At 58.2% G+C, this 57,671-nt stretch carries 49 protein-coding genes and 1 tRNA gene (2 of these 50 cut by a window edge); 15 read left to right on the plus strand and 35 right to left on the minus strand.

The genetic code is table 11. The annotated features are described in order from the left end of the window. The 13 genes from ACZ5Q2_RS16730 to ACZ5Q2_RS16790 form a co-directional block, all read right to left on the minus strand. On the minus strand, window positions 1-16 hold the 5' portion of the coding sequence (locus ACZ5Q2_RS16730) for a TRAP transporter permease (protein ID WP_061331700.1). Its footprint begins 2,585 nt before the window's first position; the window shows 16 of its 2,601 coding nt (coding positions 1-16); the start codon lies at window positions 14-16; the stop codon falls past the left edge of the window. Window positions 17-97: 81 nt separating this feature from the next. Continuing rightward, a complete protein-coding gene (locus tag ACZ5Q2_RS16735) occupies window positions 98-1,081 on the minus strand; it encodes a TAXI family TRAP transporter solute-binding subunit (protein ID WP_061331699.1) in 984 nt (327 codons plus the stop codon). 185 nt (window positions 1,082-1,266) lie between these two features. Further along, window positions 1,267-3,651 carry an efflux RND transporter permease subunit gene (locus ACZ5Q2_RS16740; RefSeq protein WP_061331698.1) on the minus strand — a complete coding sequence of 795 codons (2,385 nt, stop codon included), beginning with the start codon at window positions 3,649-3,651 and terminating at the stop codon, window positions 1,267-1,269. A gap of 46 nt (window positions 3,652-3,697) precedes the next feature. Continuing rightward, on the minus strand, window positions 3,698-4,846 hold the full coding sequence (locus ACZ5Q2_RS16745) for a WD40/YVTN/BNR-like repeat-containing protein (protein ID WP_227510119.1): 1,149 nt from the start codon (window positions 4,844-4,846) through the stop codon (window positions 3,698-3,700). A 140-nt stretch (window positions 4,847-4,986) separates the two neighbouring features. Beyond that, window positions 4,987-6,375 (minus strand): DUF1329 domain-containing protein, encoded by a 1,389-nt coding sequence (locus ACZ5Q2_RS16750; protein ID WP_061331697.1) that lies wholly within the window; start codon window positions 6,373-6,375, stop codon window positions 4,987-4,989. Window positions 6,376-6,552: 177 nt separating this feature from the next. Continuing rightward, complete coding sequence (gene pepN / locus ACZ5Q2_RS16755; RefSeq protein ID WP_061331696.1) at window positions 6,553-9,195, minus strand: aminopeptidase N; 2,643 nt, start codon at window positions 9,193-9,195, stop codon at window positions 6,553-6,555. 30 nt (window positions 9,196-9,225) lie between these two features. Continuing rightward, window positions 9,226-10,062 (minus strand): DUF2797 domain-containing protein, encoded by an 837-nt coding sequence (locus tag ACZ5Q2_RS16760; protein WP_061331695.1) that lies wholly within the window; start codon window positions 10,060-10,062, stop codon window positions 9,226-9,228. Further along, a complete protein-coding gene (locus ACZ5Q2_RS16765) occupies window positions 10,059-10,358 on the minus strand; it encodes a YeaC family protein (RefSeq protein WP_058093123.1) in 300 nt (99 codons plus the stop codon). The genes ACZ5Q2_RS16760 and ACZ5Q2_RS16765 overlap by 4 nt, the downstream gene beginning before the upstream one ends. 175 nt (window positions 10,359-10,533) lie before the next feature. Continuing rightward, window positions 10,534-11,223 carry a rhomboid family intramembrane serine protease gene (locus ACZ5Q2_RS16770; RefSeq protein WP_197463824.1) on the minus strand — a complete coding sequence of 230 codons (690 nt, stop codon included), beginning with the start codon at window positions 11,221-11,223 and terminating at the stop codon, window positions 10,534-10,536. 2 nt (window positions 11,224-11,225) lie between these two features. Continuing rightward, window positions 11,226-12,239 (minus strand): metallophosphoesterase, encoded by a 1,014-nt coding sequence (locus tag ACZ5Q2_RS16775; protein WP_061331693.1) that lies wholly within the window; start codon window positions 12,237-12,239, stop codon window positions 11,226-11,228. Window positions 12,240-12,241: 2 nt separating this feature from the next. Then, window positions 12,242-13,126, minus strand: a complete 885-nt coding sequence (locus ACZ5Q2_RS16780; protein WP_058093152.1) for an NAD(+) kinase — start codon at window positions 13,124-13,126, stop codon at window positions 12,242-12,244. Window positions 13,127-13,238: 112 nt separating this feature from the next. Beyond that, a complete protein-coding gene (locus ACZ5Q2_RS16785) occupies window positions 13,239-14,468 on the minus strand; it encodes a hypothetical protein (protein ID WP_061331692.1) in 1,230 nt (409 codons plus the stop codon). Between the two features lie 139 nt (window positions 14,469-14,607). Continuing rightward, window positions 14,608-16,671 carry an NADPH-dependent 2,4-dienoyl-CoA reductase gene (locus tag ACZ5Q2_RS16790; protein ID WP_061331691.1) on the minus strand — a complete coding sequence of 688 codons (2,064 nt, stop codon included), beginning with the start codon at window positions 16,669-16,671 and terminating at the stop codon, window positions 14,608-14,610. Between the two features lie 138 nt (window positions 16,672-16,809). Between ACZ5Q2_RS16790 and ACZ5Q2_RS16795 the strand changes: the two genes are divergently transcribed. Then, window positions 16,810-17,853, plus strand: a complete 1,044-nt coding sequence (locus tag ACZ5Q2_RS16795) for an AraC family transcriptional regulator (RefSeq protein ID WP_061331769.1) — start codon at window positions 16,810-16,812, stop codon at window positions 17,851-17,853. A 24-nt stretch (window positions 17,854-17,877) separates the two neighbouring features. On the opposite strand, the gene ACZ5Q2_RS16800 is transcribed toward ACZ5Q2_RS16795, so the two are convergent. Both ACZ5Q2_RS16800 and ACZ5Q2_RS16805 read right to left on the minus strand, forming a co-directional pair. After that, a tRNA-Asp gene (locus tag ACZ5Q2_RS16800) sits at window positions 17,878-17,954 on the minus strand. A gap of 122 nt (window positions 17,955-18,076) precedes the next feature. Beyond that, window positions 18,077-19,108: an AraC family transcriptional regulator gene (locus tag ACZ5Q2_RS16805; RefSeq protein WP_464597166.1), complete on the minus strand. Its 1,032-nt coding sequence runs from the start codon at window positions 19,106-19,108 to the stop codon at window positions 18,077-18,079. Window positions 19,109-19,355: 247 nt separating this feature from the next. Between ACZ5Q2_RS16805 and ACZ5Q2_RS16810 the strand changes: the two genes are divergently transcribed. Continuing rightward, window positions 19,356-20,228, plus strand: coding sequence for a MaoC family dehydratase (locus ACZ5Q2_RS16810; protein ID WP_061331689.1), 873 nt, complete (start codon window positions 19,356-19,358; stop codon window positions 20,226-20,228). Between the two features lie 47 nt (window positions 20,229-20,275). Here the strand turns inward: ACZ5Q2_RS16810 and ACZ5Q2_RS16815 are convergent, their stop codons facing one another. The 3 genes from ACZ5Q2_RS16815 to ACZ5Q2_RS16825 are packed head-to-tail and all read right to left on the minus strand — an operon-like array spanning window position 20,276 to window position 24,960. Beyond that, entirely contained in the window at window positions 20,276-21,841 is a 1,566-nt protein-coding gene (locus ACZ5Q2_RS16815; RefSeq protein WP_061331688.1) for an ATP-binding response regulator, read from the minus strand. Between the two features lie 51 nt (window positions 21,842-21,892). Next, a complete protein-coding gene (fixJ, locus tag ACZ5Q2_RS16820) occupies window positions 21,893-22,513 on the minus strand; it encodes a response regulator FixJ (protein ID WP_058093114.1) in 621 nt (206 codons plus the stop codon). A 38-nt stretch (window positions 22,514-22,551) separates the two neighbouring features. Beyond that, on the minus strand, window positions 22,552-24,960 hold the full coding sequence (locus ACZ5Q2_RS16825; protein WP_061331687.1) for a Lon protease family protein: 2,409 nt from the start codon (window positions 24,958-24,960) through the stop codon (window positions 22,552-22,554). Window positions 24,961-25,199: 239 nt separating this feature from the next. Here ACZ5Q2_RS16825 and ACZ5Q2_RS16830 point away from each other — a divergent pair, with 239 nt between their 5' ends. Further along, a complete protein-coding gene (locus ACZ5Q2_RS16830) occupies window positions 25,200-25,577 on the plus strand; it encodes a PilZ domain-containing protein (protein WP_058093151.1) in 378 nt (125 codons plus the stop codon). Here the strand turns inward: ACZ5Q2_RS16830 and ACZ5Q2_RS16835 are convergent, their stop codons facing one another. From ACZ5Q2_RS16835 to pncC, 3 genes are all read right to left on the minus strand, one after another. Continuing rightward, the gene (locus ACZ5Q2_RS16835) at window positions 25,578-26,048 is read right to left on the minus strand and encodes a flavodoxin family protein (RefSeq protein ID WP_374786945.1); all 471 of its coding nucleotides are present in this window, start codon (window positions 26,046-26,048) and stop codon (window positions 25,578-25,580) included. It abuts the gene before it with no gap. Between the two features lie 183 nt (window positions 26,049-26,231). Beyond that, entirely contained in the window at window positions 26,232-27,275 is a 1,044-nt protein-coding gene (gene recA, locus ACZ5Q2_RS16840) for a recombinase RecA (RefSeq protein WP_374786946.1), read from the minus strand. A gap of 124 nt (window positions 27,276-27,399) precedes the next feature. After that, window positions 27,400-27,900, minus strand: coding sequence for a nicotinamide-nucleotide amidase (gene pncC, locus ACZ5Q2_RS16845; protein ID WP_374786947.1), 501 nt, complete (start codon window positions 27,898-27,900; stop codon window positions 27,400-27,402). Between the two features lie 103 nt (window positions 27,901-28,003). On the opposite strand from pncC, the gene mutS reads away from it, so the two are divergent. Both mutS and fdxA read left to right on the plus strand, forming a co-directional pair. Then, the gene (mutS, locus tag ACZ5Q2_RS16850) at window positions 28,004-30,628 is read left to right on the plus strand and encodes a DNA mismatch repair protein MutS (protein ID WP_374786948.1); all 2,625 of its coding nucleotides are present in this window, start codon (window positions 28,004-28,006) and stop codon (window positions 30,626-30,628) included. Window positions 30,629-30,791: 163 nt separating this feature from the next. Next, a complete protein-coding gene (fdxA, locus tag ACZ5Q2_RS16855) occupies window positions 30,792-31,115 on the plus strand; it encodes a ferredoxin FdxA (RefSeq protein ID WP_022989403.1) in 324 nt (107 codons plus the stop codon). 83 nt (window positions 31,116-31,198) lie between these two features. Here the strand turns inward: fdxA and ACZ5Q2_RS16860 are convergent, their stop codons facing one another. The 7 genes from ACZ5Q2_RS16860 to ACZ5Q2_RS16890 all read right to left on the minus strand — a co-directional run bounded on the left by ACZ5Q2_RS16860 (window position 31,199) and on the right by ACZ5Q2_RS16890 (window position 39,050). Next, complete coding sequence (locus ACZ5Q2_RS16860; RefSeq protein ID WP_289101643.1) at window positions 31,199-32,230, minus strand: hypothetical protein; 1,032 nt, start codon at window positions 32,228-32,230, stop codon at window positions 31,199-31,201. Window positions 32,231-32,369: 139 nt separating this feature from the next. Beyond that, window positions 32,370-33,320: a DegV family protein gene (locus ACZ5Q2_RS16865; protein ID WP_374786949.1), complete on the minus strand. Its 951-nt coding sequence runs from the start codon at window positions 33,318-33,320 to the stop codon at window positions 32,370-32,372. 108 nt (window positions 33,321-33,428) lie between these two features. Then, window positions 33,429-34,262, minus strand: coding sequence for a metal-dependent hydrolase (locus ACZ5Q2_RS16870; protein WP_374786950.1), 834 nt, complete (start codon window positions 34,260-34,262; stop codon window positions 33,429-33,431). 214 nt (window positions 34,263-34,476) lie between these two features. Then, window positions 34,477-36,702 (minus strand): PepSY domain-containing protein, encoded by a 2,226-nt coding sequence (locus ACZ5Q2_RS16875; protein WP_374786951.1) that lies wholly within the window; start codon window positions 36,700-36,702, stop codon window positions 34,477-34,479. A 22-nt stretch (window positions 36,703-36,724) separates the two neighbouring features. Further along, window positions 36,725-37,195, minus strand: coding sequence for a DUF2271 domain-containing protein (locus ACZ5Q2_RS16880; protein WP_374786952.1), 471 nt, complete (start codon window positions 37,193-37,195; stop codon window positions 36,725-36,727). A 72-nt stretch (window positions 37,196-37,267) separates the two neighbouring features. After that, the gene (locus ACZ5Q2_RS16885; protein WP_374786953.1) at window positions 37,268-37,669 is read right to left on the minus strand and encodes a PepSY domain-containing protein; all 402 of its coding nucleotides are present in this window, start codon (window positions 37,667-37,669) and stop codon (window positions 37,268-37,270) included. Between the two features lie 76 nt (window positions 37,670-37,745). Further along, window positions 37,746-39,050 (minus strand): ferredoxin reductase family protein, encoded by a 1,305-nt coding sequence (locus ACZ5Q2_RS16890; RefSeq protein ID WP_374786954.1) that lies wholly within the window; start codon window positions 39,048-39,050, stop codon window positions 37,746-37,748. A 164-nt stretch (window positions 39,051-39,214) separates the two neighbouring features. Here ACZ5Q2_RS16890 and ACZ5Q2_RS16895 point away from each other — a divergent pair, with 164 nt between their 5' ends. From ACZ5Q2_RS16895 to ACZ5Q2_RS16910, 4 genes are all read left to right on the plus strand, one after another. Continuing rightward, a complete protein-coding gene (locus tag ACZ5Q2_RS16895; RefSeq protein ID WP_092031514.1) occupies window positions 39,215-39,880 on the plus strand; it encodes a response regulator in 666 nt (221 codons plus the stop codon). Next, complete coding sequence (locus ACZ5Q2_RS16900) at window positions 39,870-41,219, plus strand: ATP-binding protein (RefSeq protein WP_374786955.1); 1,350 nt, start codon at window positions 39,870-39,872, stop codon at window positions 41,217-41,219. Before ACZ5Q2_RS16895 ends, ACZ5Q2_RS16900 begins: the two co-directional genes overlap by 11 nt. 2 nt (window positions 41,220-41,221) lie before the next feature. After that, on the plus strand, window positions 41,222-42,364 hold the full coding sequence (locus tag ACZ5Q2_RS16905) for a helix-turn-helix domain-containing protein (RefSeq protein ID WP_432210656.1): 1,143 nt from the start codon (window positions 41,222-41,224) through the stop codon (window positions 42,362-42,364). A 199-nt stretch (window positions 42,365-42,563) separates the two neighbouring features. Further along, window positions 42,564-43,151 carry a DUF6448 family protein gene (locus tag ACZ5Q2_RS16910; RefSeq protein WP_092031505.1) on the plus strand — a complete coding sequence of 196 codons (588 nt, stop codon included), beginning with the start codon at window positions 42,564-42,566 and terminating at the stop codon, window positions 43,149-43,151. Between the two features lie 90 nt (window positions 43,152-43,241). On the opposite strand, the gene ACZ5Q2_RS16915 is transcribed toward ACZ5Q2_RS16910, so the two are convergent. Beyond that, a complete protein-coding gene (locus ACZ5Q2_RS16915) occupies window positions 43,242-44,618 on the minus strand; it encodes a solute carrier family 23 protein (RefSeq protein WP_374786956.1) in 1,377 nt (458 codons plus the stop codon). Window positions 44,619-44,712: 94 nt separating this feature from the next. Continuing rightward, window positions 44,713-46,341: an acyl-CoA synthetase gene (locus tag ACZ5Q2_RS16920; RefSeq protein WP_374786957.1), complete on the minus strand. Its 1,629-nt coding sequence runs from the start codon at window positions 46,339-46,341 to the stop codon at window positions 44,713-44,715. 149 nt (window positions 46,342-46,490) lie between these two features. Here ACZ5Q2_RS16920 and ACZ5Q2_RS16925 point away from each other — a divergent pair, with 149 nt between their 5' ends. Together ACZ5Q2_RS16925 and ACZ5Q2_RS16930 are read left to right on the plus strand one after the other, a co-directional pair. Next, on the plus strand, window positions 46,491-47,981 hold the full coding sequence (locus ACZ5Q2_RS16925) for a sensor histidine kinase (RefSeq protein WP_061331677.1): 1,491 nt from the start codon (window positions 46,491-46,493) through the stop codon (window positions 47,979-47,981). A gap of 7 nt (window positions 47,982-47,988) precedes the next feature. Beyond that, a complete protein-coding gene (locus tag ACZ5Q2_RS16930; protein ID WP_061331676.1) occupies window positions 47,989-48,645 on the plus strand; it encodes a response regulator transcription factor in 657 nt (218 codons plus the stop codon). Here the strand turns inward: ACZ5Q2_RS16930 and ACZ5Q2_RS16935 are convergent. Then, complete coding sequence (locus ACZ5Q2_RS16935) at window positions 48,626-49,882, minus strand: aminotransferase-like domain-containing protein (protein ID WP_432210655.1); 1,257 nt, start codon at window positions 49,880-49,882, stop codon at window positions 48,626-48,628. The two genes, ACZ5Q2_RS16930 and ACZ5Q2_RS16935, sit on opposite strands and share 20 nt — an antisense overlap. Before the next feature lie 202 nt (window positions 49,883-50,084). Between ACZ5Q2_RS16935 and ACZ5Q2_RS16940 the strand changes: the two genes are divergently transcribed. From ACZ5Q2_RS16940 to ACZ5Q2_RS16950, 3 genes are read left to right on the plus strand one after another with little or no spacing between them, the layout of a single operon-like run. After that, window positions 50,085-50,390 (plus strand): hypothetical protein, encoded by a 306-nt coding sequence (locus ACZ5Q2_RS16940; protein ID WP_230714383.1) that lies wholly within the window; start codon window positions 50,085-50,087, stop codon window positions 50,388-50,390. Beyond that, complete coding sequence (locus ACZ5Q2_RS16945) at window positions 50,387-51,193, plus strand: PhzF family phenazine biosynthesis protein (protein ID WP_230714381.1); 807 nt, start codon at window positions 50,387-50,389, stop codon at window positions 51,191-51,193. The genes ACZ5Q2_RS16940 and ACZ5Q2_RS16945 overlap by 4 nt, the downstream gene beginning before the upstream one ends. Window positions 51,194-51,238: 45 nt before the next feature. Beyond that, a complete protein-coding gene (locus ACZ5Q2_RS16950; RefSeq protein WP_230714380.1) occupies window positions 51,239-52,429 on the plus strand; it encodes a BaiN/RdsA family NAD(P)/FAD-dependent oxidoreductase in 1,191 nt (396 codons plus the stop codon). Between the two features lie 6 nt (window positions 52,430-52,435). On the opposite strand, the gene ACZ5Q2_RS16955 is transcribed toward ACZ5Q2_RS16950, so the two are convergent. The 4 genes from ACZ5Q2_RS16955 to alkB form a co-directional block, all read right to left on the minus strand. Further along, complete coding sequence (locus ACZ5Q2_RS16955) at window positions 52,436-53,995, minus strand: phospholipase D family protein (protein ID WP_230714379.1); 1,560 nt, start codon at window positions 53,993-53,995, stop codon at window positions 52,436-52,438. A 17-nt stretch (window positions 53,996-54,012) separates the two neighbouring features. Next, the gene (locus ACZ5Q2_RS16960; RefSeq protein WP_230714394.1) at window positions 54,013-54,864 is read right to left on the minus strand and encodes a universal stress protein; all 852 of its coding nucleotides are present in this window, start codon (window positions 54,862-54,864) and stop codon (window positions 54,013-54,015) included. 77 nt (window positions 54,865-54,941) lie between these two features. Then, window positions 54,942-56,429 carry a SulP family inorganic anion transporter gene (locus tag ACZ5Q2_RS16965; RefSeq protein WP_230714378.1) on the minus strand — a complete coding sequence of 496 codons (1,488 nt, stop codon included), beginning with the start codon at window positions 56,427-56,429 and terminating at the stop codon, window positions 54,942-54,944. A 259-nt stretch (window positions 56,430-56,688) separates the two neighbouring features. Further along, entirely contained in the window at window positions 56,689-57,339 is a 651-nt protein-coding gene (alkB, locus tag ACZ5Q2_RS16970) for a DNA oxidative demethylase AlkB (protein WP_432210654.1), read from the minus strand. A gap of 86 nt (window positions 57,340-57,425) precedes the next feature. Here alkB and ACZ5Q2_RS16975 point away from each other — a divergent pair, with 86 nt between their 5' ends. Next, window positions 57,426-57,671 carry the 5' end (the start) of an HD domain-containing phosphohydrolase gene (locus ACZ5Q2_RS16975; protein WP_058093085.1) on the plus strand. Its footprint extends 2,556 nt past the window's final position, so 246 of the gene's 2,802 nt are visible here — the first part of the coding sequence; its start codon is at window positions 57,426-57,428; the stop codon falls past the right edge of the window.

Consider the following 57,671-nt stretch of genomic DNA (forward strand, 5'->3'; position numbering starts at 1 on the left):
GGTCGTTCTTCGCCATAGAATGTACCTGTGATGGGAGATAACCTGGTTGGAATCAGCAGGGCGGGCCGGACGCCCACCCTGCCGGCGACGTGCCGGATCAGTCGATCAGGCCAGCCTCACGATAGTACTTGGCGGCACCCGGATGCAGAGGCGCACTCAGGGCGTCAGAGACCATCTCTTCCTTCTTCAGGTTACCGAACGCAGGATGCAGGCGCTTGAAGCTGTCAAAGTTCTCAAAGACCGCTTTAACCACTTCATAAACCACATCGTTTGCCACATCGGTTGATGACACAAAGGTTGCTGCCACACCGAAAGTGGTTACGTCCTGGTCAGACCCACGGTACATTCCACCCGGAATAACCGCCTTCCGGTAGTACGGGTTGTCGTCAATCAGTTTCTTGCTGGCCGCGTTATCCACGTTTACCAGGACACTGTCGCAGGAGGTGGTGGCTTCCTTGATGGCACCGGAGGGGTGGCCAACGGTGTAGAAGAAAGCATCAATGTTGCCATCACACAGAGCCTGGGACTGCTCCGCCGCCTTGATTTCCGCCGCCAGGGCGAACTTGTCCATACCCCAGCCCATTTCGTTCATCAGAACCTCGGCGGTGGCACGCTGACCGGAGCCCGGGTTGCCTACAGATACCCGTTTGCCTTCAAGGTCTTCAAAGGTCTTGATACCGGAGCCTTTGCTCGCCACTACGGTGAACGGCTCAGGGTGCAGAGAGAAGACGGCGCGAAGTTTTTCGTTTTTTCCGGCATCTTCAAACTGGCTGGTACCGTTGTAGGCGTGGAACTGCCAATCGGACTGGGCCACCGCCAGATCAAGCTCACCACCGCGAATCGCGTTCAGGTTGTACACGGAGCCACCGGTACTCTCGACCGAACAGCGAATACCGTGTTCTTTTCGGTCCATATTCACCAGACGGCAGATAGCACCGCCGGCAGGGTAGTAAACACCGGTCACGCCGCCAGTACCAATGGTCACGAAGCGCTGTTCCTGTGCGGAAACGGCTGTCGATGCGGCCCCTAGGCTCACGGCGGCAGCAACGGCAAACGCGGACGCTTTCAGTTTTAGTGTCATGTGTGCTCTTCCTTCTCTTCTTGGTCTTTATTGTCAGTTGCCCGGCTCAAAGTGCGGGCAAACATCCCGGTCGTCTAAGAACATAGACCACTTCGGGCCATAAATAAAGAATGCATTAGCTCGCTAACCGTCTGACCCAGCAACAAAAAAGCCCGCGAGTGCGGGCTTTTTTGCAGTTCTGGCGATTATTTCGCCGCTCTTGCCTTGGCAAGCATTTTGTCCGGGCGCAACAGGAAGCGCGCCAACGCAGGCAGCAACCAAATGGCGCCCACCATGTTCCAGAGGAACATGAAGAACAGCAGGAAGCCCATATCCGCCTGGAACTTGATCGGCGAGAAGATCCAGGTCACCACACCAAGACCCAGAGTCACACCGGTGAAGATAACCGCCTTACCGGTTGAGCGCAGAGTCTCGTAATAAGCATCCTGGAGCGTCTTGCCCTCCAGCAGGAACTTCTCAAGCTTGCTGTAGATATAGATACCGTAGTCGACACCGATACCTACCCCCAATGCGATCACCGGCAGGGTCGCCACTTTGATACCAATACCCGAGACCGCCATGATTGCCTCACACAGGATGGAGGTCAGGCCCAACGGAATCACGATACAGGCCACCGCGCGGATCGACCGGAACGTCAGGAAACACAGCAAGCTCACCACGCTGTAGACCAGCAGCAACATGATGTCCTTGGCATTGGCAATAACTTCGTTGGTAGCGGCCTCAATACCGGCGTTACCTGCGGCGAGCAGGAAAGTGTGCTCGTCGTTGTTGAAGTTATCGGCAAACTCCTCAACACGGTCAACCACGGTCTGCAGGGTTTCCGCCTTGTGGTCTTCCAGGAACACCAGCACCGGCGTCAGATCACAGGTGGTGTTGATCAGGCCTGCCGGGGCCTCACGAATGGAAGCGTTGATGATGGTCTGGTTACGGGAGATCTCGTACCACTTCCAGCTACCCTCGTTCAGGGCCTTGGTCACCATCTTGGAAACATCCGCCAGGGAAGCAGAGCTCTGCACACCCGGGGTGTTCTGCAGCTCCCACTGCAGGCGATCCATCGCACGCAATACGTTGTACTGGGTGCACTGCTCTTCCTGGGTTTTCACCATCACCACCAGGACGTCAGCACTGGTGGAGTAATTGTTGATGATGAAGGAGTTATCCTTATTGTAGCGGGAATCCGGGCGCAGCTCCGGCGCACCCTCGTCCAGGTCACCAACCTTCAGGTCCTGCTTGTAGTAAAGACCCAGGCCAAGACCAATCACCGCAATCAGCAGGGAAATCGGCGCAACACCCGGATGAGAGAAGTACGACATGACCCGCCATTTGCGGTCCTGTTTTTCCCCGTGATTCTGCACATGCCGGACACCACCCTTCGAGATACCGATGTAAGACATGATCAGTACATGCAGCACCAGGTTGGTGATGATCACGAACGCCACACCCAGGCCGGCCGCAATAGCCAGATCCCGGATTACGTCGATTTCGATAAACACCAGGGTCAGGAAGCCGAAGGCATCGGAAATCAGGGCCAGCATGCCCGGAATATACAGGGCCCGGAACGCGAGCCTGGCTGAGGTAATGGCATCGAACCCTTTGCCTGCTTCAACCGCCATGGCGTTGACAATCTGAACGCCGTGACTGATACCGATCGCAAAGACCAGGAAAGGAACCAGCACCGAGTATGGGTCCAGCCCGTAGCCCAGCAGCTTGAGAGTACCGAGCTGCCAGAACACGGCAATAATCGACGTGAACACCGGCACCAGGGTGCCCGCAATGCAGCGGGAGTACCAGAACAACAGCAGCGTGGTCAGCAGGATGGTGATCCCCGCAAACCAGGCAATGGAGGCAATACCCTCAATCAGATCACCCACTTTCTTGGCGAAACCGACAATGTGGATATTGACGTTAGGATTTTCCGCTCCGTACTTATCGCGAATCTTTTCTTCGAGCTGTCGTGAGAACTCACCATAATCCAGCGCTTCGCCGGTTTCCGGGTTCTTCTCGTACAGTGGCGCGTAAACGATGGTGGAACGGAAGTTATCGGAAATCAGGCGCCCTACTTCGTTGGAACGCAGGATATTCTGACGTAATTGCTCCAGGCTTTCACGGGAACCGTCGTAGCCATCAGGAATGACCGTACCACCCTGGAAGCCCTGTTCTGTTACCTCTACCCAGCGTACGTTGGAAGTCCACAGGGACTTGAGGCCGGAACGGTCTACCCCATTCAGGTAAAAGACCTCGTCAGTAATCTGCTGCAGGGTTTCCATGTACTCGGCGGTAAAGATATCGCCTTCTTCCACGGCCACCGCAATCCGGACAAAGTTACCCAGGTTCTCCAGATCGTCCCGATGCTCGAGCATATTGACGATGTAAGGATGCTCAAGCGGAATCATCCGCTCAAAGCTCGCGTCTGGCTGAATCTTGACAGCGTTGTAGCCAAGGAACAGCGTCAGAATGAAAAACGCAACCAGGATCGGTGCCCGGTTATTGAAAATCAGCCGCTCGAGAAACGGCTCCGCCTTTGGCGTTGTCAGGTAATGTTCACCCCTGTCGTGCATCGGGTTAGACATTAAAAAGCCCCTCTATCCATTAATCTGTTGATGCCACACCAGGGCGTTAATTCGGATTCCGACCACGAGCGTCGGTGAACTTGACACCGCCCTCGCCAACCAGAAGAAGATTGGTTCCTTGCAGGGGAACAACGGCCATCACACCTTCCCGATCGTTCCGGAAGTACACCCGGAAGCTCTCGCCGCCATTGGTACTCATAAGCACGGCGCCACCATTGCCCACCAGGGTAATCCTGCCGTCATCTGCAACCGCACCGTTATTAATGGTTGCACCGCCCTCGTTGGGAACCACCGTCCAGCTGCGGCCAAGGTCGGTCGAGCGGAAGGTGTTGCCCCGCAGACCAAACGTCAACACTTCGTTAACCTGGCCAGTACCCATAACCCCAAACAAAGACCCCTCATAGGGGCTTTCACGGCGTTCCCAGGTATCGCCACCGTCCACCGACACATGGATCTGCCCGGCTTCACCAACCGCTACCAGGGCACCACCGGTAACCTGAGTGATGCTATTGAGGTGAAAGTTCTGAGGATTATCCAGGTTCGGCGCCCAGTCTTCCCAGTTTTCGCCGCCGTCCTGGGTTCTCAGGATCATGCCGTAAGCACCTACCACAAACCCGTGGCTGTCATCTTCAAACCAGACATCCAGGAACGGGTTTACCGGCCCGACATCCTGGTCTGCCTGCATGTTCTCAAGAGTAAAGAACAGGTCGTCAAGCGCCCACTCCAGATCCGCTTTCTCATCGTCTTCAGCCTGTTCGATCTGTTCTTCCAGTTCGGCAATTTGAGACTGCTTGCTTTCAATAGCCAGGGTTGAAGCCTGATTACCGTCCAGCTGCAAGGTCCAGTTCTCTCCACCGTCCGACGAATGCAACACCACGCCGCTATGACCAACCGCCCAGCCGTGCTGTTCGGTGCCAAAATCCACGGCGTTGAGTGTCAGGGACACGGGAACAGCGCCCTGAACCCAGGTGTGTCCCTCATCGTCCGAGAAGATCACATGCCCACGCTCTCCAACGGCAACAATCCGCTCACCAGCACGCGTTGCGTCATTCAGCAACGATTCCGGCGCCAGCAGTGTCGGGCGGGAAGGAGTTTCAAGAATATCTGGCACCGCAAATGCCGCGGGGGCTGCCAGTACCATGGAGAACCCCAGACAGGCAGACCCCAGTGTCTCGCATATGAACCTATTAGCCATTCAAATTGCCTTTACGTTGATTGTATCTTGTTGCGTTATCCCTGAGCCTCGCAGAAGCACAAACAAACCGGCAGCCATAAGGCCGCCGGTATATCTGGCACTACTACTGCCACTCCGGGATCAGACTGTGCGCCGAGTCCTTAGCGCACACTCCGCCGACGCAGCGAGGCCGGTGAGAAATAACGTTTATTCGGTACATCGTCGGTAAACACCCGAGTACCGGATTCTTCCGTATCCAGACCCAGCACGTGGTAACGGCGAGCCTGAAGGTCGTGGTACACGTCCAGCACTGTCCACACGCCGGGCAGCTCATAATAGTTCTTGGGGATACCCATGGTCACGCGCCACAGCTCTCCACGACCGTCGTACTGGTCCAGCAGCACGGTGTTCCAGCTGTCCGCATCCACATAGAAACGACGCTTGCCGTATATGTGCCGCTCGCCCTGCTTGAGGGTGGCTTCTACCACGTGCACGCGGTGCAGCTCCCAGCGGGTCAGATCAGGATTCAGATGGGAAATACCCAGAATCTCGGAATACGGTGTGCCTTTTTCGCCAATCCGGTAGTTGTTATAAGGGATGTATATTTCCCTCATACCCTCGTAGTTCCAGTTGTAGCGATCCATGGCACCGTTAAAGATATCGGTGTCATCCGCGGTGCGCAGGTTATCGGCCGCCGCGATCGGGGAATCGTACCCGAGGTTAGGGGCACGGCGAACCCGCCGCTGGCCAGCATTGTAACCCCAACCGTTGCGAGGGTTGATAATCTGGTTGAGTGTCTCGTGAATCAGAATGGCACCGCCGGCAAGGCGGGGCGGAGACTGGGTGAACGAGAGGTAGTAGAAAATGATGTTATCGAGATCGGCTTCGCCGCCTTCCGGGTTGTAGAAGTTAAAGAAAGCTTCCTGCTGCGAGGTCACCAGTCCATAATCACCGTTGGTCTGAACCGCCACTTCACTGGAACGACGGGTAACGGAAATACCGCGCCACCGGGTCAGATGGTTCCAGACCACCTGCCAGGCTTTTTCTTCATCGGTACCGTGCAGGATCGGGAACGGGTAACCGCCAAACGCTCCGCTCAAGCCCTCGGCCTGTCCGACAATTTCCGCGTTGACTGCGTTCTTGCGGGTATTCTCGGCAACCCAGTCGGGCACGGCATGGGTGCGGCGCGACTGGTACACCGGAATACGGAATGTGGTTGGGTAGGTACGGAGCATGGCCCTGACGCCATCGGTCAGGTACTCGTCGTACTGCTCCATGTTGGAGGCGGTAATCGTGAACAACACCTGATCGTCCGGGAACGGGTTGATGTGGTGCTGCCCACTGCCTTCGTAACCAGCCGGGGGCTCTGTCAGCCCGCCAGTCCAGGCAGGAATGGTACCAGCTTCATTGCCAGCCTTGATGGACCCGAAGGGCGTCAGGTCCTGACCGAGGCGGTTTGCCTCAGCGGCAGACACACCGGCGTGAACCGGTGCAGCTGCAAACGAAAGCGCAAGCAGCCCGCCCAAAAATGCGTTCTTGTTGTATCTCATTGTGCAACCTTAAATCCGTCTGGGAGCCTCTACAGGGCTTTATTGTTATGGTCTGACGTAATCGCAGACTTTCCATCAGATTAGCCGATTGAGCAACATTGTCTATCGACCGAAAGTGCGATTTTGTATCTGGCTGTGACGACGGCTTTACAATCACAGCCAGGGTACGAGCCTGGGTCAGTCCGCCAGGCTCTTGTGAACCACCTCGTACACGTCTCGTGAAAGCTCGTTTTTGTCACGAATCCGCTCAAGGGCGGTCTTCATCTGACTGCTGTATTGCGGTGAAAACTTCTTCCACCGGGTAAGCGGAGACACCAACCGGGCAGCAATCTGCGGGTTGCTGTCGTCCAGTCGACACACCTGGTCCGCCAGGAACCGGTAACCACTGCCATCCGGTTTATGGAAAGCTGCCAGGTTCTGGCCAGCAAACACCCCGACCACAGAACGCACCTTGTTGGGGTTCTTCCAGTCGAAGGCCGGATGCTCCAACAACGCCTGGATCTGCGGCAACTGCCCTGCCCGGTCGCTGGACGCCTGCACCGAGAACCAGAGTTCAACCACCTGCGGGTCATCCTGGAAACGCTCGAAGAATTCTGCCAGGGCCCTGATCCGATCCGATTCAAAACCGGAATTCACCAGGGCACGCAAGGCGCCGAGCCGGTCCGTCATGTTATCCGCCTGCTCAAACTGCTCAACGGCCAGCGCCCGCCCCTGCTCATCATCAATGTGCAGCAGCCACGCCAACGCTGTATTACGAAGGCTGCGACGGGCGATGGCACCCGGCGTCAGCTGATAATCGCCCTGACCAGCGTTGCGCTGATAACAGGCCAGCAGGTCATCGCGGAGCGCCTGGGCCAGATGCGTCAGAACCTGCTCCCGGGCGTCATGAATGGCCGGCACGTCGGCCTGCTCGGAAAGCTCGATCAGATAGGCTTCCGAAGGCAACAGCAGCATCTTGGCCACAAGCGCCTGGTCCAACTCGGTATCGTTCAACAACAGGCGATAGGCTTCCACCAGCCGTGGTTCAATTTCCGTGCCCTGAGGCGCGTCAACCAATGACTGGATAACATCGACCGCAAGTTTCTGGCCAGCATCCCACCGGTTAAAGCCATCCGGATCATGACTCATCAGGAACAACAGCTGTTCGCGGGCCCATGGGTAATGAACCCTCACCGGGGCGGAAAAATCCCTCAGCAACGACGGCACCGGCCGCTCCTTGAGTCCATGGAACTCAAAGCTGTGTTGCGTCTCAGTCAGTTCAAGCACCCGCTCAGCGGGACCGTTGCTGTCCTCCGCCCCCATGTTCAGAGGCAGCGGCTGCCCTTCGGAATCAAGCAGGCCGATCGCAAACGGAATATGCTGCGGCTTTTTCCCGGACTGTCCGGGCGTATCCGGAATCGACTGCCGGATATCCAGTCGATACACACCTTGTGCCTCATCGTAATGATCCGCTACCGCCAACACCGGCGTGCCCGCCTGCTCGTACCACAAACGGAACTGGCTCAGGTTGCGCCCGGAGGCATCTTCCATTGCCCGAACAAAGTCATCGGTAGTGACGGCCTGGCCGTCGTGGCGGCCAAAGTAGAGGTCACTGCCCTTCCTGAACAGCTCGGCGCCGAGCAGATTGTGAATCATCCGCACCACTTCTGCGCCCTTTTCATAGATGGTCAGGGTGTAGAAGTTGGAGATTTCCATGTACGACGCCGGCCGAACCGGATGCGCCATGGGGCCGGCATCTTCGGCGAATTGAGCGGTGCGCAGCAGGGTAACGTCTTCAATGCGCTTGACGGTGGGCGAGCCCATATCCGCCGAGAACTGGGAATCCCGGAATACCGTAAAGCCTTCTTTCAGACTCAGCTGGAACCAGTCCCGGCAAGTAACCCGGTTACCGGACCAGTTATGGAAATACTCATGGGCAACAATGGCTTCGATACGCTGGAAAGCGGCATCCGTAGCCGTGTCCTGGCTGGCCAGCACGCAGGATGAATTGAAGATGTTCAGGCCCTTGTTTTCCATGGCCCCCATATTGAAATCATCCACTGCTACGATCATGAAGATATCAAGATCGTACTCACGGCCATACACCTCTTCATCCCAGCGCATCGAACGCTTGAGCGCATCCATAGCGTAATCGCACTTGCGGGCATTGCGCGCCTCAACGTAGATGCGCAAATCGATATCGCGACCAGAAACAGTGGTAAACGTATCCCGTTTCTCGACAAGGTCGCCCGCCACCAGCGCAAACAGGTAGGCCGGTTTGGGGAACGGATCTTCCCAGGTCACAAAGTGACGGCCGTTCTCTAGGTCGCCCTGCTCAATGGGGTTACCATTGGAAAGCAACACCGGGTAGGCAGACTTATCGGCTTCAACGCGGGTCTGGAAGCGCGCCATCACATCCGGCCGGTCCGGATAATAGGTGATACAGCGGAAACCTTCGGCCTCGCACTGGGTGCAGAACATGCCCGATGACTTGTACAGGCCCTCCAGGCGGGTATTGTTCTGCGGCTCTATCCAGGTGACGACCGCCAGCTCAAACGAATCCGGCACCACTGGAATCACCAGCTTGTCACCCTCGTTCTGATACTCGCCACTGGCCAGCGGCTGACCGTTCAGGGACAGAGTCTCCAGGGTCAGACCGTCACCATCCAGCTCCAGTGGCGTGCCACTCTGCCCGGCCGCGGGGTTCTGGCGCATGGACAAGGTACTGTGCACCCGCGCGCCGTCCTCGAACAATTCAAACCTCAGGCTTACATGGTCCACCAGATACGCCGGCGCCTGGTACTCGCTCAGGTAGATGGTTTGTGGCTGGTTGGTACGCATTCACACTCTCCAGACAGTAGACTTCCGCGCTCAGTCAAGAACCCGGAACCGGACTTCGTATCCGGTAAATTTTCGAATATTGATCACACCGGTATCGAGCATCAGGTACTGGCCCTTGATGCCTTCCAGCCGCCCTTCCACATCCGGTGACTTGTCCAGATTATGCGTTTTCACTTTAGACGGCCACACCTGAACCGGATAACCAAGCCCCAGTGAGGCCTCGTCCACAACTCGCAAACTGTCTTCGCCATGGGTTCGCCGCAGGTCTGCCAGATCAGGCTCTATCACTGCCAGCAGCCTCTGGCGCTCCTGCACCAGGTCCAGCTCCGGCACATCGCCTTTGAGCATTGCGCGCCAATTGGTCCGATCCGCCACATGGCTCTTGCACGCCACTTCCACCAGACCGGACAGGTAACGGCTGGCTACCCGCAGCATGGGAATGGCTGTCACCGCGCCCTGGTCGATCCAGCGAGTCGGCACTTGCGAGCCCCGGGTAATACCCACCTTCAAGCCACTGGAATTGGCCAGGTAGACCACGTGCTCCACCATGCAATTCGCCTCGCCCCACTCGGGCTCCCGGCAGGTACCCAGATGGTAATGGCACTTCTCAGGACTCATGATGCAACTGTCACAGGCAGCGAGTTTGCGGAAACAGGGATAACAGTAGCCCTGGTTGAAACTCTTCTTGGTGGTGCGGTCGCAGTGGATGCAGCGAATCACACCGTCAAAGTCCAGTCGCACCTTCTGGCCAATCAGGTCATTCAGGGGAATGCGGGTGTCACCCACGGCCAGAGTGTAGGCCACCGGATCGCCGGCTTGCGCCGGCATCTTACGCAAGCGGCCGGTTACATCAATTGACTCGCTCAAACCTTGACCTCGACGAACTGGTCTGGATCCACATCGTTGCCGTTCTGGCGATCTTTACGAAACTGCACGGATGGATCACAGGCGGTACCGGCTTTCTCGCCCCGGTCCAGATAGCCCACCCGCTGCTCTTCGGGCACATTGTGTTTGTTCTCGTAATAGATAACCGCTTCCAGGCTGATTTCCCGCTGCTCTCGGGTCATTGCCCTTCCATCAGGCCATTTACCAAGCTCGATAGATTGCTTGAGGTTCCGGTATACAGTCGGATCCAGCCGTTCAATGAGTTCGTCGTAGGTCATTACCCACCTCCTGAAAAATCATTCATAAAAAAATCGGCAAATCCGTTTGACAGATGGAAATGATAACAATTATCATTATCTCACCAAATGACGACGGTCGTATCATTTGGTCTCTCTCATCAGGAGCTATAAGCTCTTTTAATGCCCCACCCTTTGGTGGGGCTTTTTTATGCCTTCACCGAAACCGCCCCCGGGCGGGCATCACCGCTGCCAACGCCAGACCACCCACAAAGCCTCCCAGGTGAGCCTCGTTAGCCATCCGGCCCAGGCCAATCATTTCCGGGATAGGCGTAAAGCCGATCACCATCCACACCAGGGCAAAGGTGACCAACGCAGGTGGAAACTGGAATCTGGGCCGGCGTTGCTGGCTCAGCCAACAGTAACCAAGGATGCCATAAACGACACCCGACAAACCTCCGAACAGGGGGCCAGACACCAGATACTGCAACAGATTGGCGGACAGACTGGTTACCAGGAACAGCGCCACCAGGCGGGCGCGACCATCAATCCATTCAATCTGGCTGCCCAGAAACCAGAGCATGACCGAGTTGAAAATGATGTGGGTCCAGCTGAAATGCAGGAAATCCGGTGAAATCAGGCGCCACAACTGCCCGCCTGCCACTGTCGCAGAAAGCGCATCCAACCTCCCGCCCAGGGAACTGAACAGGTCCCAGGAATAGTGCCTCGGATCGACGATCATCATGGCCGCGGCCAGGGGGTTCTGCCCCATGGATGTCAGCCACACCATGGCAACGGCGATGCCGATCACGCTCACAACAAACGGTGCATGCCGGGGAGCCGGCTGCCAGCGCCCGCTGGGGGTAATCGGAGATGATGTATGTTGGTCCAAACTAACCTCGCTGATACTTAGCGCGCCACGCTGTCTTCACTGGTGGGATAATCCGGCTGCTCGGGACGATCCACCTCTACCCAGACAAACTTGTCGCGGGAAAGTGCCTTTTCATCATCCAGCCGATAGGCCACCAGCTTGCCGTACTTTACGGCGCTGTAATCGATACAGGCCACATTCGACTTCAAAGGTGCCGGCTCACCATCCATCCAGTAATGCCCGACGAAGACCGGCGGCGCATCCAGCGGATAAGTAATCAGTTGTTTACGCTCATCCTCCCGCAAGCTCATGGACGCCACTTCCGGTGGTAATGGGTCTGGCTGGAACACCACATCGGCGTATGTTTGTGGGTTGTCGGCCCAGAACTTGGTGCGGAAGAATTCCCGAACATAGCCATCCCGCCCCGTAATCTTGACCCCTGGCGGCAGGCGCAAGTCAGTGCCACGCAACAAGGTGTCCATCACCTGGCCGGCGAAAGATTCGATGGCGGCCGAGGCATGAAGAAAGTCTTCATCAATACAGGCACCGCCCTGATTCTGCCGGAACTTGTCTATCAGATCCTGATCCCAGCAAGCATGCACCACCCGGAAGTGCTCCTCTTCGATAAACAGCGGAATGGTGTAAAACCACTCCAGAAAATCGTTCCACTCGTGGGGATACGCATCGAACTGCTCAAGAGTTTCCTTGATCAGGCGGTCATGGCGAGGGTTGTGTTCGCGCAGGAATTGCTTGCCACTGCCCGGCCGCGCCCGGGTGCAGTAGCCGAGGGCATTGTATTCATGGTTGCCCATAACGATGCGGGCGGCACCGTGCTCCACCATATCCCGCACCAGATGCAGGGCCTCACGGATTCTTGGGCCCCGATCGATGATGTCGCCAATAAAAATGGCCTGGCGCCGGGGATGCTGGTAAATGCCGTTCTGTTTACGATACCCCATCTGCTGGAGCAACCGCTCCAGGGTGTGGGCGCAACCGTGAATGTCACCAATAATGTCGTAACCGCGGCTCGCGGTTGAAGTCTGTCCCGCCATAATCAACTCGCTGCTATTTCGCTTGCCCAACCCAGCTTGTCACGGCAGGTGGCATAGAAATTGTGATCGGTCGGGTGGATCAGACGGATCTTGAACGGCTTTTTGGTAATTCGGATGATATCCCCGGGCGCACAGGCAATGTTCATCTGGCCATCAAAGCTGACTTGCGGGTAGGTTTCGTTGGTTTCACCAATCACCAGTTTGATTTCACTCTTGCCATCGACCACGATCGGACGACTGCTCAGGGTATGCGGGAACATGGGCACCAGCACCACAGCATCCAGTTTCGGGTGCATGATGGGACCACCTGCTGACAGGGAATAGGCGGTTGAGCCGGTGGGCGTGGCAACAATCAAGCCATCGGAACGCTGGCTGTAAACAAAGTGGCCATCAATGTAGAGGTCAAAACCGATCATCCGGGTAGACTTACCGGGGTGCAGCACCACATCGTTCAGGGCAGAACCGTAGCCCAGGGGCTGGCCATTACGTTCCACATGGCCATCCAACAGGAACCGCGATTCCTCGATATATTCACCCTCAAGCACCCGGGCCAGGCGCTCTTCGAGGTCAGATGGAGAAATATCCGTCAGGAAGCCCAGGCGGCCGCGGTTAACTCCCAGAATCGGGATCTTGGATTTGGCCAGTTCACGGGCAGCCCCCAGCAAACTACCGTCCCCGCCCACGACAATGACCAGGTCGCAGATTTCGCCCAGCAGTTTTTTGCTGGCGACCTGCAGGCCATGGCCCGGAATCATGGTGGAGGTATCTTCCTCGATGATGACGTGGTAGTTGTTGGCCGTCAGGTACTGCTTGAGCTGCCGCAGAGACTCAACCACCTTGACGCTGCCCATGCGCCCGACAATGCCGATATTCCTGAACTGATCCATGAAGTATCCCGTGGTGTCTGAATGAGACAGGAAAGGCATGGCCCCTCCTGTTCTGTAACGAACAGAGCCACAGTTTAACGAATCTCAGGCAGATACTGAAAAAAGATCCGCGTCAGGACCGGTGCTGTTCGCAATGATCATCTACCCCTGGCTGGAATTCCGCCGGCTGGGTTACCCGCATGATCGGCTCACCGCAGGCATTTCCGTCACTATCCACGTGGCGGCAAACCGGGTGTTCGTAGTGTGCCAGCCAGTCTTTGTAGGCCGGCTCGTTCATACCGCAACGCTCGGCGGCATAGGCCACCGGATTGCCAAAATAGGTATCGATATCGTCGTAAGGCAGTGTGATATGGCCCACGCCGGGATGATAGGCAACCAGGAATACGGACTGGCTCTGCAACTGTTCCAGCAGCGAATCCTCGGGTGGTACCTGGTGTCGAAGCTCGTGGTTTTCCTGCTCAAGGGCAACAATTTTGTCATCCCGAAGCTCCAGCTCACGCTGTTTGCGCTCCAGCTGTTCATGCAGCAGAACGGTCTCGGCGTCAGCATGAACGTCCTTACGCTGGCGGGCGTCGCCCTCCGCCATTTTTTCCTGCATGGAGAGATATTGCTCGTTGCGCTGAGCCAGGCGCTGTTTGAGCTGTTCATTGCTGATCCGGGTGCGTTCGTATCGCTGTTCCAGATCTGACATTTCGCTGCGCAAAGCCTGCATTTCGAGGCGATGCTCACGCTGGAGGTCAGCCAGGGAATCCCGATGCACACTTTGGAGGGTTTTGATCCTGAGCCGCTGTTCACGGAGGATCTGGGCAACACGGGCCCGGTCACGGTTATCCTCGACGGGCTGCTCCACACTCGCCGCGGTCAGGACCGGAATATTCTCTTCTTCCGGTTCCACCTTCTGGAAACGCAAAGCGTTGGCGTCAACCGCTTTGCGGATCAACTGGAAGTGGTTACTGCCCGGTGTCATGTCCGGGTCCCAGAGTTCCTGGGCAAATGCCGGATCAGGACACTGGCTCCTACAAACCAGCCGGATAGCACCGCCGCCCATATCCGGTCCCTTGGCGCCTTTCTCTGCCAACGCCTCGATAGGCACGTTCCAGTGACTGTCGGCCCGCCCCTCATCATCAAACCAGATACGGAAGAAAACCAACGACCGAACCGTCAACTCCGGTGAAAGGTTGACCAGCACCGCCCGAACATCTGTCTCGGCAAGATCAGATAGGCCAACATAGCCGTCCAGAAACGCGCCAAATTCAGACAACCGCATCTGCCGGGCAACCTGACTGCCCTCCATAAAGAAAACCGCCGAATACCCGTCGGCTGCCTGCCCGGCATTAACCATTCACTTTCTCCATGCTTCGGAAAACTCTTGTTATGGACGCCCGATGCGGGAAGAGAGTTCCATCCCCCTCCCGCTCTTCAACTCCATAGTCTAGCCAGACCTTAACCGAAACACAGAGAAAAACTGCAACGTTTTGTGATCAGATCTCCGCTGCCAGGCGGCTACCCTGATCAATGGCCCGCTTTGCATCCAGCTCTGCCGCCACATCGGCACCACCAATCAGATGCACCGGCAAACCGGCTGCTTCCAGGCCTGCGTGCAGCTCACGCAGCGGCTCCTGACCAGCACACACGATGATGGTATCCACCGGCAACACTTTATCCTCGCCCTGCTCGGCACCTTTCGGTGTAATGGTGATGTGCAGGCCTTCGTCATCAATCTTGCGATAGCTGACGCCGGGCACCATCTGCACGTTGCGGTGCTTGAGAGAGGTACGATGAATCCAGCCGGTGGTCTTGCCCAGGTTCTTGCCAACTTTCGAGGCCTTGCGCTGCAGCAGGTAGACCTCCCGCGCAGGCTCAGGCACCTGAGGCTGAACACCCTGAATACCGCCACGGTGCTCAACCGTGAGATCCACGCCCCACTCCTTCATGAAGTGCTCGGTGTTCAACGAAGGCGATTCACCCTTGTGGACGATGAATTCAGACACATCGAAGCCGATACCACCCGCACCGATGACAGCAACCTTCTGACCAACCGGCTTACGCTCCAACAACGCATCCAGGTAGCCAATCACCTTCGGGTGATCAATACCTTCGATCTCCGGTGTGCGTGGCTCCACGCCAGTGGCCAGGACCACCTCATCAAAGCCACCGGCCTTGAGGTCCTCTGCCGTAACGCGGGTATTGAGCCGAATATCAACGCCATGTTTGTCGAGCATCACCCGGAAGTAGCGCAGGGTTTCGTAAAATTCTTCCTTGCCCGGAATGCGTTTGGCCACATTGAATTGACCGCCCACCTCGCTACCGGCGTCAAAGACGGTGACTTTATGTCCACGCTCCGCGGCAACCGAGGCAAACGCCAGGCCTGCGGGACCAGCACCAACCACCGCAACCGACTTCGGCGTAGCCGTCTTCACATACGCCAGTTCGGTTTCGTGGCAGGCGCGGGGATTGACCAGGCAGGACGTCAGCTTGCCGCTAAACGTGTGATCAAGACAGGCCTGGTTACAGCCGATGCAGGTATTGATCTCCTCGGCGCGGTCTTCCGCCGCCTTGAGCACCAGGTCAGCGTCCGCCAGGAAGGGGCGGGCCATGGACACCATATCCGCATCACCTTCTGCCAGAACCTTCTCGGCAACGTCCGGCATGTTGATCCGGTTGGTGGTTACCAGCGGAATACTGACTTCACCCTTGAGGCGGGCCGTTACCTTGGTGAAGGCGCCACGGGGCACGGATGTGGCGATGGTCGGCACACGGGCCTCATGCCAGCCGATACCGGTGTTGATAATGGTGGCGCCAGCCTTCTCGATTTCCTTGGCCAGGTGCACCACTTCTTCCCAGGTGCTGCCGTCTTCGATCAGATCGAGCATGGAAAGGCGATAAATGATGATGAAGTTTTCGCCCACGCGCTCACGAACCCGGCGAACGATTTCAATGGGCAGGCGAATGCGGTTCTCGTAACTGCCACCCCACTGATCGGTGCGGTGGTTGGTGTGTTTGACAATGAACTGGTTAATGAAATAACCCTCGGAACCCATGATCTCCACGCCGTCGTATCCAGCGCGCTGAGCCAGGGCAGCACAGTTCACGTAGTCGTCGATCTGCTTCTGGATGCCGGCTTCGTCCAGCTCTTTGGGCTTGAACGGATTGATCGGCGCCTGGATAGCCGAAGGCGCGACCAGCTCAGGGGAATACGCGTAACGGCCCGCATGCAGGATCTGCATACAGATTTTGCCGTCAGCCTCATGCACCGCCTGGGTAATCACCTTGTGCTTGTCAGATTCTTCCTCTGTGTTCATCTTGGCGGCGTGCTGGAATACCGCACCTTCGGTATTCGGGCCGATGCCACCGGTTACGATCAGGCCAACGCCACCAAGGGCACGCTCGGCGTAAAACGCAGCCAGACGCTCGAATCCGTTTTTCACTTCCTCCAGGCCGGTATGCATGGAACCCATCAGTGTGCGGTTACGCAGGGTGGTAAAGCCAAGGTCCAGTGGTTCAAGCAGGTGCGGGTACTTGCTCACGCCCGGTGATGCAGCCATTGGTAATCTCCTCATCGATTGTAGGATCGGGCAACCATCGCGCCCGTTGTTATGGCCCTACACTACCCAGCTCCCGCCAGCGCAACAATATCCAAAAAGAACATTTTATTATCCCTGGACAACACCGATAATACGATCATGACCAATGCATCCAGACCCAACCAGAATTCGCTGGGCGACATCAGCCTGCTCTATGCTTCCGTGTTGCTGCGTGCCACTGAGGCCGAGGGAGGCGATGCCGAAAGGCTAAAATCCCAGTTCCATCTTAACGACCCTGAGCTGGCCGCGCCGGAAGGACGCATCAGCATTCCCAGGTTCATGCGCCTGGGCCAGGCTGCCATCGCCACAACGGGCAACCCCGCCCTGGGCCTGCGTATGGGCGCCCTGACCCGCCCCATCGACGCCGGCATTGCCGGCCTGGCCGCAGAAACCGCCAACACCGTACACCAGTCCCTTGCCACACTGGTACGGTATGCTCTGTTAAGCAGCCGGAACTCCAGAGGCGAGCCAAGTCTGGCGGCTGAACACCGTAAGGCCTGTTTCTATTCGATCAGTCCATACAACCAGTACAACTACTTTGTCGTGGACTCCATCCTTGCCGCCTGGACCCAACTGATCAGACACATGACCGGCCGTTACGACATCCTGGAACGGGTACGAATTGAGTATCCCTCGATCGGGCTGGACGAGGTATTCGAGAGCTGGTTTCGTTGCCCCGTGGAATTCGGCGCGAAGGAAAACTCGATTCGTCTGAAGGAGAGCGTTTGGCTTCAGGCACCGAGCCAGGCGCACCAAGGTATGCACGAAAAACTGACCGCCTGGTGTGAACAGGAGCTGCAGCAGATTCGCAAAGGCTGGAGTGTGGCTGACAGGGCCCGGTACCTGATGACGCCGTTATTGCGGGGAGAAACACCCACCATTGAAACCCTGGCCAACCGACTGGGAACAACGCCCTGGACACTGCAACGACAGCTTGCCAGTGAAGGAACCGGCTTTCGGGAGTTGCTGGACAACACTCGACGACAACTCGCACAAGACTATTTGCAGGAGACCAACAGTTCGCTTTCGGAAATCGCCTGGCTATTGGGATTCGCGAACCCACCAGCCTTCCACAAGGCCTATCGGCGCTGGTATGGCATAAGCCCGGGAGAATACCGGAAACACATCAAGGGAAGTAACTGAGGTAAAGCAAGGGGGGGATAAAAATGGCGGAGCGGACGGGACTCGAACCCGCGACCCCCGGCGTGACAGGCCGGTATTCTAACCAACTGAACTACCGCTCCGCGTTTGTTGCCTAACAGCCTGTTTGCTGACTGCTCGGTGACAACGAGGGCGCATTATAAAGAGGCCCCCGTTTATGTCAACGCTTTTACTGAACTTTTTTCAGATTTTTCCAAACCCCCGGTTACATGGCGTCAACCATGGCATCTTTGCCCTGGGCCGTCTTCCGGTATTCGATGGGCGTCATACCAGACCAGCGCTTGAACGCCCGATAGAACGTACTGGGTTCGGAAAAACCGGTGAGGCACACAATTTCATCAATGGACTCATCGGTGGTCGCAAGGAGCTGCCGCGCCAGCCGATAGCGGAAATCCGCCAGCACCTGGTTGAAGCTGGTTTCCGCCTCGGTGAGCCGGGTGCGCAAGGTTCTTGGTTTGATACCCAGCCGTTCTGCAACGGCATCCAGGGTCACCTCGCCGCTGTCCAGCAGCTCGGCGATGATGCGCTCCACCTGACCGACAATGTCCTTTTTCTCTAGCCGCGCCACCTGTTCACTGGCAAAGCGCTCGTGCAGCGCCAACAGTTCTGGTTCGGCGTGGGGAGAGGCGTGGGACAGCATCGCAGCGGGGAAATACAACCGGTTTTCTTCTGCGCCAAAAACCACGTTACAACCCAGAACTTCGCGTACGTGCTCGGCTCCCTGCTCCCGCCCATGCTCGAACTCGATTCGTGATGGGTAGAAATTGCCATCGGTGATGGACTTGAAGAAGGTAATCAGCCCCTGTACGAAGCACTCATTGAAGTGCTTGAGCTTGCGAATCTCATCGGAGGCGGCGTCCAGCACCATGCAGGCTTCTTCGCCTTCAATGAAGAAATCGGTATTGGCGGCATCGCTCAGCAAGCGCTGATAGTTCTGAGCCCGGCGCAGTCCCTCTCCGAAGGTTGGGCTGCTGAGAAACAGGTATTCGAGAACCTGGCCCTTATAGGCGGGCAACAGCGGCCCCAGGTGCAGGCCTATGTCCGGGTCGCCGGATACATCCTCCACCGCCTGCCAGAAGTAAAGCTGGGCGCTGTGGGGAGTGCGAAGCTGGTCTGTGTAGACGTAGTTCTCGTCAACGCCGAGGCGGCTGAATATGGCATCGGTATCGACACCCTTTTTCTTCATCGCCTCATAAATCAGGCGCAACATCACGCCCGCATCACGTAGTTCCTGCATAGTATCCCGCTATTTTATTTATATGGTTACTACTTTGACCCACCGGACAGTGCTCATGGCACGGCGGGTCAATGCCCGATCTGGAGGGGTTTGCCAGACTGCGAGGCCGCCACGACTTTCGTCTTACATTAGAGCATATCAGGCCACAGACGCACAGTTGTACCAGAATGTAGAGAAAATCGGTAATTACGTTACTGATTCACGGGAAATTACCCGGCCGATCAGGCCAACAAGGGAGAAGAATACCATGACAGAACCACTGATTTATCGCAGCACCCCACCCTCTCTGCTGCCCATGTTCGGCAGAGCACTGCTGCCAAAATCACACAAGCCCGGCGCCAACACAGAGATCCCGGAATTGCAGGCTGAGCTGCTGGGCGTGGCCACAGATACGCCGATGTTGTCCCGCTATCTGAACGTGTGCGGATTCAAGCCTGGCTCCACCCTGCCCATGACCTGGCCGCACATCCTTGCTTTCCCGCTGCACCTGAAATTGCTGACCGACAAACGGTTTCCACTGCCCCTGCTGGGCCTTGTGCATCTGCGCAACACCATCACCCAACACCGACCCATCCAGACCGGCGAAAACCTGGATATCCGGGTTACGTTGGGCAATCAGCAGAGCACGGAGCGCGGCATCGAGTTCGACCTGATCACCGAGGCGCGCTCTGCGGGCCGGCTGATCTGGGAGGAGGTAAGCACCAACCTGTTCCGGATGGCAAATGCTGAAGGTGGCAAGCCGAAAGCGCAACCGCCCAAACTCGAAACCTATCCGTTCAGCGAGTCCATCACGGCACCGGAGAACCTTGGGCGACGGTACGGGCAGGTATCCGGGGACCGCAACCCGATTCACATGCACGCATTGAGTGCCAAAGCCTTTGGCTTCCCACGGGCCATTGCCCATGGCGTGTGGAGCAAAGCCCGGGCGCTGTCATTACTGGAACAGCAGGCTGACTGGCAATCCGGCCCTGTGCGGGTGAGCTGTCAGTTCAAGAAACCCCTGTTTCTGCCCGGCACCGCCCAACTGAACTGGCAGACCGCCAGCGACGCCTGGGATTACCAGCTCCTGAACAGCAAAGGCGATGCGCCACACCTGAGTGGTCGTATTGAATGGCTATAACGGCGGGATAAACGCATCGATCTGGCCGCTCACCGCCAGATCGATGCTCAATCTGCTGCGCAGGGCTGCCCCTCCGCATTGGCAACAGGCAGCGTGAAGTAGAAGCAGGCACCACCCTCTTCCGGACGCTCATAGCCAATGTCGCCACCCTGGGCCTGAATCAGGGACCGGCAGGTGGCCAGACCAATGCCCATGCCTTCATCCTTGGTAGTGTAGAAGGGATGAAACAGCTTTTCCTCGGCATCCTCCGGCACACCCACCCCGTGATCGAGCACCTGAATGCGCACACACTGGTCACCGCATCGGCGGGCGCTGACTTCCACAGGCGTGGATGATTCGGCACTGCGAGTGGCTTCAAGGGCATTACGGATCAGGTTAAGGGCAACCTGCTGCACCTGAATCGGGTCCGCCAGTACGTCTGGCAGGTCATCTTCAACGCGGACATCAATACCGCCCTCGTTGTTCCTCATATCCACTTCCGCAAACTGCCGGGTGTCCTCCAGCAGCACCGGAACAGACAGGACTTCTTTACCAGTGGCAGGCTTTTTCATGAACCGTCGGATGCGGCGAATAATCTCACTGGCCCTGTGCGACTGCGCTTCGATCTTGTCGAGGGTTTCCTGAAGCAACACAAGGTCCGGTTGCTCCTTGGCCATCATGCGCTTGGACACCCGGGCATAATTGGTGATAGCGGTCAGCGGTTGGTTGACCTCATGGGCAAACCCTGCGGCCATCTCACCCATGGTGGTCAGGCGTGAGGTGTGGGCCAGTTGATCCCGCTGTTCCTGAACCAGGGCCCGCGCTTCCTCCAGGGCCAGTTCGTTGTCCAGTTCCACGGTAATGTCCCGAAACACAACCACCGCGCCATGCAACTCGCCGTCATCCAGTTTGGGGGTGGAACGATACTCCGCGGGGAAGCCACTGCCATCAGCTCGCAGCAGCCGGATATCACGCTGGTTTTCCGCCACACCTTGCCGGCAGGTGGCCATCACCGGCAGGCTGTCCTGGCACTCCGCCGCCGTCGAAAAGTGCAGTTCGAAAAAACTCTTGCCGATCAGGTCTTCCGCCGGGCATCCCATAATCATGGCGGCTGCGGGATTGGCAAATTCGATGATGCCGTTCTCGTCAAGGCCGTAGATGCCCTCGCTGATGGAGTTCAGGATGCGCGCCTGATCGCTCTGCAGCTCGCGGTTCCGGGCCTGGAGTTGCCGCTCGAGGCGAATCACCTGGGCGTGGGTTTTAACCCTTGCAATCACTTCCAGGGACTGGAATGGCTTGGAGATGTAGTCTGCACCACCCAGGCTGAAGCCTTTCACCTTGGCCTGCAGGTCGTCCAGGGCTGACAGGAATACAACGGCACAATCTGAAGTTTCCGGATCGGCTTTCAGGCGCTCACACACCTCATAGCCGTCCATTTCCGGCATCATGATATCCAGCAGAATCACTTCCGGATGATGGCGGTGGGCAAGGTCCAATGCTTTCTCGCCTTCGTTGGCGATCAGAAGCCGGTAGCCTTTGTCTTTCAGGGTCTCGTAGAGGACTTTCAGGTTCTGCGGGTTGTCATCAACCAGCAGAACCGTCACCTCGGAGTTCTCACTGACAACTTCAGTCATAGAAACATGGCCGGTTAAAAACGTCATTGTATGATGACGATACCGACAGACCTAGTCGATAAGTTCCTTTACGGACAGAACCATACGCACCAGATGTGCCAATGAATGGGTGCCCATCTTGTGCATCACACGGGACCGGTGAATCTCAACGGTGCGCTGGCTGATCTCAAGCTCGATGGCGATCACCTTGTTGGCCTGGCCCGCAATCATCCGATCCATGATTTCACGCTCGCGGGGTGTCAGGCTCTTGATACGGCGAACGATCTCCTGGCGCTCATCCAGAGATTTCCGCTGCTCACGATCCTGCTCCAGCGCCGCCTCGATCTTCTCCAGCAGCGCTTCCTCGCGATAGGGCTTCTGGATAAAGTCGACGGCACCTTCCTTCATGGCATCGACAGCCATGGGAACGTCGCCATGCCCCGTCACGAAGATAATGGGCAGGATCGAATGCTTGTCGTTGAGTTTTTTCTGCAACTCCATGCCGTCCATACCCGGCATACGGATATCCAGCACAATGCAGCCCGCCATCTGGTCAGAATAATCTGCCAGAAAAGAGCCGGCGCTTTCATAGGTTTTCACCGGCTTGCCATCGGATTTCAGCAACAATTCCAGTGAATCGCGGACGGCCTCGTCGTCCTCTACCACATACACAGTCTGCTGGATATCAGTCATGGATCTGTTTTCTCCTGTCCGTTTTATTATGGAGCCGGTCAGTGGATGGACGGATCTTTGTGATCGTCCCTGGCATGTTCCTGCCGTTCATGTTCCCGCATTTTCTCGAGCCGTTGCTGGATAATGCCAAAAACGCTTTGCTTGGGGTACCTGCCTTTGTCATCGGCCTTGCCCGCCGGTTTGCCAAGCAACAGTGTAATGGCCTCCTCCACACGGGCAACCGGGTATACGGCAAATTTGCCCGCCTTGGATGCCGTGACCACTTCGCTGTCCAGCATCAGGTTCTGCACGTTAGTGACCGGGATAATAACGCCCTGGGAGCCGGTCAGGCCGCCCTTCAGCTCACAGGTGGCGTAAAAGCCTTCGACCTTTTCGTTGACGCCGCCAATCGGCTGCACCTCGCCAAACTGGTTCACCGAGCCGGTAATCGCAAGATCCTGCCGCACCGGAATACCAGACAGTGCAGAGATCAAGGCGCACAGCTCGGCCAGGGAGGCGCTGTCACCGTCCACTTCGCCGTAGTTCTGCTCGAAGGTCAGACTGGCCGACAGGTGCATCGGGTCATTCACCGCAAAATGGGAGGCCAGCCAGGAGCTGAGAATCATCACGCCTTTGGAATGGATATTGCCACCCAGCTTCACGTCCCGCTCGATGTCCATGACACCGCCATCACCATAGTAGCAGGTTGCGGTTACCCGGTTGGAAAGACCAAACTCGAAACCGCCGGTCGACAGCACCGACAAGGCGTTCACCTGACCGACGCAGGTGCCGGTTGTGGTCACCAGGGTGGAGCCGTCCCGAACCGAATCGTAAAAATGATCCCGGATACGGCTGCTACGGTAACGGGCACTCTCCAGCGCGCGCTCAACGTGCACTTCAGAGATCAGTTTGGCACCCGCCTGTCGGGCCCAGAAATCGGATTCCCTTAAAATGTTGGCGATGTCCGCTGCATGCAGCGAGAGCCTGTTCTGATGTTCGGCCATGCGCGCGCTGTGCTCGATTATACGGGCCACCGCTTTATTGGTGCAGTGCAGCAGCTTCTTCTCCACCACCAGACTGGCAATGAACTTGGCATACAGAAGCTGGCTTTCCTCAGTACGGTACATCTCGTTTTCGAAATCGGCGGTCACCCGGAACAGCTCAGCAAACTCGGAATCGTATTCCTGCAGCAGCATCCAGGTTTCGCGATCACCAAACAGCACAATTTTAACATCCAGAGGTACGGCTTCCGGCTCAATGGAAATGGTCCCTGAAAGCGTCAGCTCCCGCTCCAGGGAATTGATCTGCAGGGTGCGGGAGCGCAGGGCGCGCTTCAGACCGTCCCAGACAAACGGCTGCTCCAGCACCTTGATGGCATCCATCAGCAGGTAACCGCCATTGGCTTTGTGCAGACTACCCGGGCGAATCAGGGAGAAGTCGGTGAACACGGTGCCTTTGAACGTGACGTTTTCAACGTACCCGAACAGGTTGTGGTAGGTGGGATTGTCTTCCACCACCACCGGCACTTCATTGGTTTTCTGGTGCACCAGCACATTGATCACGTAGCGCCGGGGCGTTTTCTTGTCCAGTGAGGCGTAGGCGATCGCCGCCTGCTCTTCATCGTCCTCAAGGAAGATATCCAGGTTGTCGACCAGATCTTTGCGAACGGCTTCAAGATAGGAAACCACGTCTGGCTGGTCGTTGTAGCGCTTGACCAACTCATCAATCTGGTGGCCCGAGATGCCTTCGAGGGTTTCCTGGTTCAATGCCTGTTGCTTCTCGGCGTACTCCTGCTCCCAATCGGCCAGCTTGCGAAGGGCCTGGCGGAGCTTCTTTTCAAGGGCGTTGATGGTGTCTTCAAACTTGTCACGCTGCTCATCGGTCAGCGCCTGGAAGCTCTCCACGGTGTGGGGCTCATCGCCATTCATGGCAACCAGCCGATAGCCACCCGGTGTGGTTACCGTGAGGCTGACTTTCTTGCGCCGGGCCTGCTTGGCCACTTTCTCGAGCTCATCTTCCTGCTTTTTGCCGTACTCGTTCTTGAGGTGCTCGGAGCGCTCCAGGAAGCTGTCACTGTCAAACGTCTGGGGAATCACCTTCACCAACCGCGACATCAGCTTGTCCATGTCCTGTTTGAGCTGGGTGCCCATTCCTGCCGGCAGTTGCAGCAAACGCGGATTGCGCGGCTCATCGAAGTTGGCCACGTAACACCAGTCGTGGCTCTGCTGTTCGGTATCGACGTGGTGTTCCAGGTACCGGAGCATCATGGTGCGCTTACCCAAGCCATTGCGACCGACCGCATACACGTTATAACCACCGTGGGGCATGGCGAGCGCAAAACGAACCGCTTCCTGAGCGCGGTTCTGGCCAACAATCTCAGCCAGCGGCTCCAGTTGCCGGGTGGTTTTGAATGGCAGATCTTTGAGAACGCAGGCTTTGTAGAGCTGATGCAAGGGCAATGACTTCAAGTTCGATTCCCGTTGAGTTCGGTTTTGAGTAGTAACTGTCGCTCGCATTGTAGTGTTTGAGCTTCAAGCTGTCGCCTATCCGCGCCGCATTTATCGGAAGAGGCCGGATTCGTGACAATATGCCAACCGGGTCACAAATTCCCCCTTGGTCATTTTTCAGGCAGGCCGTCGATTACTACACTTCCATGCCCGGACGGATTCCGGATACAACAAGTACAATACGGGTGATGGTCAAAGCAATGACGAATTATTCCGCAGATCGCCGCATCAAGGATCGTTTTTCGGCGTCGTGTCTCAGGGTGCAACTCCGTGAGAGGGCGTTCTTTGGTCGCGGGAAGCAGCCAGTGGCGGTAACCTGCCTGGACCTCAATCGTTACGGTATGGCGGTGCTGTGCCCTCGGCCGGTAGACTCCGGCGCGCATTTGTTCCTGGATATTGAGGGTAAATACATCAGCGAGTCGCGCATTGATGCCCGAGTGGTGTCGTGCCAGCCGTTTCAGACGGGCTTCCGTGTGAGTCTGCAGTTCAGCTACTGTCTCGACAAGAAAGGCTACTCGAGAGCGATCGACAATGCGCTTTCCCGGATTGAGGGTTTTTACAACCGGTTCGCCAGTTAATCAGATCAGGCCAGCATCCAGGCTGGCCGCCACGTACATGCCCAGTTCCTCGCACTGTTGCTCGAATTCATCCCTGTAATCTCCCCTGCACAGCAATGGCTCCTGTATGCGTTTCCAGCGTAATCCGGTGGTGATGCTGTCGATGGCGCGGCGGGTGCCGGTGCCGTCGTGGCCGGCGCGGATGTAGTAGGCAAAGGGCAGGCCCTGGGTTTTCTCGAGGCAGGGGTAATAGCTTCGGTCGAAGAAATCTTTGAGGGCGCCGGACATGTAGCCGAGGTTTTCGGTGGTGCCGAGAATGATGGCATCGCAGGCGAGGATGTCTTCGGGGCCGGCATCCAGTGGGGCTTTTACCACCACTTCTACGGCTTCGATGTCGGGGTTACGGGCGCCTTTTTCTGTGGCGTTCCGGAGTTTCAGGGTATTTGGGGATGGGGCGTGGGCTACTATCAACAACTGCTTTTTTATCGTCATAGTATTCCAACCTTACTCCTGCACCTAACTAACGTGCCAGGTCAGCACAGTGGGGAGCTTTTCCGGGAAACGCTACAAGCACATCCATGTGCGCTTCGCTCCGGCCATCCATGGCCTCCGAGATTCCCGGAAAAGCTCCCCACTGCGCCGCCCCCAACTTTACAGAGGGCGGTCCGAAAAAAGTTACAACAGCTCGCCGTTTGCTTCCACTGGCGCTTCTGCCGCTTCTTTCTTCACCGGCTTGGGCATCAATTTGTCGCGAACCTTGGCTTCGATTTCGTTGGCGATGTCCATGTTCTCTTCCAGGAACTTGCAGGCGTTGGCTTTGCCCTGGCCGATTTTATCGCCGTTGTAGGCGTACCAGGCGCCGGATTTGTCGACGAAGCCTTCTTTAACGCCCATGTCCAGCACTTCGGCCATGTGGTAGATGCCCTTGCCGTACATGATCTGGAACTCGGCCTGCTTGAAGGGCGGAGATACCTTGTTCTTGACGACTTTTACGCGGGTTTCGTTACCGACCACTTCGTCGCCCTCTTTGACAGCGCCGATGCGGCGGATGTCCAAGCGTACGGAGGAGTAGAATTTCAGGGCGTTACCGCCGGTGGTGGTTTCCGGGCTGCCGAACATGACGCCGATTTTCATACGGATCTGGTTGATGAAGACCATCAGGCAGTTGGCGTGTTTGACGTTACCGGTCAGTTTACGCAGGGCCTGGGACATCAGGCGGGCCTGGAGGCCTACGTGGCTGTCGCCCATCTCGCCTTCGATTTCGGCTTTCGGTGTCAGTGCGGCAACGGAGTCGACGATGATCACGTCAATGGCGTTGGAGCGCACCAGCATGTCGGCGATTTCCAGGGCCTGTTCGCCGGTGTCTGGCTGGGACACCAGCAGGTCGTCTACGTTTACGCCCAGCTTTTCCGCGTAAATGGGGTCGAGCGCGTGCTCGGCGTCGATGAAGGCGCAGGTTTTGCCGGCCTTCTGGGCTTCCGCAATCACCTGCAAGGTCAGCGTGGTTTTACCGGAGCTTTCCGGGCCGTAGATCTCTACAATCCGGCCATACGGCAAGCCACCAATACCCAGGGCCACGTCCAGCCCCAGGGAGCCGGTGGATACCGCAGGAATGGCTTCACGGGGCTGGTCGCCCATTTTCATCACGGCGCCCTTGCCGAACTGGCGTTCAATCTGGCCCAGTGCTGCGCTGAGTGCTTTCTTGCGGTTGTCTTCCATTGTTACCTGCCCCTCACTATTCGATATGACGACACCGGAGGTGTATCCAGTGTTTTCCTGTATATTTGAACAGTATTAAAACATAAGCCTTGGCACAGACCAACCCCTGCCGGGGTGAAAAACATCACAGTGCTTTCAGAAACTCCGTAACCCCTTGCAACACATACAAAACCGATTGCCGGCGTACCTGTTCCCGGTCGCCGTCAAAGTGCTGAACACGGGTTTGCGTGTTGTCCGGGCCGGTACCCCAGGCAAACCATACCGTGCCCACAGGCTTTTCCACGCTGCCGCCGCCGGGGCCGGCAACGCCGCTGATGGCCACGGCCACATCCACACCGGTGGCGCGAACGGCACCGGCCACCATCTGGCGCACCACCGGTTCGCTGACAGCGCCATGTTCGGCCAGCGCCTTTTCTTCCACGCCCAGAATGGCCTGTTTGGCCTCGTTGCTGTAGGTCACCAGCCCGGCCATCACATAGGCAGAGGAACCCGCCCTGTCTGTCAGCACCTTGGCCACCCAGCCACCGGTGCAGCTTTCAGCGGTGGCCATGGTTCTGCCTTGCTGCATCAACAAGTCTCCCAGCGCATTGCCGGCGGTTTCCAGTTGCTGATCGGTTGCTTGCATAGCCTTCTCCAAGATCCTGTTGCCAAACCCTTCGTTTCATCCCGGGCGTTATTTTCTTACAATCCCCGCTTTGACCCAAACGCACGATCAACCGGACGCTTCCATGCCTGCAACCCAGACCGATCTTTCCAAGCATACCCCCATGATGCAGCAGTACCTGAAGATCAAGCGGGAGCACCCGAACGAGCTGGTGTTCTACCGCATGGGTGACTTCTACGAGCTGTTTTACGACGATGCCAAGAAAGCCGCCGAGTTGCTGGACATTACCCTGACCGCCCGGGGGCAATCCGGCGGCAATCCTATACCCATGGCCGGCGTGCCTTTCCACTCCGCTGAGGGCTACATTGCCCGCATGGTGCGCGCAGGTCAATCCATCGCCATTGCCGAACAGATTGGCGATCCGGCCACCAGCAAGGGGCCGGTGGAACGGAAGGTGGTGCGCATTGTTACCCCCGGCACCCTCAGCGATGAAGCCTTCCTGGAAGACCGCCGCGACAACCTTCTGGCGGCTATTTTCAGCCATAAAGAGCAGTTCGGCTTTGCCTCGCTGGATATTTCCAGTGGTCGCTTTGCAGTGTCTGAACTGGACAGCCTGGAAGCCCTGCAGGGGGAACTGCAGCGGCTGCGCCCGGCCGAGATCCTGATCAGCGAAGATTTCCCCTTCGGTGACCTGCTGGAAGGCTTCACCGGTGTGCGCCGGCAAGGCCCCTGGCTGTTCGAGCTGGATTCAGCCCGGCGTGTGATTACCCAGCAACTCCAGGTGCGTGACCTCACCGGTTTTGGCTGCGAAGACCTGCACCTGGCCATTTGTGCCGCTGGCTGCCTGCTGCAGTACGCCAGGGAAACCCAGCGTACCGCCCTGCCCCACATCCGCAAACTGACCCGCGAGCGTCGGGAAGATGCGGTGATCCTGGACGCCGCCAGCCGCCGCAACCTGGAAATAGACACCAACCTGATGGGTGGCCAGCAGTACACCCTTGCCTGGGTAATGGACCGCACAGCCACCGCCATGGGTGCCCGTGAATTGCGCCGCTGGCTGAACCGCCCGCTGCGGAATGTGGAGGTGGTCCAGCAACGCCAGCAGTCAGTCTCGGCCCTGCTGGACGGTTTTCACTATGAACCGGTGCACGACCTACTCAAGCGTGTGGGAGACATCGAACGGATCCTGGCGCGGGTAGCCCTGCGCTCGGCCCGGCCCCGGGACCTCGCCCGCCTGCGGGATGCTTTCCAGACCCTGCCAGAGCTTCAGGAAGCCCTGAAGCCGGTTAATTCCAGCCATGTAGCCCAGCTGGCCGGAACCATTGGCGAATACCCGGAGCTTGCTGACTTGCTGGAGCGGGCCATCATCGAAAACCCGCCGGTGGTGATCCGCGAGGGGGGCGTGATAGCCGAGGGCTTCGATGAAGAGCTGGACGAGCTGCGCAACATCAGCGAGAACGCAGGCCAGTATCTGCTGGATGTGGAAACCCGGGAGCGGGAGCGCACCGGCATCTCCACCCTGAAAGTGGGCTACAACCGGGTACACGGCTATTACATTGAAATCAGCCGGGGCCAGTCTGCCCAGGCGCCGGTAGATTACATTCGCCGCCAGACCCTGAAAAACGCCGAACGCTTTATTACGCCCGAACTGAAAGAGTTCGAAGATAAGGCCCTGAGTGCCAAGAGCCGCGCCCTGGCCCGGGAAAAAGGCCTGTATGACGACGTTCTGGAAACCGTCGCCGAACAACTGGCGCCGCTGCAGGATGCCGCCCAGGCCCTGGCCGAGCTGGATGTGCTCAGCAACTTTGCCGAGCGCGCCACCAGCCTGCGCTTTACCGCACCGGAGTTTACTGACCAGCCCGGTTTTGATGTGGAAGAAGGCCGCCACCCGGTGGTGGAGCAACTGCTGGACGAGCCTTTTGTGCCCAACAACCTGCTGATGGACACCAAACGCCGGATGCTGGTGATTACCGGCCCCAACATGGGCGGTAAGTCCACCTACATGCGCCAGGCCGCCTTGATTGCCCTGCTGGCCTACACTGGCAGCTTCGTGCCCGCCAACCGGGCGGTGCTGGGGCCGGTAGACCGGATTTTCACCCGCATGGGCTCTTCCGACGACATCGCCGGTGGCCGCTCTACGTTCATGGTGGAGATGACCGAAACCGCCAACATCCTGCACAACGCCACCGAACACAGCCTGGTGCTGATGGACGAAGTAGGCCGGGGCACCAGCACCTTCGACGGCCTGTCGCTGGCCTGGGCCACAGCAGAGCACCTGGCGAAGGACATTTGCTGCTACACCCTGTTCGCCACCCACTACTTCGAGCTGACGCAACTGGCGGATGACCTGGAACATGCGGTAAACGTGCACCTGACTGCCACCGAACATGATGATTCCATCGTGTTCCTGCACAATGTGCATGACGGCCCCGCCAGCCAGAGCTATGGTTTGCAGGTGGCCAAGCTGGCCGGCGTGCCACAGGATGTTATCCGTAACGCCAAGGCCCAGCTGGCACACCTGGAAGGCAGTGCCAGCCCCTCAGCGCCGGCCCCGGAGCATGTGCATGAACCGGCGCCGAAAGCCGTCAAACAACCGACCAGCGCGGAAACGGTTTATCAGGGTGATATGTTCGCCATGGCGGAGCCAAGCGCGGTGGAAGAGGCCTTACAGCAGCTGGATGTTGATGGCCTGTCGCCCCGGGAGGCCCTGAACCAGCTGTATGAACTGCGGGCATTATTGAAGAAATAACAGAAAACTGGGCCAAACTTGATCTGTGTAATAAGGTTATAGCAGCCCAACGCTTGCGGCTGCGGGGGCCGCTCCCTACAATATCGCGCACAAAATTATAGATGGGGCCGGATTTTCAGGGCTCCTGATGAGACTGAATGTTCTACGAACCAGGGATCTGACTATGGCGTTTATCGTTACTGATAACTGCATCAAGTGCAAATACACCGACTGCGTGGAAGTGTGTCCGGTAGACTGCTTCTATGAAGGCCCCAACTTTCTGGTGATCGACCCGGACGAGTGCATCGACTGCGCCCTGTGCGAGCCCGAGTGCCCGGCGGAAGCCATCTTCTCTGAAGACGAACTGCCGGCAGGCCAGGAAGCCTTCGTTGAGATCAACGCGGACCTGGCCGGCAAGTGGCCGAACATCACCGAGAAGAAAGACCCGCTGCCAGACGCCGACGAGTGGGACGGCCAGCCCGACAAGCTCCAGTACCTGGAGCGCTGAGGCCAAAAGCTGTCAGCAGCTGCGAAAAAGCCGGAAGAGCGATCCTCTTCCGGCTTTTTTATTTCAGGCCTGTGCAGCCCGGCTTACCCCTCTGCCAGCAACTTCTTCGCGGCAGCAGACTTGTAGAAGCTTCCCAGCCTTCTGCGCACCAATGCCTCCACATAACCTTCCTTGTGCAGCACATCGATAATCGGCAGGCCGAGCTCGGCAATTTCCGTCACAATCACTTCGCGGGTCACCCCGATGTCATTCAGCAGGTCCATCACCGGCCGGTCACCATACTTGGCAAACAGGTGCTCTACCACTGCCCGGGCACAGCCTTCAAAGTAGGCGGTTTTGCGGAAGTTCAGCCAGAAGTCATAGCCCAGCACCACAAATTCCTGCAGTTCCACCTCGCCCAGGCCGTCCTGAAGCTCCGCAATGGTCTGGTTCTCCAGTGATACCCAGGCCGCCATCACACTGTCACGAAGCTCATCATCGGTCAGTGCCCGATGCAGGAACTGCTCGCTGCGTACAATCAGCCCCGGCAAGCTCTCTGCCAGCCAGGCCTTGATGCGACGCTCGAAGGTTTCATCCAGCCCCGGCACGGCCTTGTTGGCCATTTTCTTGCCGAACTTCATCACCGAACCCACTCCCGGCACCGAGCGGGTAATCAGGTTATCTTCATAAAGGTAATTCACCAGCCCGTGGTACACCACGTTCGACACCAGCTCCTGGTACACCGGGTGCGCCATGATCTCGCTGATGATCCGCTCCCGCTGCTGGCGCAGCTCCAGGGCCTCTTCGATAAAGCCGCTGGCCTGCTCCCGTGACAGGATTTCGCCCAGCGTGGTGTCTGCCTGAACCGGTGCCTTGAGCACTTCTGCCGCCATCTCCGCAGCCAGTTCCGGAATGCCGGCATCCAGCTCCATGTTCACAGCGATGCGCTTGATCACGCCCATTACCTGCTCGGGGCTGATCAGCCGGCCCAGCGGGACTTTTTCGGCATAGCCAAGCAATTCATCCACTTCCTGTTCCAGGAACTTCTTCAGCTTGGCGCCTTTGAGGGCGGCCACTTCATGCTTTACGTGGGCTTCAAACAGGGTATCGACAAGACTGGGGGCAGTTTTGCTCATAGAGCTGGCATCCTTTGGCTGAATTCCTGAAGTATGCCGATGAGGCTAACACGGAAGCAGGCAGCTGGGGTTTGCCGGAATTACCGGCGGACCCGTGATTATGGGCCAGTCCGGCGACCAGCCCGGCAAAAACAGACGGTTACTGGAAGTCTGAAAACTCGTGGGGTTCCGCCGCCAGCGCCAGGCACAGGCTGCCGGGGCCAACGTAGATGGAGCTGGTAATGCCCATCTGCGACAACAGCAACTCTACACCGTGCTTTTCACAGGCATCGCGCAGGCGATTCAGGCCCGGCAGCTCTTCGATCTCAGTCCAGCTCAGGCCGCAGGACAAACTCACATAGGGTGTCAGCAAACCGGCTTCCAGGCGGCCGATGGCGTAATTCATCACTTTCTCGACCGCCACGTTGAAGTCGCGGGTTTTGGCCACGGGCTTGCCTTCAACGCCCTGCCCGAAGATCACCGGGTTGATGTTCAGCACCTTGCCCATGAAGGCGGCCATCGCAGATACGCTCTTGTCGCCGCGGCGCCGGGCCCGTTCACGGATGTAATGCAGGTCGCGGGGAATCACGCAGGTGTAGATCTTGTCGGTGAAGGTTTCCACCTCGTGGCGCAGGGCATTCTTGGAGACTTTCTGGTTGATCAGCCGCAGGGTGTGGGCCGCCAGCAGGCCCTGCCCGGTAAAGATCTGCTTGCTGTCGATGACCCGCATGGAGAATTTGCCCTCCCGGCCGGCGGCTGCCCGGGCCTTCTCGTAGTTGGCCAGCACACTGTTCATCGCCTTGGTGGCGTTCTCGAAAATCAGGCTGCGGCTGCGGGTGACCGTTTCACAGACGGCTACGTCGAACTGGGTGACGATTTTCTCCATGAACAGGTCATGGATCTGTTCTTCGGTGAAGGCCAGGGTCTCGGCATGATGGCCTTTCTGCAGCAGCCCGCTCTGGTAAAACTCCTGGGTGCGTACCGGGTCGTGTTCGTCGATGTAGGTCTGGCCGTCGATGACAGCGGTCACGGGGAGGATAAAGAGGTCGTGCTTGCGACTGAACTCATAGGGCAGATCACACGCGGAATCGACGATCAAACCTACTCGCATGGTGAGACTCTCCAGCTGCGGACGATTCCTCGACGGGAACGCCCTTTATTTTATCGTTATTTTGAGTCGCCAAGTTTTACATAAGCGGGGCGGAATTTCAGCACCCGCTCAGTTCGCTGCACCCACGCCTTCCAGCTCCCGCAGGTTTTCAGCCAGCAGCCGCCGGTTGTCCTGTTGCCAGGGATGGAAGTCCTTGCGCAGGTAGGCCAGGAACTCGGGCAGGCACCGGCGGATGACCCCGGGCTTGCCCCACAGGAAGTTGAGCCCGCCCAGCCAGGTCCGGACACTCCAGAGCTTGCCATCGGTGCGCAGCAGGCTGCAGGTATTCAGGAAAGTGTACTTGCAGAAATTCCAGGTCACGAACAGGAACACGATCCGGCGCAGCCGCTCATTGCCCACACAGGCCCGGTAGACATCAAACGCGACCGACTTGTGCTCAGTTTCCTCGATGGCATGCCAGCGCCAGAGCTGCTTCATGGCAGGCGTGGCGCCCTCCATCCACTCCGGATTCTTCAGGATCGCATTGGCCAGGACCGCCGTGTAGTGCTCTGCGCCACAGGTGCCCGCCAGCTGCCGGCTCGGGCGCAACTTGCCGACCCACTCCATGTGCTTCAGGAAACGCCGGTCAATTGCATCAATGTCATAGCCCCGGGCCTTCAGTGCCTCGTTGTAGCTCTTGTGCTCGCGGCTGTGCAGGGCCTCCTGGCCGATAAAGCCCCGGATCTCCTGCTTGAGCTTGGGATCATCAATCCGGTCCCGGTACAGACGCACCGCATTGATGAACTGCTGCTCGCCATCGGGAAACTGGAGCGACAACGCATTGAAAAAGGCGGTACGAAAGGCGTCGTTGCCATGCCAGAAGGATTTCAGGTCCTCGCTGACATCGAAATGCATGTTCCGGGGTGCGACAGACACCCCTTCCGGGGTCGAGCTGACTGACATGATGGCCTCCTGTCGTCAGGTTATTGTTATCACCACATTGAACTTCGTTTATTTTTTAACCGGAAGAGCCAGTCTAACCTCACCCGGATGCTACCGAAAAGACAACGACAGAATAAATGAGACAATTTGTCACGATATGACAAATTGTCAATTCTCTGGACCATTTTCGCGCCTGAATAGCTCCTGGAAAGCCGGGAGCAAGGCCATGCCCGGCTCAGTAAACATCCTCCAGATAACGCCCCTGTATTCTCAAATCATCCACCTCCAGCCTCAAGGGTTGAAGAATCTCTTCGAAAACCTGTTTCACCCCGGCGGCCATGTCCCTGCCGCCACACACCAGAACCTGGGCACCGGTATCAATCATCTGCCGCAAGGCGGTCTGATCCTGCCGGAGCCTGTCCTGCACGTAGGTCCTTTCATCGGATCTTGAGAACGCGGTACTCAGCCCCGTTAGCCTGCGATCCTCCAGGTAATGCCCCAGTTCCGGTTGATACAGAAAGTCCGAATTCGCACTTCGACCGCCCCAGTACAGGTACATGGGGTTACGGGCGGTGTTTTTCCGGATGAATCCGGTCAGCGGGCCGATCCCGGCACCGGCGCCAATCAGAATGACGGGCACTGTGCCAGCGGCCGGGCGAAACCCCGGATTCTGGCGAATAAAGGCCTCAACACTGTCACCCGGTTTCAGGCCATGCAGGTAACCGGAGCAAAGGCCACCGGGCTGTTTGCGAACACAGATCTCAATTACCCCGTCACTGGCAGATGAAGCCAACGAGTAAAACCGCGCTTCGTGCCCTTGCGGCGGCAGGATGCCGAGCAGGTCGCCCGCCTCGAACGCCGGCAGGCTGCGGCGACCAGGCCGGGAAAACCAGGACCGCCATCCCTGCCGCGCGTCTGCCCGACGGAAGCGCAGGATGCTGGTCGGCGCCTGCACTGCCAGCCCGTAATCCACACGTTCTGCAAGCTCCAGCCGCAAGGTGCGCGGTGGGACCGGGTCATGGTTCAGGGAAAGCGAAGCCCCGATCGCAGTGCCAAGCCGGTCACCCCACTCGCTGAACCGGGCAGCGGAACAGCGGTCAATCAGCTCAACGGGTTGTATCTGGGTCAGCCCCTTGCCGGCGAGCGCTTCATCTACACCCAGGGCAAACCGGCAGAAGTTCGGGAACTGCTGGTCACCAAACCCCAGTACGGCATACTTCAGCGTGCTTTCGGCCCTGAAGTCACGAAGCCTCGCCATAAACTGCCGGGCAGAGGCTGGCGCATCACCATCACCGTAGGTGGAGGTCAGTACGAACAGCATGGCGGCCCTTGGATAAGAATGCGCCAGTTCGTTCATCTCAGCGCAATGCACCCGAAATCCCGCCTTGGTCAGCTCCGTCTGCAACGCCCGGGCAAAGCCCCAGGTGGCACCGCCCTCTGACCCTACCAGCACAACGACATCGGCCTCGGCGGCAGCGACGTTGTCCTGGGCCTGTACCGACGACCGGCGCCGCTGCCACCAGATGATAGCACCGGTCACCGAAAGCGCCGGCACGGCAAGCGCAGCCACACCAAGTATCAGGCCCAGCCACCAGAGGCCCTCACCGGTATGCAACCTCATGATCCATTGCTGGACCACGCTGCCGGTGGACCGGGGCTGGAACTGCAGCAGCTCGCCGGTAGCCTGATCAACGAACCCAGAGCCCCCGGTGGTGGTCAGGGAGTACACGTCCTGAGGGTCATCCGGATAGGGAAACACGAGTTCACGGAGATCGTTAAGATCAACCTCTAAGAGCGCCTGAAGCCGATCCACGGGACGGGGTTGGCCCCCGGAAACCTCGGCCGGGAAACCTGGCCCCAGATCGGAGGCCTCGGGTATCAGACCAAATCGCTGGGCTGACATGAAGCTGCCGGTCAGTGCCGACAGCAACAGCCCCAAAACCGCCAACCGGGCCATTTCGGCGTGAACCCGTTTACTGCCGGTGCCGGCTAACGGTCGCATCAATGCTCTCCAGCCACCGCTCCGACGGGCCAGCAATACCATGCCCGATAGGCATACAAGCAACATCAATGCGGCCGAGATGCCCGCCACCATCCGCCCTGGCGTATCCAGCAGGAACGAGCGATGCAGGTCCCTGATCCATACAAAGAACGCCGATGGCTGGTAAGCCCCCAGACGCTCGCCGGTCACCGGGTTGACCAGATCCGCCCCGGCCTGGCCATCCCGGCTGTAGTAAACGACCACCTGGCCGGAGAGGTCACGCACAATCTGCTCAGTACCCGGGTAGTTTGCCACCACCCGTCCTGCCAGCTGGGCGACGCTGACCTCGCCGGCCGGTGGAACCACTGCTCCGGCCCGGTCCAACGCCGGCGCGAGGGCAAGGATTGAACCGGTAACAGCAAGTGTCGCCAGAAACACCACCGCAAACAGACCGGGCAGACCGTGCAATTTACGCAACATCAAACTTGCTCCTGGCTAACCATTAAAAATCGTAGCGGAACGAGCGAACATAACCCCGCCCAGAGACCGGCTTGCCCGCGCCCTCGGTGGTCAGCGGTAAAGCCACATCGGCCCGGTTGTCCCGCATATCCTCAACCGCGGTGTCGACCCGGACTTCATGGCCGCTGTCAATCAGAGCGTCATCAAGATTAAGCGTGATTTTCAGGGTTCGGCCGCTGGTGATGCTGGCGCCCGTCAGCCCATCGTATTCCGCAGGGTCCAGCCTGCTGCCCCGGGCCCAGCCACTCAGATGCTTGTAGTACTTGGACTTTTTGCCGGCAACCCAGAGAGTCCCCCGATACGCTCCGGACGCATCCGTCAGGTAGAGGGCCATGTAGGCGCCATCTCCGCCGTAGTCGAGTAACTCGGTTGTGAAAGTCACTTCACGAGCCTGAGCAAGAGCGGGCAAGGCGACTGAAACAGCCAGGCCCAGAGCAAGAAGAATCTTTTTCATACCGTACCTCTTCGTATCGTAATTCCGATATCACGTTGAATTGCAGAAACAGCGGGTAAAACAATGGCTGGGTTATTCCACGGTCACTGTCGGGCGCCCCTTGACGATGCCATTACTGGGAACCGGACGATCGGCCTGAGCCTTGTCCCGGGCCTGGCCGTTACTTCGGTCATCTCTGTTATCGTCATCGTCGTCTTCGTCGTCATCGTCTTCCCGTTCCAGATCCATCAGCTCGAAAGTCGCCGGTGCAAACGATGCCTCAGCACTGAAACCTTCCGGGGCTATACCCTTCACTTCATAACAACCGTCATCGACTTTGATGCGGTAAACCGTCCAGCCTTCCGCCTCCAGCTTCTGACGCAGCTGTTCCCGTGGCTGCCAGTCAGCCATCGGGTCGTCACAGTCATCGTCCGCCAGCACCGGCGCACTGAGGCACATTAGCGCGAGGCTGATAATCACAGGTTTGGTTTTCATGGGATGTCTCCTGTTAAATCCACACCGTCTATTCTGGGGCGCAGACCTGACACTAGCCTGAACGCCCCGAAAATGATTAACGGAACTGGAAGGCTTCCTTATGGAAGCGTGACAAACGCAACGGTGCTGCCCGCAATCCCCGCTCCAGGGCCTGCCCCAGCCCTGCCGGGCCGCAGAACCAGACCTCCGCCCTGGTGCCCGAGGGCTCACTGGCAGACAGGGCTTCTGCCGAAAGGCTCTCCCCTTTGCTGCTGTCGTGAATCTGCAGCTTGATGCCCGGAAAGTCCTGGCAAAGGGCCTGAAGCCGCTCTACCACCGGGTCCTGGCCCGCGTTGCGGGTGCAGTAATGCAAATCCGCTTCGGGTTCGGGCTGGTTGGCGGCACTCGCCGCTTCGAGCCAGGCGAGAAACGGCGTGACACCAATACCGCCGGCAATCCAGATCTGGTGGGCCTTGCGATTTCTTCGGTTGAAATCGAAGCAACCGTAGGGACCTTCCACGGTCACCGGCTGACCCACCCTGATCTTATGGGCAAGGTTGCGGGTGAAGTCGCCAAGAGACTTGATCAGAAAAGTGACGCGGCCATCACCACCATCGGCACTGGCAATGGTGAAGGGATGAGAGCCTTCCAGCTTGTTGAACGTCACCAGGGCAAACTGCCCGGGCCGATGCCCCCGCCAGGCCTGGCCCAGGTCCAAAGTCACCTCGGTGATATTCGGTTCCGGGGTATCGATGGCTGCGATAGTGCCCTGCACCTGCCGATGTCGACCGACTCTTCCGGCCAGTGACAGCACGCTGGCAAGGCTGCCGCCTGCCAACAGGGCTGCCATCAGCCAACCGATGGGTTGCTGCCACCAGTCCAGCGGAGCAAGCCAGGCCGCATGGAACGCGAGCAGCAGGTAAAGCGCAGGCATTGCCCGGTGCAGATAACGCCAGTACCGGTAGGGGAACTTACGCCACAGGGTAATCAGCAACATGGCGAACAACAGGTAAATGGCAAACTCGCCCACCTCTTCTGCCGCATCTCGCATGGCTTCGATTAACCCCGAATAGTGCGGGTCGTCGAGTCGGCTGACTCCTCCGAAGATCGCTTCAATGACATCGTCACCCATCTCGATCAACCAGTGCGCCGCCGCGAAGGTCACCGCAAGAATGCCCGCCCATTTATGGGTTCGGTAGATCTTGTCCAGCCCACCCATGGGTCGTTCAAGCCAGGCCGGGCGTAGGGCCAGCATCATGGTCAGGGACAGTAAGGCGATGGATAACCAGCCGCTGAGCAAGAGGCCCTGGTCATAGACGGACAACTGCCCGCCGGATGTTGTCAGGCTCCATGCCCACAGGCCGGTAACCACAAGAATGAAAGGTAATATCAGCCGGATCATGGTGTCTCCTCTGATCAGTTCCGGGAATCGTCACGATCAGGCTAGCGCCGGAACCTGACAGCCAGCTGAAGCGGATCAGAAAACAGGGCCGATCCTTGACTTTTCAGGCTGCCGTCAGGTTCTGGCTGTAGTATCTTCGTCGGAAATTGCATCAGAGGTGAGCTATGCGGATATTGCTGGTGGAAGATACCGTGGGCCTGGGCGAGGCCGTGCGGGATCAGATCACCGAGGAAGGCCATGCCGTGGACTGGGTGGAGTCACTGAGGTTTGCTGAAGCAGGCTTCCGAACCACCACCTACGATTTGATTCTTCTCGACCTGATGCTCCCGGATGGCCATGGCCTGGATTTTCTGAAAACCATCAGAGCCAGCGGAAACAGCACCCCGGTGATTATTCTCACGGCGCGGGACCAGGTATCTGACCGCATTGAGGGACTGAATGCCGGTGCCGACGACTACCTGATAAAACCCTTTGATCTGTCCGAACTGTCCGCCCGTGTGGCTGCCGTCGCCCGTCGTTACAGAGGCAACCCGAATCCGCGGATCCAAGTGGGTAACCTGGAGGTGGATCTTCGCGATCACCGCATCCAGCGCAATGGTCAACCGGTGGAACTGACCGCCCGCGAGTGGGCCTTGTTTGAGGGCTTTATCCAGCGACCCGGGATGCTGCTTTCAAGGCAGCAACTGGAGGATCGGCTGTATGCCTTCGGGGCGGAAATCGAGAGCAACACCATTGAAGTCTATGTCAGCCGTATGCGAAAAAAGCTGGGGCGCGATGCCATCGTAACGGTCCGGGGCATGGGCTACCGTCTGGAAACCCATGAGTCGTAACCGCAGCCTGCAAAAACGCCTGGGCATTGGCCTCACCCTGGGAGCCACTCTCCTGTGGCTGCTGGGCGTTGCCGCGTCCGGGTTGGTGGCGCAGCATGAAATGAACGAAGTCTTCGACAGCGCCCTTGAGGAAACTGCGCAACGCATTTTGCCGCTGGCCGTTACCGACATCCTGAATCGCGATACCATTACCGGCAATCAAACCGCTCCTGCACTGAAAGAGCATGACGAGTACCTCACCTACGTGGTCAGGGATCGCCAGGGCAACCTTCTGCTGCAGTCCCACGATGCCAACCCCGATATCTTCGCGGAACTGCCCCGCGAAGGTTTCACCAATACCACCACCCATCGCATCTATGTTGCTTCGGCGGTCAGCGACACCCTCTACATCGAAGTCGCCGAACCCCTGGCCCACCGGCGCGAGGCCGCCCTGGAAGCTGGTATCGCTTTGCTGGTACCGCTTCTTGTCCTGATTCCGGTCAGTCTATTCGGAATCTGGTGGGTTGTCCGGCTCTCCCTGCGCCCGGTCATTGAATTCCAGCACTCGATTGAAGCCCGGGGAGCCAGCGACCTGTCACCAGTGAACAAAGACCGGCTACCAGAAGAATTCGAACCAACAGCGGATGCGGTCAATCGGCTGCTGGAGCGGCTCAACCGCGCACTTGACGCAGAACGGAGTTTCACCGCCAACAGCGCTCACGAATTGCGCACCCCACTGGCCACGGCGCTGGCCAAAGTGCAACGGTTGAAAACACAGCTTGAGGATAACCGCCTGAGAGAGAATGTGGCCGAGATCGAAGAGGCGCTGCATGGCCTGTCCACATTGTCCGGCAAGCTGCTCGAACTTGCCAAGGCCGAAGGCGGAGGCGCACTTTCACAAAAACCGCATGACCTTGTGCCGATACTCGCGATGATCACCCGCGACTTTGAACCTCTGGCGCCTGGCCGGATTCGCCTGACTTTGCCGGACCATGAAGTGAACTCCTTCCTGGATCCGGATGCCTTTGCCATTCTGGCCCGCAACCTGATCGAAAACGCTCTGAAGCACGGCTCCATGCAACAGCCCGTCGACATAATCATGACCGACGATGGCAGCGTGAGAGTCTGCAACGGAGGCGACATCGTGCCTCCAGAACAACTGACCCTGCTGCGAAACCGGTTTTCCCGCTACGACACCAAGTCCGCCGGCTCCGGCCTGGGACTCGCCATAGCCGATGCCATTGCTTCGGGTGCTGGTATGACCCTGCATTTGCGCTCGCCGGCAACCGGACGGGCGGATGGTTTCGAAGCAGACATCAATGTAACCCATGCCGGCAGGGATTCTGGCCAGTGTACCTGACCTTGACCGACCTCATTCTGCTGACCAGTATTATTCAGGCGCTGAGTCTGGCCACATTCTTATTGCTTCCACCCAATAATCGACTGGTAAGCAACCAGCTTCTTGTTGCGACACTGGTTTTCTTCGCGGCCGGGCTTGGAGAGATTTTTCTCTACAGCAGCGGACTGGCGCTTGCACACCCCAATCTGGCGTACCTCGGCACCCTTATCGGGCTACTGCAGGCGGGCACGCTCTTTTTATACACCCGGGCTCTGATGTATCAGGATTTCCGCTTGCGTAAGGAGCATCTCGTTCACACCCTACTGTTCTGGGTCGTCGGTGCCATTTTCCTGATCGAGTACTATTTGCAGCCAACCGGCGAAAAACTCCGCATTCTGAACGAACGCGATCATCCGGGCGTGTTGACCTCGCCTCTGCTCGCTGTTGCCATTCACGCTGTTTTCCTCGGGTACCTGTACGCCACCATTCGCACCATCAACCGCTTCGGCCTCAGCCTGCGACAGGTCTTTTCAAGTATCGAAAACAAACAGCTCTCATGGTTAAGACTACTTCTGATTGGCTACGCAATAGCCTGGACAGTCAGTATGTTCTACTGCATGACGGCCCATGTCTTCAAAAGCGCACCGGGCGCCGATTGGGTGGCAGGGGCCGGCGCTGTTACCGGGTTTCTGTTTATCAACTTTTTGATGGTTAATGCGCTTCGACAGCCGGTAATTTTCACGGGGCTGGCAGCCGACCAGGCTGCGCTGCTGGACGACACCACAGTTCCTGAATTTGATCAGCACCTTAAACAGAAACTGGCACAGTTTATGGCAGAGGATAAACCCTATCTTTACTCGAACCTTACGCTGGAGCAGCTCGCTCAAAAAGTCGGAGCCCACCCCAGAGAGGTCTCCCGAGCGATAAACCAGGGGTTCGGGTGCAATTTCTTCGAATTTGTCAGTAGCTACCGCGTACAGGAAGCGAAGCGTCGACTGGCCGATCCTTCGGACACTTCCAGCATCCTGCAGGTGATGTACGATTCCGGCTTCAATTCCAAGTCCGTTTTCAATACGGCTTTCAAAAACAACACTGGTCTGACCCCCAGCGATTTCCGTCGCATGCACACTCGCAACGACAACAACCGCACCCAACCCTCATCGTGAGACCAGCCATGGCGTTCGACTTTGGATGCCCGCAAACAAGAACCTCCAACCCATTGGTTTATATGTCTTTTATGCCTACCACTTTCCAGGTCTGACTTCACGTTTGCGAACGATTCGCCGGGGCGTTTTCCCTAAGCTGGTTCCCAGGTTCCACCGAAACCGGAACTTGTCTCAATCACCAAAACGCGAGGAAACGTCCATGAAAACCAAACTACGAAAAGCCACCTTTACCGCAAGTGCTGCCGTCCTCCTGGGGCTCATGCTGGCAGGTAATGCCCAGGCCCATTGCGATGCGCTGGATGGCCCTGTCATTACCGAAGCCCGGGCAGCGCTCGAAGCCGGTGATGTTACCCCACTACTGAAATGGGTTCCCGCCGAGGACGAGGCCGAAATCAGGCGTGTATTCGCCGATGTCCGGGACATCCGGGGCGAGGGCGAGAAGGTACGCAAAATTGCAGACAAGCATCTCTTTGCAACACTGGTAAAAGTTCATCGTGCCTCCGAGGGTGCACCCTTTACCGGGATCAAGCCGGCAGGGAACATCGACCCCGGACTGAAGGCGGCAGATGCTGCACTAAGCAACGGCGAGATTGACCAGCTGATTGCAAACATCACCCGGAAAATAGAGACCGGGATTCGGGAACGCTATGACCAGGCCCACAACTCGTTGGCCAGCGCCGATCAGAGTGTCAAGGAAGGGCGCCACTTCGTGACCGACTATGTTGACTACATCCATTACGTAGAAGCCGTTCACGGGGCGGCTGGAGCAGGTAAGCACGGGCACTGAAGCTGCCCGAGCAACAAAAAAGGGAGGCGCTCAGGCCTCCCAAGGACACACAGGGGGTTGATGCCGCCGCCGAACGCGGCGGCATCAGTTTCAGTGCTCGTTGACCGGCTCCGCGCCCGGTGCTTCCGGGTCTGGCGTGAAGCCGAGAATATGGGTGCGCTCAATCAGGAAATACAGCACCGCGCCAGTTGCCAGGCCCCAGCCTGCACCATAGACCGCCAACACCACGCCCATGGTACCGGCGATGCCACGCTCGGTGTTGTTCTCGAGCTGTTCCAGGCCCACCATCAGGCAGATGTAACCGGTCAGCAGCAGAGTCAGCGACAGGGCAATCGGCAGTACCGGCTGGAAGAAACTCACCAACGGCAGGATGAACAGGGCAATGAAACCGGTAATCCAGAAGGTGCCACCACCGCTGTAGATGGAGTCCATGGCATTGCGGCCGTACTTGTAACGCTCGGCCATAGTCGCCGTCACCGCGGTCCAGATCGGGCCGGCCAGGCCGGGATACGGTGCGAAGAACGCATGGCCGCCGTTGCGAATCGCCGTGACCAGATGCACACGGTCGATGCTGTTATCAATGTCCTCATCCTTGCGCAGGTGATCGACACGGTTCATCAGGGACTGACCCACCACGATGTCACCGAAAGCAATAACGTAGGCAATCACAGCGGTCGGAATGGCGTACAGGAACACGCTGGAATCCGGGAAACCGACCGCAAAGGGCAGGTAGTTCCAGAGCTCGTCAAACGCCGGTTTGGTAATGCCCCACTCCACGTTGGGCACCTTGTACTCGCCGGTGGCGAAGCCCACCAGGATGGCCACGACCATGCCCGGCACCATTCCGTAATTGGCAATCTTGCGGGCAATGGAGTTGGTCTCGACAAAGCCCTTGAAGGACACGGAGAACATCAGGTACAGGCACACCAGGCCACCAATAATCAGGGAGATCGGAGTGTTCGCCAGGCGGCCGCCAGCCTCGATTTCACCCATCAGGGCGGCAATACCGGCACCGATGATGATGCCGCCTTTCATGGACCGGGGGATCAGCTCAACCAGCTTGCTGCCCAGCCGGGTAATTCCCAGCACCAGGAAGATGATGAACACCAGGAACTGCAGAGCAAACAACGCCTGAATAGCTTCGGGGCCTGGCTCATAATCGCCGAGGAACAACAGCACCACGGGAATACCCGGGGTAATCCAGCCCGGTACCAGCGGCACCCCCAGAAGCGCCGGAAGCATGAAACCGATACCACAGATGACCACGTAGGCCAGGGCCACGTCGTAGGGAACGCCTAGGTATTTTTCCAGCAGGGGAATCATCGCCAAACTGACCACGAACATGATCAGGGCCTGGACCATCTCTGCGAACTCCCAACGATAGTGGACGAACGGCAGACGGATTTTGAAAGGGCCCGCGGGCCAGAACGGCTGTTCTTCACCGTTTTTTCTGTGGAACATTTGCATTGCATTACCTCCGGGCACGCCGGTAAAGGGTGCCAGTCAATGTTGTTTTTGTGGAAAGAGGTGTGGCTGCGCTCGGCGGCGCAGCCTTGCCGGATCAGTTCAGTTCTCTGGCCTGGTCCCGCAGTACGAACTTCTGGATCTTGCCGGTAGAGGTCTTCGGCAGCTCCGAGAACACCACGGTTTTCGGAACCTTGAAGCGGGCAAGGTGCTCGCGGCAGAAACTGATGATGTCTTCCTCGGTTACGTTGCCGGCTTCCGGTTTCAGGGTAATGAAGGCGCAGGGTGTCTCACCCCACTTCTCGTCTGGCCGGGCAACCACCGCGGCTTCCATTACCGCCGGGTGGCGGTAAAGGGTGTCTTCCACCTCGATGGTGGAGATGTTCTCACCACCGGAGATGATGATGTCTTTCAGGCGGTCTTTAATTTCCATGTAGCCGTCTTCGTGCCACACGGCCAGGTCACCGGTGTGGAACCAACCACCCCGGAAGGCTTCTTCCGTGGCACTCGGGTTCTTCAGGTAACCTTTCATCACAGTGTTGCCGCGCAGGAAGATCTCGCCAATGGTCTTGCCGTCTTTCGGGACCGGCTGCATGGTGTTGGGGTCAGCCACCATGGTACCGCCCAGGGTGTGATAACGAACGCCCTGGCGCGCCTTGATCTGGGCACGCTCACGTAACGGCAGTTCATCCCATTCCGACTTCCAGGCACACACGGTTACCGGACCATACACCTCGGTCAGGCCGTAAACGTGAGTCACCTTGATGCCCATTTCTTCGATGGAGCCAATCACCTGGGCGGGGGGCGCCGCGCCGGCGGTCATGGACTTCACTTCGTGATCAATACCAGCCTTGGCTTCTGGCGAGGCATTCAGCAGCGCGTTCAGAACAATCGGGGCGCCACACATGTGGGTAACCTGGTGGTCACGGATCAGCTGCAGGATCTTCTCAGGGTCCACCCGGCGCAGGCACACGTGGGTGCCGGCCATGGCGGTAATCGTCCAGGGGAAACACCAGCCGTTGCAGTGGAACATCGGCAGGGTCCACAGGTACACCGGGTGCATGTCCATGGACCAAACAGTTTGGTTACCCAGAGCGTTGATGTAGGCGCCTCGGTGATGATAAACCACCCCTTTGGGGTTACCCGTGGTGCCGGAGGTGTAGTTCAGGGAAATGGCATCCCACTCATCGGCCGGGAAGCTCCACTGAAACTCGGGGTCACCCTCTTGCAGGAAGGCTTCGTAATCAAGGTCGCTGACCTGGACCCCCTCGCCGTACTCGGGGTCATCCACATCAATCACCAGGGGCTTGTGCTCAAGGTGACGAATCGCATCTTTAACTACCTGGCCGAATTCGCGGTCGGCAATCACAACTTTCGCCTCACCATGCTCCAGCATGAAGGCAATGGCCTCGGCATCCAGGCGCACGTTCAGGGTGTTCAGTACTGCGCCGATCATGGGCACGCCAAAGTGGCATTCCACCATGGCAGGAATGTTGGGCAGCATCACCGCCACGGTATCGCCCCGGCCGATACCCCGGCCTTTCAGGGCAGAGGCCAGGCGCAGGCAACGGTCATAGGTTTCTGCCCAGTTACGACGGATGGCACCGTGGATGATGGCCGGATAATCCGGGTACACACTGGCGGTGCGCTCGATAAAATCAATGGGGGACTGAACTGCGTAGTTGGCATCCCGGGGCGCAAGGCCCTGGTCGAAGATCGAAGTCATTGGTGTGGTCCTCTAACTCAGATGTTGTTCTTATGGCATATTCAGAAGAATAGCCAAAGCAGCTATACTCCAGATTGCCCGAAATGGTAGAAGATAGAACAAATATTAGAAACTCTACTATGGTATTATAGGATTATTACTATAAATTTATGAGCAACCCTAAAAAAGCCCGCATTTTCAGCCAAATGGCCCCTAATGACCCACAACCCACTCTCATGGTCGGTCGCACATTAGAGGTCCTGGCCAGTAATCATGCGGCCGATTCCCTCGTCCAACGCGCAGAACTGGACCATCCGGAGCACCTTTTACCGGTGAACGCGGCAGCGCTTGTTAAATCAGCCCTGGAACAGGGCCGAGCCATTGAAAACGTGGAATCCCGGTTTGCCGACCATATTTTCCTGTGGAGCTTCATTCCGGATCCAGACAGCGGGGAAGTATTGGTTCGGGGCCGTGATGCCACCAACGATATCCTCACCCTGGAAGAAGCCGTTCGCTCCAACCGCCTGTATCGGCTGATTACCGAGAACACCACAGACCTGATCTCGCGGCATGCCCCGGACGGACGATTCATTGATGCCACGCCAGCGTCCTGGCGCCTGTTGGGCTACTGGCCGGAAGAGCTCCGGGGCAAGGCCCTGGAAGAGGTGTTCCAGGGGGAAAACGTGGCCGAGCAACTGGCCCTGACCCGCCACCGGCTGCGGGAAGACGGCTACGCCACCATGACGCTGGAGATTATTCACCGCAACGGCAGCCGCCGCTGGTTCGAGATTGCCAGCCGCGCCATCCGGGAGACCTATACCGGCGCCGTGGTGGAGGTGATCAGCGTATCCCGTGACATCACCGCCCGGGTGGAATCCGAGGAGCAGAACCGGCTGCTGGCAGATGAACTGGCCCACACGGCCCGCCTGGCTACCCTGGGTGAACTGGCTTCCAGCATTGCCCATGAGATGAATCAGCCACTGGCGTCAATTGTGAATTTCGCGTCCGCCAGCCAGCGCTTTCTAAAGGAAGCAGACCAACATCCCGCGAAGCTGCTGAAGGTAGACGACGGCCTGCAAAAGATCGTGCACCACGCCAACCGCGCCTCCGAGGTGATCAAACGTCTTCGGGCGTTCCTGCGTAAAGGCCAGAAGCGCATGGGCCCGGTATCCCTGAATTCGGTGATTACCGAGGTTGCACGCCTGTGCCAGTGGGAGGCAGAGAAGAACGGCGTCCGGATCTATGAGAACCTGGCCGCAGACTCCCCCACCATCACCGCAGACCCGGTGTTGCTTGAACAGGTGTTGATCAACCTGATCCGTAACGGCATCGAGGCCAATGTGGAAGCCGGGGCAGAGAAAGACAGTGCAGGCCCTTCCCGGATTGTGGTCAGCACCTGCGTCAACGACCAACAGGAAACCCTGATTCAGGTCATCGATGAAGGCCCGGGGCTGGACGACGAAGGCATCCGCCAGATGTTCCAGCCGTTCTACACCAGCAAGGCCAAGGGGCTGGGACTTGGGCTGTCCATGAGCCGTTCCATCATTGAGGGATTTGGCGGCTTTCTGGATGCCACCCGCACAGACACCGGCGGCCTTTCGCTGATCTGCCGGTTCCCTCCCGGCAACACCCGATGCACCCACAAACCAACCCAGGAGTAAGCCCCCGATGTCTGGTACCACCCAGTCAAACGCCAACACCGTTTACGTTGTTGATGACGATGCCGGTATGCTGGAGTCCACCCAATGGCTGTTGGAATCGGTCGGGCTTGAAGTCAGAGCCTACAGTGATGGCCGGCAGTTTCTGGATGCCGTGGAAGACCAACGCCCCGGTTGCGTGATTCTGGATATCCGGATGCCCGGCCTTGGCGGGCTGAATGTTCAGGAAGAACTGCAAAAACGGGGTTTGGAGATACCGATTATTTTTGTCTCTGGCCATGCCGATGTGCCCATCGTGGTGCGCGCCTTCAAATCCGGCGCCTTTGATTTTATCGAGAAGCCCTTCAATGAGCAGTTGTTACTGGACAGCGTGCAGCAGGCACTACAGGCACCCGCCGAACCCGAGCCACCCGTTCGCTCCGATGCGGATACCGAAGCGCTGATCAGCACCCTCACCCGCCGGGAACGGGATGTCTTTCTGCCCCTGGCCCAGGGCTACACCAGTAAGGAAATCGCCGAACAGCTGGATGTCAGCGTTAAAACCATCGACCTGTATCGGGCTCGGGTAATGAAGCGCCTGGGCGCAGAACGGCTGCCGGATGTCACCGGCATTGCCATTGCCGCTGGACTGCTCGACCCGGCAAATCTCAGAACCGGTCCGGGCTGACCCCGGACTGCACCTCCCGGGCGATGGCGCCCAAGCGGTCGACCGCGGCTTCAATCCGGCCGGTCCAGGGATTGCCGCCGTTCAGCCGCAGGCAGTTGTCGAACTTGTTGGCGGTGGAGAACATCCGTCCCGGGGCGACGTTTATATTCTCTCCCCGCGCCCGGTGATACACCTCGGTACCCGACACCCCCTCCGGCAGCTGAACCCAGAGCACAAACCCGCCCTGGGGCCGGCTCACCGCAGTGCCCTCCGGAAAGGTTCTGGCAATAGCCGAACGAAGCCGGTCTGTGGACTCCTTGTAGTGCTGCCGGGCCGAGCGTAAGTAACGGTCATAACCACCCTGTTCCAGAAAATGGGCGACTGCCAGCTGCGGGATGGTGGAAGTTGCCAGATTCACAAAATATTTGTGTTGCCGGGCGGCAGCCATATGCCGACCGGGGATCATCCACCCAAGCCGCAGCCCCGGAGAGATGGTCTTGGAGAATGAGCTGCAGTAAATCACGTTATCCGCCAGGTCAAAAGCTTTGGCCGGGCGCGGGCGCTCGCCGGTATGGAAAAGGTCGCCGTAGATATCGTCTTCAATCAATGGCACCCCAGCAGCCGCCAGCATGGACACCAGCTGTTGTTTGCGCTCGTCGCTCATCCGGGCACCCATGGGATTACTGTGGTTTGGCACCACCACGCAGGCTTTCAAGGGCCACTGCTCCAGGGCAAGCTGCAGGCCCTCCAGGCTGATGCCGTCTGACGGGTGGGTGGGAATCTCGATCACCCGCAGGCCCACCACTTCCAGCGCCTGCAGGATGCCGGGAAACGCATAGTCGAGGGTTTCCAGGCCTCGCCTCGCCGCCCATAACGTGCTCTGCTGAATCTGCCTGACCGGCAGGTAGTCCGGGTGCGGAATGGCCGTGGCCAGGGGCACCATACGCTTTTGTTCATCGGCACACAGGTCCAGGGTCATTTCCCGGGCAGACACCGGTACCGGACGACTGCGCTGTTCCGTCATTCTTGGTTCCGGCAAATCCCGGGCTGGCCGGCGCACGAAATACCCGCTGCGTTCCCGGGCCTGCAGGTAACCTCGGGCTTCCAGAGTCTGGTGGGCCTGCAGCACGGTTGAAATACTGACACCGAACTGCCGGCTCAATACCCGCACACCGGGCACACGCTCCCCTTCCCGGTATACACCATCAAGGATCAGCGCCTGAAGCTGGTCCGCCACCTGGTTGTAGAGCATGCCCATCGTGTTCTCCGCCAAGCCGTGCTTTATAAGCTCTATTCCACCAGAACCGACGCCACTATGAGCAGTACAGTTTCCCGGCTTTTTCGGCAGTACAGTTTGCATTTTTCTGCATCTGTACCGATTCAATAACACTGTAGCTGAATCTGTTATGGAAATCCGATGAAACCAATAATGGTTGCTGAATCAGAAAAGGAGTTTCATCATGGCAACGGCAACCATCCCAAAACCCGACTCGCGTTCACCGCGCCGTGTTCACCGCGCCACCCGGAACGATGTACTGGGCCTCTACGCCACAGGGGGCACGCCGGCCGCCGGCACACTGATGACAGCCATGCAGGCCCTGGCCCGTGAGGGCATCCGTGTGATACCGGTTGGCAACCGTCACTGGGTTCTTCGGGGCGCTGCGCCGCTGCCAGAGATTCACTGTTACAGTGAGCAGGAGCTACATGGAATCTCAGTCTCACCAGCCAGACGCGTTCTACTACCAACCCACAAGGACAACCCATGAAGACCGATATCTACCAGGTGGATGCTTTTACCAATGAACTGTTCCGGGGAAACCCTGCGGCGGTGATGCCCCTGAACAGCTGGCTTCCGGAGCAACAGATGCAGGCCATTGCCCTGGAGAACAATTTGTCCGAGACCGCTTTCCTGGTGCCACTCCCGGAACAGGATGATGCAGATTTTCATATCCGCTGGTTCACCCCGACGGTAGAGGTGCCACTGTGCGGGCATGCCACCCTGGCGTCGGCGTGGGTGGTGTTCAATCGTCTTGGCTGGCAGCACGACAGGGTTCGTTTCCAGTCGAAAAGCGGCCCCCTGGCGGTTACCCGCCGTTCCGATGACTGGCTGGAACTGGACTTCCCCAACCTGCCGTTTGAACCCCGACCAACCCCGGAGTTAATCCGGAAAGCGCTGCCAAACGCCCCCGAACAGGCGTTCTACGTGCCAAATGACACCAACTACATGGTGGTTCTGGATTCAGAAGCTGCAGTGACCGCAGCGGCCCCGAACCTGGCGTTGTTGGCAGAACTGGGCAATCAGGGACTGATCGTTACCGCGCCAGGAACTCAGTGCGATTTCGTCAGCCGTTACTTCGCCCCCGGAGCGGGTATCGATGAGGATCCGGTAACCGGCTCCATCCACAGCGTGCTGGTGCCTTACTGGGCTGAACAGCTCGGCAAACAAACACTGGAAGCCCGCCAACTCTCTGCACGCGGTGGCGTTCTGCGATGCGAGCTCAGAGTTGACCGGGTAGCCATCGCCGGCCAGGCGGCGTTTTACATGGAAGGGTCCGTTTACCTGCCCTGAGGCTGATATACTGCCCGCCATTTTCAACGAGTGGTGGGCAGTTCTATGGCAGGTTCAACATCCCGGTACGATGTCATCATCATCGGCGCAGGCGCTGCCGGGCTGATGTGCGCGGCCACCGCTGGTTATCGCGGCCGCAAAGTACTGGTGCTGGACCACGCCAACAAACCGGGCAAAAAGATCCTGATGTCTGGCGGTGGCCGCTGCAATTTCACCAATCTGAACAGCACGCCTGCGAACTTTATCTCCGACAACCCGCACTACTGCATCTCCGCGCTAAAGCGCTATACCCCGCAGGATTTTGTGGAACTGGTGGACCGCCACGGTGTGGAGTATGAAGAGAAAGCGCCGGGCCAACTGTTCTGCAAAGACAGTGCGAAGGACATTCTCAACGTGCTGCTGACCGAGTGCGAATGGGCCGGCGCCGAGATTCGCATGAACACGTCGGTGTCCGGCATTCGGCAAGCAGGCTCGGGCTTCTCCCTGAAGACCCGTGGCGGCACACTCGGTTGCGAATCCCTGATCGTAGCCTGCGGTGGGCTGTCGATTCCCACCATGGGTGCCACCGGCTTTGGTTACGAGATCGCCAGGCAGTTTGGCCTGAGCGTGCTGCCCACCCGTGCGGGGCTGGTGCCCTTCACCCTGCACCCGGAACTGAAGCAACAACTGGCGCCGTTGTCTGGCGTTAGCTGCCCGGTGGACGCCCACTGCCACCAACAACACTTCCGGGAACCCATGCTGGTCACCCATCGCGGCCTCAGTGGCCCGGCGATGCTGCAAGTGTCCAGTTACTGGCAGCCAGGCGATGCGGTACACATCAACCTGCTGCCGACTGAGAACATTCACGAAGACCTGCTGGCCCTGCGCAACAGCAAGCCGCAATCCACCATCGCGCACTATCTGAACCAACACCTGCCGAAACGATTCGCCCAGGCGTTTAACGACCTACACGGCTGGAACGGCCCCCTGCAGGGGTATCGCAACCAGGAACTGGAACAGGTTGCCGGCACGCTTAGCGACTGGACCATCAAGCCGGCTGGAACGGAAGGTTACAGAACGGCCGAAGTGACCCTGGGCGGTGTGGATACTCGCCAGCTATCCTCCAAAACCATGGCGGCCCTGGATCACCCGAACCTGTACTTTATCGGGGAAGTGGTGGACGTTACCGGCCACCTGGGCGGGCATAACTTCCAGTGGGCTTGGGCCTCCGGTGTGGCGGCGGGTAACGTGGCCTGACAGGCCTCAGAGATACTTCTCGATCGACAGCCAGGACAACATCCGGGACGCCGCCCGGCGCCAGAATCCGCTCTCAGGTTCCTGATAAACCTCACCATCCCGGGATTGCCACACCAGACTACCCTGCTCGTTCAGGCTCACCCGCCAGCTGTTCTCCGGCGCCATGGCGCGCTCAATATCTTCGGCTACCGCGCGCGCCAGTTGCGGACTGCGAATCACCAGCACCGTCTCGCCGTTGAGGTAGATAGAACGCAGGTTCACGTTGAACGAGCCAATAAACAATGTTTCCCGGTCAAACACCACGGCTTTGGAATGCAGGCTGATCACACCTTTATCGCAGGCTTGTTCATTGGCCACCCAACGTTTACAGGCTGGCGCTTCAGGGCGTAACTCGTACAGGTCAAAGCCCTGCTCCAGCATCTCACGCCGCCAACGGGCGTAGCCGGAATGATTGGTGACCAGATCGTTGGTGGCCAGCGAATTGGTGATCGCCGCCACCTTCAGCCCGTGGTTGCCCAGATTGTCCAGCCCGTTCAGCTGCTCGTCTGCCAGAATCAGATAGGCGGACTCAATCAGGATTTCCTTCCGGGCCGATTCGATCAGATCAAACAGGGCCTTTGCGGTGTTTCGCGGTTTGTCCGCCGGCGCTTCCAGGTCTTCCGGTGGCGGATCGAACACCAGCTCGGCCTCCGCCTTCACCATGTCAGCGAACCACCCTGCCAGCAGGGATTCCGCCTGGTTCCTGCCCTGGGGTACTGACGCAGTAAAAGGCAGCGGCTCAGTGGTGGCACGGCTGAGTCCGGATAAGCGGTCACCTGCACGCTCCGATTCCGGCAGCTCATACAATTGCCCCAGCGGGTAGGACCAGGGGCTTTGCCAGTAGGCCTCAAAGTTATCGGTCATGGCGCCAGCCAGCGGCCCGAGCACCATGACGTCGCGATCCCGGAAATTCAGTTCCTGGTGCTCGTCAAAGTACTCGTCGCCAATGTTGCGGCCGCCGGTAATACCGACATTGCCATCCACCACAAAGGTCTTGTTGTGCATGCGCCGGTTGATGCGGTCGAAGTCGGTGATGAACGACAGCCAACGGCCAACGCCCTTGCGGGAAGGAGACGGATTGAAAATCCGGATGCTGATGGCCGGGTGGGCCTCCATCATGGCAAACAGGGATTCCTTGCCGGCCACATTGATGTCATCCAGCAACAGGCGAACCTGCACGCCCCGGTCTGCGGCGGCTACCAGGCGGCCAGCCAGGTACCGGCCGCTGGCATCGTCGTTCCAGATGTAATATTGGGCATCAATGCGCTGACTGGCGGTTTCAATCAGGGCGCTGCGAACCACAAAGGCATCGCGGCCCGTGTCGAGCAGCCCAAACGCAGAGAGTCGGGATTCGGGATCAAGGTGCATCCGGCGCTGATCCGTTGTGAAGGAGTCTGCCACCGAGGATACCGCCAAAACCGGGCCATGGTCGACCGGCGGCAATCCCCTTGCGCAGCCGGCAAGCAGCCCCGCAAACAATAACAGGCTCAGCCTGGCGATCAACGGGACTACTTGCCGGGTCAGCATGGCCGGGGGATTCCTTGTCAGCGAATGATAACCAATGGTTTTTTAGCGGTTTTCAGCATGGTTGTGGTGGTACTGCCCACCAGGAACTGGCGAATTCTGGAATGGCCGTAAGCGCCCATCACCAGAATGTCGATGTCATGCTCCTCCTGGTACGCGTGCAATGCAGGTTCTACATCCCCGGCGCGAATGGCCAGGGTGATATCAACGCCCAACCCGGACAACATCTGCTCTGCCTTCTTGAGCTGTTCCCAGCGGTCGGCGGTATCCGGGCCAACCATCACCAGGTGCAGGGGCATGCCTTTGAGTACCGGGCTCTGGGCAATCAGTTCCACCCCCCGGAAAGCGGTGGGGCTGCCGTCGAACGCCAGCATGGCACTTTTCGGCTCACTATAGTCATCCGGCACCAGCAGGATGGAGCGATGCACACTTCGGATGACGGTCTCCAGCTGGCTGCCGATGTGGATATCACGGTCAGAACTGCTTTCACCGTGCAGCCCCATGACAAACAGGCGGGTCTCTTTCTCAAGAGCCACCAACGACTCAGTCAGATTACCGTGGCGCTGGCGCTTGATGGCCTCCTCCGCACCGGCGGCTTTCACCCGGGCCTCGGCTTCATCCAGCATATGATGGCCGTGCTCCAGCGCCAGTTTGGCCCGCTTTCGGTCCAGTTGTGCCAGTTCGTCCAGCAACTGCTCGCGGCTGCCAAGGCCGATGTTCCCGGCCAGGTCCGGCTCTGCGGGGTAACGTTCTTCGTCCAGAACGTGCAACAACATCAGGGGCGTTTCCATGTGTCGGCTGGCCCAGGCTGCGTAATCGCATACTGCGGGTGCTGCCCGGGAGCCATCGATACAGGCCACTACTCGTAACATACTTGCCTCGCCTTGGTTGTCCGTCTGGTTGTTATTGTGGCTGCGAATGTTGTTCTTTTCATTGCTGTCGATCATTGTCAGTGACCCATCAGGCGGTCGACGGCATCCGGCTTATCATGAACACCGAAGCGGTCAACGATGGTGGCGCTGGCCTGGTTCAGGCCAATTACCTCAACATCAGAGCCTTCACGGCGGAACTTGATCACCGCCTTATCCAGCGCAGCTACGGCGGTGATGTCCCAGAAGTGGGCCCGGCTGAGATCTATTACTACATTATCGACTGCTTCCTTGAAGTCAAAGGATTCCAGGAACTTCTCTGACGAGCTGAAGAACACCTGACCTACCACGGTGTAGCGACGGGTCTCGGTGTTTTCATCCAGCTCAGAAGTCACCAACATGTAGTGGCCAATCTTGTTGGCAAAAAACAGTGCCGCCAGCAGCACGCCCGCCAGAACGCCAAAGGCCAGGTTGTGGGTGGCCACCACCACAATCACCGTTACCAGCATCACGATGTTGGTAGACAACGGGTGCTCCCTGAGATTGCGAATGGAGTCCCAGCTAAAGGTACCAATAGAGACCATGATCATCACCGCCACCAGCGCGGCCATGGGAATCTGCACCAGCCACTTGTCGAGTACCAGCACCAGAATCAGCAGGAAGACACCGGCGGTGAGGGTCGACAATCGAGTGCGACCACCGGATTTCACGTTGATGATGGACTGACCAATCATCGCGCAACCGGCCATGCCACCCAACAAACCAGAGCCGATGTTGGCAATGCCCTGGCCCTTGCACTCCCGGTCACGGTCGCTGGTGGTGTCGGTCAGGTCATCCACGATGGTGGCTGTCATCAGCGATTCGAGCAGGCCGACGACGGCCAGAGCAACCGAATACGGCAGGATGATCATCAGGGTTTCAAGGGTCAGCGGCACGTCCGGCCAGAGGAAGATGGGCAGGGTATCCGGCAATTCGCCCATGTCGCCAACCGTACGGATATCCAGGCCCATCACCATGGCCACGAGGGTCAGACCAACAATGCACACCAAAGGTGATGGAATCAGCTTGCCAACAGTGGGTATCAGAGGGAACAGGTAGATGATACCGAGCCCGGCGGCGGTCATGGCGTAGACATGCCAGGTGACATTGGTGAGCTCCGGCAACTGGGCCATAAAGATCAGAATCGCGAGGGCGTTTACAAACCCGGTGACCACAGACCGGGACACAAAGCGCATCAGTCCACCCAGTCTCAGGTAGCCTGCGGCAATCTGGATCACACCTGTCAACAGGGTTGCCGCCAGCAGGTACTCAAGGCCATGCTCCTTGACCAGGGTCACCATCAGCAGGGCCATGGCGCCGGTTGCTGCCGAGATCATGCCCGGCCGGCCACCCACAAAGGCAATAATAACGGCGATACAGAAAGAGGCATACAAACCCACTTTCGGGTCCACGCCCGCGATGATGGAGAACGCAATCGCTTCCGGAATCAGCGCCAGGGCAACAACGACACCGGCGAGCAGGTCGCCTCGAATATTGGAAAACCAGTTTTGCTTGAGTGATTGCACCATGATTGGGGATATCCAACTGAACAATGAAAAATAAACGGCTCCATGCACACGGGCACGGGCGGGTGTCAGGAAACCTGAAAAAGAAGTCTGGGCGAGGCCAGTTAAGGGAGCATGAACGCTATGGCGGAAGGATCATCACGGTTATGGAATGCTTCGCTTGGATGAAAGTCAGATTACTGTCGAATCGGGGCGGCGAAGCTTACCAGAAGCGGGTCAGGAAAGTAAGGCAAGGGTGCCAACCGCCTCGCTGCCGCACACCTCAACCGGCTTTGCGAAAAGTCAGGTTGTAACGGCAAGAGCCCGTTAAAGGGTGGTGGCCCGCTTTGAGTGTCAGTACGCCGTGATAGAACAGCCGGGCCGGCCCTCCCCAAACCACCACATCGCCGTGCTCCAACGGGATTTTCAGGGGTTTGTCTGATCGCCTCGGCCCGCCAAACTGGAAGGTTATCGGCAAACCGAGGGAAACGGAGACAATGGGCCAGGAGAAATCCTGCTCGTCTTTGTCCTGGTGCAACCCCATGCGGGCGCCGCGCTGATAACGGTTGATCAGGCAGGCATCCGGCACAAATCCCCGATACCCCGCCGCCTCGGCAGAGTTCCGCGCCAGCGTTATAAAGGACTCGGGGATCTCAGGCCAGGGCAGGCCGGATTCCGGATCGGTGGACTGGTACCGGTAACCCGACCGGTCGGTCACCCAGCCCAGTTCGCCGGCGCAGGTCATGGCGGCCGACATGCTATGGCCACCCGGCGTTACCATGTGCCGAAAGGGCGCTTTGCTGGCCACCTCTCCGATGGCTTGCATCAGATCCGGGGCCGTATTCCGGGCAAACCGGCGCAATACCACAACGCCCTCACCCACCGGTTCCTGCCATGGCTCACCATCACTGAGATCAAACAGATCTGTTGTCATAAGCTGATCATTTTCATCAACATTCGAAACACCTCGGCGGTCAGCGTCTACACTCAGGATACCTGTTTTCCAATTAAGGCTCGCCCATGCTGTTGAACCGCCAGACCGCCCAGGTTTCGCTCGCTTTCCTGATTGCTTCCGCCATCACCCTCGGCATGCTCATTCTCACTGTCGTGCTGGTGGGCCAGAGTTTTCGGGGCATGGAACAGGCCAAGTTGACGGCTGCCGAGGCCACAGCACGGCAACTGGCCACCAGCGTGGATGACCGAATCAACGCCATTACCCAGCCTCCGTCCACCGCCCTTGCGGTGCTCCGACATGACCCGTTAACG

This window comes from Marinobacter alkaliphilus (genome assembly GCF_055394375.1).

What these genes read in the sequence shown, in the direction of transcription:
- ACZ5Q2_RS16795 (WP_061331769.1), top strand. Translation starts at nt 16,810, where the DNA reads ATGACCAATGCATCCAGACCCAACCAGAATTCGCTGGGCGACATCAGC.
- ACZ5Q2_RS16815 (WP_061331688.1), bottom strand. Translation starts at nt 21,841, where the DNA reads ATGACTGAAGTTGTCAGTGAGAACTCCGAGGTGACGGTTCTGCTGGTT.
- ACZ5Q2_RS16775 (WP_061331693.1), bottom strand. Translation starts at nt 12,239, where the DNA reads ATGGCGGGACAGACTTCAACCGCGAGCCGCGGTTACGACATTATTGGT.
- ACZ5Q2_RS16870 (WP_374786950.1), bottom strand. Translation starts at nt 34,262, where the DNA reads ATGTCAGTCAGCTCGACCCCGGAAGGGGTGTCTGTCGCACCCCGGAAC.
- ACZ5Q2_RS16940 (WP_230714383.1), top strand. Translation starts at nt 50,085, where the DNA reads ATGGCAACGGCAACCATCCCAAAACCCGACTCGCGTTCACCGCGCCGT.
- ACZ5Q2_RS16880 (WP_374786952.1), bottom strand. Translation starts at nt 37,195, where the DNA reads ATGAAAAAGATTCTTCTTGCTCTGGGCCTGGCTGTTTCAGTCGCCTTG.
- ACZ5Q2_RS16735 (WP_061331699.1), bottom strand. Translation starts at nt 1,081, where the DNA reads ATGACACTAAAACTGAAAGCGTCCGCGTTTGCCGTTGCTGCCGCCGTG.
- ACZ5Q2_RS16890 (WP_374786954.1), bottom strand. Translation starts at nt 39,050, where the DNA reads ATGATCCGGCTGATATTACCTTTCATTCTTGTGGTTACCGGCCTGTGG.
- ACZ5Q2_RS16835 (WP_374786945.1), bottom strand. Translation starts at nt 26,048, where the DNA reads ATGACGATAAAAAAGCAGTTGTTGATAGTAGCCCACGCCCCATCCCCA.
- ACZ5Q2_RS16900 (WP_374786955.1), top strand. Translation starts at nt 39,870, where the DNA reads ATGAGTCGTAACCGCAGCCTGCAAAAACGCCTGGGCATTGGCCTCACC.
- ACZ5Q2_RS16960 (WP_230714394.1), bottom strand. Translation starts at nt 54,864, where the DNA reads ATGTTACGAGTAGTGGCCTGTATCGATGGCTCCCGGGCAGCACCCGCA.
- ACZ5Q2_RS16750 (WP_061331697.1), bottom strand. Translation starts at nt 6,375, where the DNA reads ATGAGATACAACAAGAACGCATTTTTGGGCGGGCTGCTTGCGCTTTCG.
- ACZ5Q2_RS16925 (WP_061331677.1), top strand. Translation starts at nt 46,491, where the DNA reads ATGAGCAACCCTAAAAAAGCCCGCATTTTCAGCCAAATGGCCCCTAAT.
- ACZ5Q2_RS16785 (WP_061331692.1), bottom strand. Translation starts at nt 14,468, where the DNA reads ATGGTTAATGCCGGGCAGGCAGCCGACGGGTATTCGGCGGTTTTCTTT.
- ACZ5Q2_RS16885 (WP_374786953.1), bottom strand. Translation starts at nt 37,669, where the DNA reads ATGAAAACCAAACCTGTGATTATCAGCCTCGCGCTAATGTGCCTCAGT.
- ACZ5Q2_RS16895 (WP_092031514.1), top strand. Translation starts at nt 39,215, where the DNA reads ATGCGGATATTGCTGGTGGAAGATACCGTGGGCCTGGGCGAGGCCGTG.
- ACZ5Q2_RS16865 (WP_374786949.1), bottom strand. Translation starts at nt 33,320, where the DNA reads ATGCGAGTAGGTTTGATCGTCGATTCCGCGTGTGATCTGCCCTATGAG.
- ACZ5Q2_RS16965 (WP_230714378.1), bottom strand. Translation starts at nt 56,429, where the DNA reads ATGGTGCAATCACTCAAGCAAAACTGGTTTTCCAATATTCGAGGCGAC.
- ACZ5Q2_RS16805 (WP_464597166.1), bottom strand. Translation starts at nt 19,108, where the DNA reads ATGCAGGAACTACGTGATGCGGGCGTGATGTTGCGCCTGATTTATGAG.
- ACZ5Q2_RS16935 (WP_432210655.1), bottom strand. Translation starts at nt 49,882, where the DNA reads ATGGGCATGCTCTACAACCAGGTGGCGGACCAGCTTCAGGCGCTGATC.
- ACZ5Q2_RS16740 (WP_061331698.1), bottom strand. Translation starts at nt 3,651, where the DNA reads ATGTCTAACCCGATGCACGACAGGGGTGAACATTACCTGACAACGCCA.
- recA (WP_374786946.1), bottom strand. Translation starts at nt 27,275, where the DNA reads ATGGAAGACAACCGCAAGAAAGCACTCAGCGCAGCACTGGGCCAGATT.
- fdxA (WP_022989403.1), top strand. Translation starts at nt 30,792, where the DNA reads ATGGCGTTTATCGTTACTGATAACTGCATCAAGTGCAAATACACCGAC.
- ACZ5Q2_RS16955 (WP_230714379.1), bottom strand. Translation starts at nt 53,995, where the DNA reads ATGCTGACCCGGCAAGTAGTCCCGTTGATCGCCAGGCTGAGCCTGTTA.
- ACZ5Q2_RS16810 (WP_061331689.1), top strand. Translation starts at nt 19,356, where the DNA reads ATGACAGAACCACTGATTTATCGCAGCACCCCACCCTCTCTGCTGCCC.
- ACZ5Q2_RS16875 (WP_374786951.1), bottom strand. Translation starts at nt 36,702, where the DNA reads ATGTTGCGTAAATTGCACGGTCTGCCCGGTCTGTTTGCGGTGGTGTTT.
- ACZ5Q2_RS16790 (WP_061331691.1), bottom strand. Translation starts at nt 16,671, where the DNA reads ATGGCTGCATCACCGGGCGTGAGCAAGTACCCGCACCTGCTTGAACCA.
- pncC (WP_374786947.1), bottom strand. Translation starts at nt 27,900, where the DNA reads ATGCAAGCAACCGATCAGCAACTGGAAACCGCCGGCAATGCGCTGGGA.
- ACZ5Q2_RS16830 (WP_058093151.1), top strand. Translation starts at nt 25,200, where the DNA reads ATGACGAATTATTCCGCAGATCGCCGCATCAAGGATCGTTTTTCGGCG.
- pepN (WP_061331696.1), bottom strand. Translation starts at nt 9,195, where the DNA reads ATGCGTACCAACCAGCCACAAACCATCTACCTGAGCGAGTACCAGGCG.
- ACZ5Q2_RS16910 (WP_092031505.1), top strand. Translation starts at nt 42,564, where the DNA reads ATGAAAACCAAACTACGAAAAGCCACCTTTACCGCAAGTGCTGCCGTC.
- alkB (WP_432210654.1), bottom strand. Translation starts at nt 57,339, where the DNA reads ATGACAACAGATCTGTTTGATCTCAGTGATGGTGAGCCATGGCAGGAA.
- ACZ5Q2_RS16765 (WP_058093123.1), bottom strand. Translation starts at nt 10,358, where the DNA reads ATGACCTACGACGAACTCATTGAACGGCTGGATCCGACTGTATACCGG.
- ACZ5Q2_RS16780 (WP_058093152.1), bottom strand. Translation starts at nt 13,126, where the DNA reads ATGGATCAGTTCAGGAATATCGGCATTGTCGGGCGCATGGGCAGCGTC.
- ACZ5Q2_RS16945 (WP_230714381.1), top strand. Translation starts at nt 50,387, where the DNA reads ATGAAGACCGATATCTACCAGGTGGATGCTTTTACCAATGAACTGTTC.
- ACZ5Q2_RS16930 (WP_061331676.1), top strand. Translation starts at nt 47,989, where the DNA reads ATGTCTGGTACCACCCAGTCAAACGCCAACACCGTTTACGTTGTTGAT.
- fixJ (WP_058093114.1), bottom strand. Translation starts at nt 22,513, where the DNA reads ATGACTGATATCCAGCAGACTGTGTATGTGGTAGAGGACGACGAGGCC.
- ACZ5Q2_RS16950 (WP_230714380.1), top strand. Translation starts at nt 51,239, where the DNA reads ATGGCAGGTTCAACATCCCGGTACGATGTCATCATCATCGGCGCAGGC.
- ACZ5Q2_RS16915 (WP_374786956.1), bottom strand. Translation starts at nt 44,618, where the DNA reads ATGCAAATGTTCCACAGAAAAAACGGTGAAGAACAGCCGTTCTGGCCC.
- mutS (WP_374786948.1), top strand. Translation starts at nt 28,004, where the DNA reads ATGCCTGCAACCCAGACCGATCTTTCCAAGCATACCCCCATGATGCAG.
- ACZ5Q2_RS16745 (WP_227510119.1), bottom strand. Translation starts at nt 4,846, where the DNA reads ATGGCTAATAGGTTCATATGCGAGACACTGGGGTCTGCCTGTCTGGGG.
- ACZ5Q2_RS16860 (WP_289101643.1), bottom strand. Translation starts at nt 32,230, where the DNA reads ATGAGCAAAACTGCCCCCAGTCTTGTCGATACCCTGTTTGAAGCCCAC.
- ACZ5Q2_RS16920 (WP_374786957.1), bottom strand. Translation starts at nt 46,341, where the DNA reads ATGACTTCGATCTTCGACCAGGGCCTTGCGCCCCGGGATGCCAACTAC.